The organism is Shewanella sp. HL-SH4 (genome assembly GCF_051164845.1).
Classification (GTDB): Bacteria; Pseudomonadota; Gammaproteobacteria; order Enterobacterales; family Shewanellaceae; genus Shewanella; species Shewanella glacialimarina.
Window position 1 is genome coordinate 4,053,404 of record NZ_CP195037.1, and the last position, 57,671, is coordinate 4,111,074.

Genomic DNA, 57,671 nt, shown 5'->3' on the forward strand with positions numbered 1-57,671 from the left:
ATAGTGGCAAAGTTAAATGGACTGCAACGCGGGTTGATTTGGTATTCGGCTCTAACTCGATTCTTCGGGGGTATGCAGAAGTGTATGCACAAGATGACAACAAACAAAAGTTTGTTGACGACTTTATCGCCGCATGGTCTAAAGTAATGAATGCAGACCGTTTTGATATAGCGTAAACATAAATAGCTGCTTAGATTGCAAATCTAAAGGCAATATTTGAATGTAAACCATTGTATTGCGTATTAAGATACGCGGTACAGTGGTTTTTTTATATACTGTTTACGGTCTATTAATCATATAACCTCACACTTGCTCATCAGCTTGATGCTCTCCAGAACCAAGATCAACTTCTAATGTGGTATGTATGCCACTATAATAACGATAAATTATAGAATATTAGGCCGTTATGAATAATAACCGAGAGATAGTTGATCATTTACGCGATCGTATTCCGACGTTTGAATGTAAACCAGGTTGCCACGACTGCTGCGGGCCTGTCACCACCTCCTCAGAAGAAATGTCACGTTTACCAGTGAAAACAGATGCTGATCATGACGCGGCATTAAATGAGTTTAACTGCGTACATTTAGGGCCAAATGGTTGTACGGTTTACGATGAAAGACCATTAATATGCCGGTTATTTGGTACTACACCTAATATGCCATGCCCAAATAGCTGTCGTCCCCAAGAGATGATTGATATTAAAGTTGAGAATCAAATTCATCATTTCATCAAAAATACCCGCCAGGTATTAGTGTAAATGTGATGTGGTTGGAAAATAGCTGACGTTAACTTGACCGACATCCTTGTGGTCATTGATACAGTTGATGTTTCTATTATTGGAGTGCTATGTGCTATGTGCTATGTGCTATGTGCGTTAGCTTAATGGCCAAACCTTGGTAGGATTGCGTTGTTCATCCACAGCAACAAAAGTAAATACACCTCTAATCGCATGTTCGCGATGGTCGTCATACATATTTTCGACAAAAATATTCACTTCAACTTTAAGCGAGGTATTACCCACATGAATAACCCTAGCGACTAATTCTGCTAAACTGCCTGCTGGAATGGCTTTTTTAAAGTCAATTCTGTCTGAGCTAACAGTAACTAAAGACTTTCTGCAAAAACGGGTCGCAGCAATGAAAGCGGTTTCGTCCATCCATGCTAATGCATCTCCACCAAATAAAGTGTTGTGATGATTGGTGTTAGATGGAAAAATAGCTTTAATGACGCGAGCTTCAGACTGGTCAATGCGGGCGAGCATTTCGTCTGACATTAGGTTTGCTTTAGGTGAATTTGTTGTACTTGATTTATGGATTGTGTTTGAGCTGGTATCAGTGGCGGTAAGGGGCATATTACTCCTAAGGATTATGCGAAACTAAGGTTGAATACTGAATTTTTAGAGGGTATTAACCTAATTTAAAAACAATTACTCAAAATCATTTAAGGCTTCATTTCATTAAAATGAGAAGCCTTAAATGTGAGTAACAACATTGGTTTTAAAGATTTAACAACAGCCAGTGAGCATTAATCTGCTTTTGTTGATGGGTTATCTTTTTTGCTTGTATCAGTACTATTTATACCAGCATTAGCGCCTGTATTGTCATTCTGATGTTCATCGGCATTTTTATCTGCGCTTTCACCTGGAGCAATGCTTTTATCTTTGTGATCACCTAAATGTGGCATTTTAAATTTAGCGCTGTACTTTAATACGGCTAAATTACTGGCAATAACACCCACCACTAAACCAATGATAATCCACACTTCAAAACCTGATAAATCCATAATGATGCTCCAAGGTTTAGTTAATCAACCGCTAAGCGTAATTCACATTTACGAATATCATCAGGGGTATCAACTTCTGGTGAATCGAATGCGCTAATCGCGATTTTTATTTTATAGCCGTATTCTAATGCACGCAGTTGCTCTAATTTTTCTAGGTCTTCTAACTTACCTAGTGGTAATTGGGCAAAGGCATTAACAAAACGACGGGTGTAAGCATAAACACCTAAGTGTTTGTAGACAGGGTAGTCGTTAGTGTCACGGCCGAACGGAATGCGTGCGCGTGAGAAATACAGTGCGTTGAAGTCATTATCGAACACCATTTTTACGTGCATTGGGTCGTCTAATTCTTTCTTATCGGTGATTTCAAACCCTAAGGTCGCCATTTCAAATTCACCAGGATGGCGTTCAAATAAGCTAATGATTTGTTCAATCGAAATAGGGTCGATTAAGGGTTGATCGCCCTGTAGGTTAATCACTAAATCATCATCGGCTAGGCCTAACTGGCTGATAGCATCATTAATACGATCGGTACCCGATGCGGCATCAGCGCTAGTCATAACCACTTTACCACCAAAACCTTCAACGGCATCTTTAATGCGAACATCATCTGTGGCAACGTAAATATTGTCTAATCCTCTGGCTAATGAGGCACGTTCGTAAACGTGTTGGATCATCGGTTTACCATTAATCGGCGCTAATGGCTTTCCAGGAAAACGGCTTGAACCATAACGAGCTGGAATTAATAGAGTAACATTCATCAATAAAAACCTATTTTAATGGTAAACAAAAGGGCTCATCTGAGCCCTTATGACAAAATGACTTAGACGTATTATATACGACGGAACAGCTTAGTCAGCATTTCATCGGTAACTTTTTCTTCCCAGCCTTTACCGTAAACATTGTCCCATAATGGGCCCATGCTCTTAGTAACCGCAACCATCTTAGCAATAGTTTCGTCTGGTAAGTCTTTACAGATGTTTTTCGGTAGGGTGATGTTGTGAATTTCCATCATTTTACGGAATTCTTTCACACCTTCTGGATAGAATTCTTCTAACACATCAAATGCTAAACAGTTACCAATACCGTGATGGTAGCCTAATACATAGCCTAAACCGTAAGACACCGCATGACATGCACCCACCTGGCTATAAGCAATGCTCATTCCGCCCATGTAAGAGGCCATCATTAGCTTGTCATCTTTTTCTGGATGATCGTCTAGGTAAACTTGGCGGCATAAATCCATCGATTTTTCAGCGAAGGCCTTCGCAAATTCGTTCAGGTAAGTCCCTTGTAAAGACTCAACACAGTGAATGAAGCAATCCATACCAGTGTAGAACCATTGATCTGTTGGAACACCTGCAATTAACTCAGAATCCATAATGATTTGATCAAACACAGTGTAGTCAGAATTTAAGCCTAACTTACGCACTGGGCCACACAGTACCGCAGTACGTGATGCTTCAGCGCCGGTACCGGATACTGTAGGAATACCAATGTGGTGAATGGCAGGGTTTTTAATTAAATCCCAACCTTGGTATTCAGATGAGCTGCCTGGGTTAGTCAGCATAAGCGATACCGCTTTGGCTAAATCCATAGTAGAGCCGCCGCCTAAACCAACAACACTGACTGGTTGTTTAGTGTTAAACGCTTTAACTTGAGCGGTTAAGTCATCAACTTGAACCGTTGTTGGTTCGTCATCTACGTTAACGTAGATGACTAAGTCTTGGCTTTTGTTGGGAACTCGCCCTGCTAATGGTTTTTCTTGGTGTACGTCGTCAACCAGAAATACCACAAAATCATCGGCTTCTTTGCGCTCTTGCTCTAATACCACGTCCAATTGCACGAACGAGCCACGACCAAAAATCATTTTTGGTACACATTTAAAATTTTTAAAACTCATTACAACACTCTCCAATTGAGATATTTACTGTAAAAAGTACTATCACCTCAAATGAGGTGATAGAAGATAAGTTATTTAAGCAAAAGCACGTTTGATGTTTTCAATACGCTCTGCAATTTGCTCATCTGTCCAAGACAGTTTAATTAACATCGAAATCGTACGGCTCATAATGGCATCTGATTTTGGTGTTTTAATTTGTGTATAGTCAGGGCGGTCAGCAATTAACATAATTGGTAACGCAGCAGGGGCTTTAAGTTCCTGAATATGTTTCCAATTTTTAAGGTAATGCCAGTTGTTGATATACCAGTAAAAACAACCATCGACCTTGTTAGCTGCAAGTTTTTTGTTTATCTCAATAGTGCGCTCTTCTGTAGGCAAAAAGAAGGTTAAGAAACCTGCTGAGTCACCTTCTGGATCAGGAATTTCACGGAAAGTCACTTCTGGAATTTGTGCCATTGCATCTTTAATGGTTTTTTTGTTTTTACGTTGAATCGCGATAATTTTATCTAACTTACGTAATTGAGCTAAACCCATCGCGGCATTCATTTCAGATATACGGAAGTTTAATCCCATAATTGGGTGGCTTTCAGCGCCACGGTCACTGCCGACATGATCATGTCCATGGTCAGAGAACATATGGCTGTGGTTGTAGATGTCTGAATTGTTGGTGACAATAGCACCACCTTCACCACAAGTGATGGTTTTAACAGAATCGAAAGAGTAACAACCGACATCACCGATAGTGCCTAGTGCTTGGCCTTTGTAGCTACCACCTATGGCCTGGCATGCATCTTCTAGTATCACTAGGTTATGCTTTTTACAAACGGCTTTAATTTCGTCCATTTTAGCCATAGAACCACACATGTGGACTAAGTTAATGGCTTTAGTGCGAGGAGTGATTACCGCTTCAATGCCTTCTGGCGATAAACATAAGGTTTCATCAATTTCAGCAAAAATGGGGATTGCGCCAGCCATAAATACTGCTTCCACAGAAGCCACAAAAGTAAACGGCGGTACAATAACTTCATCACCTGCGCCAACACCCGCTGCAGCCATAGCAGTTTGAAGTGCAGCAGTACCACTTGATACAAGATGAGCGTGTTTAACGTTCATCTTCTCACAGAGTAATTGCTCCATGTCGCGAGTTTTCCAGCGATCATTACGCATATGGTCAAAGTTGTAACGGAAGGTAAAACCGTTCTCCATTACGTCAGCGACTTCCTGCTTTTCTTCTGGACCGAATAATTCAAAACCTGGCATGGAAATTATCTCCTAAAATTCTACGCATCTTTGCGTTTACATAAACCCGCTAATTATAACTAGGTTAGTGGGGAGACTGCGACAGTTATTGAAAAATAATTCATTTTTCTTTATTGCTCAACTTGGGAGGTTAAAGATCACCTTGAAAACATATGCAGATATTACATCTTGTTATTGAGGTTTAATTCTGGCTATACTTACAGAATCTTGTCGGAGTGCCATTAAGGCTGAGACCGTTAATTCGGGATCCGTTGAACCTGATCAGGCTAAAACCTGCGTAGGTAACAAGCATAATAATCCTTGGTGATTATTCATGCGTAAAACTTAAGTGATTTTACCATATCCACTTAGTTTTACCCGTGTTTACCTCTTTTGATTATTGACAGCAATTGCGTCTAACCATTGTTTGAATTGCGTTAACGACATTGCTCGCTCTCAACACACTTTCCTCCAGACAAGCAACTTTCTCTCATTTTATTCGAGGTTGCTCATGTCAAATCGTCGCGAAACCCGTGCTAGCGCACAAGCTTTTATTGATAACTTAAAACCATTACAACATCCCAATTCTGAGAAAATTTATCTGCAAGGTAGCCGTGCTGATTTACACGTAGCCATGCGCCAAATTCATCAAACCGATACCATTTTGGGCGGTGATGACACCAATCCCCTTACAGAACAAAATCCTCCGTTAAAGGTTTACGATTGTGCTGGTGCGTATTCTGATCCCAATGCTGAAATCAATGTGCGCTTGGGTTTAGCCAAGCTTCGTCAAACTTGGATTGAAGAACGTGATGATACCGAAGCACTTGATGGTGCTAGCTCTCATTTTACCCAACAACGTTTGGCCGATGATGGTTTGGATCATTTGCGCTTTGATGCGCTAGCGCCACCACGCCGCGCTAAAGTGGGTAAGCGAGTGACGCAAATGCATTATGCTCGCCAAGGAATTATTACTCCTGAAATGGAATACATTGCTATACGTGAAAACATGGCAAGGCAAGAGGTTAGCGATCAAGTGCTAACAAATAAAGCTAAGGGTGAATCCTTTGGTGCTGTGATTGGTGAGTTAATTACCCCTGAATTTGTCCGCAGTGAAGTGGCGAGAGGCCGCGCTATTATTCCGCTTAATATTAATCATCCAGAATCAGAGCCTATGATTATTGGGCGTAACTTTTTGGTTAAAGTGAACGCCAATATTGGTAACTCAGCGGTGACATCGTCCATTGAAGAAGAGGTGGAGAAGTTGGTGTGGTCGACACGTTGGGGCGCTGACACGGTAATGGATTTATCGACTGGCAGATATATTCACGAAACCCGCGAATGGATAATTCGTAATTCACCTGTTCCTATTGGCACAGTCCCCATTTATCAAGCGCTAGAGAAAGTAAACGGCGTGGCAGAAGATCTTACTTGGGAAGTGTTTAGAGATACCTTGATTGAACAAGCCGAGCAGGGCGTAGATTACTTTACCATTCATGCTGGCGTGTTATTACGTTATGTCCCCATGACAGCCAAACGCTTAACCGGCATGGTGTCTCGTGGTGGTTCTATTATGGCAAAGTGGTGTTTAAGTCATCATAAAGAAAGCTTTTTGTATGAGCACTTTCGAGATATTTGTGAGATTTGTGCCGCCTATGATGTGTCCTTGTCATTAGGTGACGGTATGCGTCCAGGCTCGATTGCCGATGCCAATGATGAGGCGCAATTTGCCGAATTAGAAACCTTAGGCGAGCTGGTTAAAATTGCCTGGCAATATGATGTACAAACCATTATTGAAGGCCCTGGCCATGTGCCAATGCAGTTGATTAAAATCAATATGGAAAAACAACTAGAACTTTGTGATGAGGCGCCATTTTATACCTTAGGACCACAAACGACCGATATTGCACCGGGTTATGATCATTTTACCTCTGGTATAGGTGCGGCCATGATGGCCTGGTATGGCGTCGCTATGCTGTGTTATGTCACACCCAAGGAACATTTAGGTCTGCCGAACAAAGAAGATGTCAAACAAGGGCTAATAGCTTACAAGATAGCAGCACATGCCGCTGATGTCGCCAAAGGACATCCGGGGGCACAGGTACGTGATAACGCATTATCAAAGGCCCGTTTTGAATTTCGCTGGGAAGATCAATACAACCTAGGGCTTGATCCTGACACAGCCAGAGCCTATCACGATGAGTCATTGCCACAGGAGTCGGCCAAAGTCGCCCATTTTTGCTCCATGTGTGGCCCTAAATTTTGCTCGATGAAAATTACTCAAGACGTGCGTGAATATGCCGCCAACCTTGAAAAACAAGCGCTGCAAAATGTTGAAGTGATTTCGCCTGCTGATTATCAGTCTTATCAAGCACAAGGTGATCTGCTACCTACTCAGTCAAAAGACACAATAGCTGCAAAAATGGCACAAAAGTCAGCGGAATTTAAAGCGAACGGTTCTAACTTGTATCATCAAAAATCGGTGGCAGAGGTTGCTGAGTAATGGCGCCAATAATTCAATCTGTCCAATCAGCTCTTAAAAAGTCAGCTGGGCTTAAACCGATAGTGTGGACTATTGCTGGATCAGACAGTGGTGGCGGAGCAGGTATTCAAGCCGACTTAGCCACTATCAATGACTTGCAATGCCATGCTTGTAGTGTCATCACCACGCTTACTGCCCAAAACTCGGTAAAGGTGAGTTTAGTTGAGGCTGTGTCAGAAAAAATGTTACTGGCACAGCTCAATACGTTAGTCACCGACATGCCGCCTAAAGCAATTAAAATTGGTTTGCTTGCTAATCAATATCAGCTTAATCAGCTGGCTAATTGGTTGCGAAATTTTAGCACTAGTACGAATAACGAGCTCGATGGTAGGGCAAGCATAGCAGTGATCCTCGACCCTGTTATGGTGGCCAGCAGCGGTGATAAGCTTAATCAGCACAGGCTAGATTTTAGTCCATTTAAAGGAGTGATTAATATGATCACCCCAAATCAGATGGAGTTAATCAGCCTTGTTGAAGCGATAGATGCTAGCGCGACGGAAACTAATGCAATACACACTAATGCGACAGAGACTAAAGTATCAAAAGCTAACGTGGCAGATAATAGTGGCAGTCAGCATAAGTTAACTAATACACAAAATATGACGCTTGATGGCATGGTTAATATGGCCAAGCGGGTGAGTGATTATTTTGAGTGTGCTGTTGTCGCCAAAGGTGGCGATGCGCCATGGCAAGCTGACAAAGCCCATGATGTTTATATTTGTCATCATGTTGAAGGTGGCAGCGCCGAGCATAACAACAGCGTGTTTATACTAAGCTCAGATCGCGTTGATACCGTAAACAACCATGGCAGTGGCTGCACCTTGTCATCTGCAATGGCCAGTTTTATCGCACAGGGTTTTGTGCTGCACGATGCCATAGTATTAGCTAAAGCCTATGTCACTAACGGTCTTAAACACGGTATTAAGCTTGGTCAAGGGCCTGGATGTTTAGCCAGAACAGGTTGGCCAACATTGCTTGAGTTAATGCCACATATTGTACAGTTAGTAGCAGATGTTAAAGCTACCGATACCGCGCCAAAGGAGGTTACCTTTGCTGTAAAACCGTCCCTTGGTATTGAACAACAAGTTAGTAACTCGTTATTAAGAACAGCTACTATTAATTTCACAAAACTGTCGACACCATTAGGTATATATCCTGTGGTGTCGTCAGTTGAAATGTTAGAGCCGTTACTAAAAGCCGGTTGCAAAACAGTGCAACTGCGGATTAAGCAAGATGTGGATGATATGCAAGTAGCGTCCTATGAAAAGGTGCACAGTTTTGTTGATGAACAGCACAAAGCGATGTGGTTAGCGAAATACGGTTCAGGGCAGTTAATTTCAGAGCCGCCTATTGCCGCTAAATACCTGTTAGATCAACACCAGTCAGAACAAAAGGAGTTAGAACAACAAGTACAACGTGCTATTCAGCTAGGTCGAGACTTTAATGCCCAATTGTTTATTAATGATCACTGGCAACTTGCACTTAAGCACGGTGCATTTGGGGTACATTTAGGTCAAGAAGATGCCTTAGTTGCAGATTTATCGGCCCTTGCAGCAAATAATATCGCGCTTGGGTTATCTAGCCATAGTTACTTTGAAATACTACTCGCGACTCAGTTAAAACCATCCTATATCGCCCTAGGGCATATATTCGCCACCACGACTAAACAGATGCCATCCAAGCCACAGGGGTTAACAAAACTAGCTTGTTATGTATCGTTACTAAATGGTCATTATCCCACTGTTGCTATTGGAGGAATTGATGTTGATTGCTTAAAAGAGGTTGCCGAAACTGGTGTAGAAGATGTTGCAGTGGTGCGGGCAATAACTCAGGCCAAAGATGCGACTGTTGCCTATAAAAACTTAAGTCAGCAATGGCAACAGTTAACCGAGTCGTCATTTCAAACAGAACCAACACAGCAAACGGGATCTAGTTCTCAATCTCAATCTAAATCTAGATCGACTTCGCCAACTCAGCCTAATGAGCACACCCAATACCAAGATAGTGATATTACCGCTAGCCAAACGCATTTGGAGGGCATATGAAAACTAGCTTAAATGATCATGAATACATTCAGTACTCCAAACAAATGCTACTAACTGATGTGTCAGAAAAAGGCCAGTTAGCTTTGATGAATGCCACCGCTATTATCGTCGGCGTTGGAGGTTTAGGGCAGCTGGTGGCGCAATACTTAGCCGCATCTGGGGTGAGTATAATTCATCTAATTGACGGTGATGATGTCGAGTTGTCTAACCTGCCTCGGCAAATATTGTTTGATACTAATGATATAGGGAATAATAAAGCCAGTATTGCTATGAAAAAATTACATCAAAGGAATGTGGTTTGTGATTTAAGCGCCCATCAGGTGTTTATTAATCCTGGTAACTATCAGGCATTATTTGACAGCCTTGTCCCCAAATGTTCATTAGCTAGCGGCCTTTCATCAGCCGTATTGTTTGATTGCAGCGACAATTTTACTACCCGGCAATTAGTTAATCGGATCGCGATTGAATATAAAATGCCGCTGATCAGTGCATCAATTTCTGCTGATCAAGGCCAATGGTTCGCCTATTTACCTCTGTCAGATTCATCTGAGCCGCAAGCATCAAGCATTAACTCTCACGGTTGTTATCACTGTGTTTATCCGTCCGACAGCATATTAAGCCAAAATTGTAGCCAAGCAGGGGTGTTAGGCCCAGCAGTTGGGGTTATGGCATCTATGCAGGCGTTAGCGGGTATGAATCAGATCATTGGTCGGCCAATAGAATACGGAGTGTTACATCGCTTTGATGCTAAAAGGCTGTCTTGGTCAAAAGCCAAAATGAATATTGATAAGCATTGCCATGTTTGCCAGTAACGCATCTGTCAGTGATGGCAAAAGTTGATGACCTAAATGATGAGCAAGGTTGTTGAACACTAACAGTAACAAACACAATAGTTAAGGTGCAGTGATGATTGAAATCAACATCAATGGAGAACTACAGCGTCTTCAGCCCAATACCTCATTAGCCCAAGTGCTAGCGCTAAAACAGATAGAACCTAGAAGTGTCGCGCTGGTGGTTAATCAGCAAATCATTCCACGCAGCGAGTGGCATCAATATCAATGCCAAGCTAATGATCAACTTGAATTTTTTTCCGCCGTAGCGGGAGGGTAATATGTTAACGATAGCCGATCATCAATTTGAATCCCGCCTATTCACTGGTACAGGTAAGTTTGCTAATTCGGCCACTATGTTGGCCTCTATAGAAGCGTCAAAGTCACAGTTAGTGACGCTAGCGATGAAGCGAATCGATTTTAAAAACGGCTTAGATGATTTGCTGAGTCCGTTACAGCAATTAGGGGTAAAACTACTCCCTAATACCGCAGGAGCCAGAAATGCTAAAGAAGCTATTTTTGCCGCCGAACTAGCCTTTGAAATGTTAGGCACTAAATGGATTAAGCTAGAAATTCATCCTGATCCAAAATATTTAATGCCTGATCCGATAGAGACATTAATCGCTGCCCAAACGCTATGTGAGAGAGGCTTTATTGTTTTGCCCTATATCCATGCTGATCCGGTTTTATGTCGTCGTTTAGAAGAAGTGGGCTGCGCTGCAGTTATGCCATTGGGAAGCCCTATTGGCAGTAATCAAGGCTTAGCCACCGAAGCTTTTTTAAAAATAATTATTGAGCAATCAAGCGTGCCAGTGATTGTTGATGCCGGTATCGGTGCACCTTCACAGGCATGTCGTGCAATGGAGATGGGAGCTGATGCTGTGTTAGTCAATACTGCCATTGCCAGTAGCACTAATCCTGTTTTAATGGCCGATTGTTTTAAAAAAGCAGTCCAAAGTGGTCGACAAGCTTATCAAGCAGGCCTAAGTATAGTTAGTGCTAATGCCCATAATACCAGTCCGTTAACAGGGTTTTTAACCTCGAGTATGGTGGGCTAATGCGCTACTCAGAAACATTTAGCCAGCTCAATATTGATGATTTATCAATGAAGTTATACGCCACTACAGAAGCAGATGTTGAGCGGGCATTACAGTATCCAAGTGGCAATCTAAACAGTTTGATGGCGCTGTTATCGCCAGCGGCTCAACCATATATAGAGCATATGGCACAGGAGTCGGCTCGTTTAACTCGACAGCGTTTTGGGGCTAACTTAGGGTTATACTTGCCCCTATATTTATCAAATTTGTGCGCCAATGAGTGTGATTACTGTGGTTTTACCATGAGTAATAAAATCAAACGTAAAACCTTAAATGATGATGAAATTTTAGCTGAAGTGGCCATCATTAAATCCCGTGGATTTGACTCTGTTTTGTTAGTTTCAGGTGAACATGAAACCAAAGTCGGTATTGAATATTTTGCTCATGTTTTACCACAAATAAAGCAACATTTTAGTTATGTGGCAATGGAAGTACAGCCGCTTGAAACAGATGAATACCGTCGTCTCGTTTCCCAAGGGTTAGATGCTGTAATGGTTTATCAAGAAACCTATCGGGCGCGCACTTATGCAAAACATCATACCCGAGGTAAAAAACAAGATTTTAATTATCGTCTCGATACTCCTGGCAGGGTAGCTGAGTCTGGGGTGGATAAAATCGGATTAGGGGTGCTGTTAGGGTTAGATGACTGGCGTATAGATGCGTTATTAATGGGGTATCATCTTGATTACCTTGAGCGACAATATTGGCGGAATCGCTACAGTATCTCACTGCCAAGGTTACGGCCATGCACAGGCGGAATTGAACCTAAAGTCGTGTTAACCGATATAGGCTTGGTGCAAATGATTTGTGCATTTAGACTGTTTAATCATCAGCTTGATATTAGTTTGTCCACCCGTGAAACCCCCGAATTTAGGGATAACCTACTGCCACTTGGGATCACCAATATCAGCGCGGGCAGTTCAACCCAACCAGGCGGTTATCAGCAGCCTGATAGTCAGTTGGATCAGTTTGAAATAAGCGACCAGCGCAATGTCGGACAGGTGATAGCAGCCATGCAACAAAAGGGTTTTAATCCTGTGTTTAAAGATTGGGAAAATAGCTGGATAAAATGATAATAGAAACGGTTAAATACTGTACATTTTAGCCAGTATGGGCGATACTGAGTTAAGTTTTATTGGTTATCAGAGGACGTATTATGCAAATTCAATCCGCGTATTCATCGGGCGTTCAAGGTTTACAAAATTCACAACAAGGTCTGGCGCAGGCAACTACCGCTGTTGCCGCACCCGATCCTAAGCCGACAGCACCTGCGGCTCAACAGGATACGGTAACATTAAGTAGCCAAGCTGTTGAACAGTCAGATAAAACCAGTGCATTAGTCTCTGCCGTTGAATCAAGGCAGCAGGGCGAGGCCTCAGTTAAAGTGATAGAAGCCGCCACCGAAACGGTTGGCAGCATCATCAATATTGAGGCCTAATGAGTTAAGTGAGCTGTGACCGTTTAATGAATCTTTAGCGCCACAGCACCACTTATATCACTTGTGATGAAAAATGGACATTCGTCAATCAAGCTTACCAAGTAATAATTTTCAACCTGCGACGAGTCAATCTAAGCAGGTTGACGCCGTTTCTGCTTCAAACCTAGCTTCAGCAAATTTAGCGTCAATAAGTTCGGTATCAACCATTCCGTCTTCAAGTGCGGCTTCCAGCACCAGTTTAGCGGCCAATGTGGCACTTACAACAGCTAAGCCAATTGCTAAATCAACCGTTACCCCAACTGCAGCAGCTGTTAGCCAAAATGTATCACCTGTGTTGACGCCAACGGCCGTCAAAACAGCAAGTTTTGCTAATGTATCGCCGATCAACACCAGTAGCGCTGCAGCTAATCAAAATCCAAGTGTTCCCCCAACTAACAGTCCCAGCACTATTTCATCTAATGGGTTCAATTTGCGCACAGGTGCAACTCATATTGCGGCTATTAATCCTGCACAAATAGCTAAACCTGAAGTGAGTCAAACAAGTGCTGTTAGCGTTGATGCAATACAAGCAGTCAATATTTTTGCCACAGCAGAACCTAGCGAAACAGAGCCTAGTGAAACAGAACCTACTGATACCAAAACCGATTATCAGCAGTTGTTTCAACAGCAAACACAAACCGAGCCTAATGTAGACGTTGAAAAAGAGCGCATTAATCCTTTTGAAGATAAAACACCACCAAGTGAGATTAATACCGAGTTTAGTCAAAATGCTGTTAGTCAGAGCGCTGTTAATCAGGATGCTAATAATCGTCAGCAAGACGCTCAAGTAAACGGTCAAGCAGAACAAGCTTCAACATCAGAACAAGCCATTGCTGCTGAGCAACAAAAACAGCAGCAACAAGCGCAAGAACAACAGCAACAGCAACAGCAGGCTAGTGATCAAGCTGAGCAGCAACAACAAAAAGTTGCCCTAGCTGAGCAACAAATAATCAGTGAATTATCAAAGCGTGATATTGAAGTTAAAACCCACGAACAAGCCCACAAAGCCGTGGGTGGAATGTTTGCTCAAAGTCCTTCTTTTTCTTATGAAAAAGGCCCCGATGGTAAACGTTATGCGGTTGATGGTGAAGTTCAAATTGATGTGGGTGCTGTCTCTGGCGATCCGCAAGCGACATTTAATAAAATGCAAAAGGTATATGCCGCTGCAATGGCACCTAATCAGCCATCTAGTGCCGATATTCGTGTCGCAGCTGAAGCGGTACAAAAAATGAATCAAGCTAAAGCTGAAATGGCTGAATTGCGCCAAGAAAAAATTATTCCCGCTGAAGATATTCAGCATATCAATGAATTAGCTAATACCTACAAGCAGGCTGATGCTCAACAAAATGGATTTCAGCAGTCACAGTTAGCCCCTTTCACATTGGCTGAAAAGAATACAGCAACAGCAGATGCAAAAAGTCGATTTAGTCAAAAGATGGCTGAGTCACAAGATACGCGAACACCTCAAGTACCACTAGCAACTTTAGCTTACCTACAAAATCAAGCGGTTCCCAACACATCCTCAACCAATTCATTTATGTATGATAAATCTGATCAGGCGTTAGCTTTTTCAGTATAAGGCTGACTGGTTTCAATTTCGTGCTGCAATAAAATTAAACTTTCTAGTAAACGACATGCAGGGCCTTGTCGGTCTCTATTCGGCACAACTAAATTTAAGGTTATTCTGCGCTGATAACTGCCATGCAGTTTCAGTTTGTGTAACTTACCTTGCTTCACATCATTTTCAACCAAAAAGTTGGGGATCCAACAAAATCCAAGTTGGCGGCCTAAAATAACCTTGGCTTCATGAAAATTTGATACGGTAATACGCTGCTCTGCTTTTAACCAACCAATATCATTGATTGAGTTTGACCCAGTATCTTTAATCACTATCTGCAAATGCTGCGCAAGCTGCTTTTCATCTTCAATACTGTCTAACTGAGCCAATGGATGGTTAGGGTGACACACTAATTCAAAATCACATTCACATAATGGTTGTGCTAAATGGGCACGCGGTGGAGTGGCACAAATGGCAATATTAACCATTTGCTGGTTAATTAAGTCATGGGTACCAGAAATAACTGAATCAAGCACTGTCACTCGGGTACCGCGGCTGAGGGGAATAAATGCTTCAAGTGCATCGACCAGTTTCTCGGTCGGATAAATGATCTCTTTGGCTATGGTGATACTGGGCTCCCACCCCTGGCCAAGGTTGGTGGCTAGCTGTTCAAGTTCATCGACTGATTGTGTCAGATGACGTGAGCGGCGCAGTAGTACTTCACCTTGCTCGGTAAGATAGGCTTTGCGGCCTTTTACTTCTAATAACTGAATGCCTAACTGATGCTGTAATTTTGCAACCGCATGGTTTAGTGATGACTGGCTTTTATTGAGTTGTTCAGCCGCCTGGGAATAGCCACCATGATCAACCACAGCTTGTAAAATTCGCCATTGCTCTAGGGTTGATTTAGCACGATTCATATAAAAGCCTTTATTTTCAAGTTCAGGTAGTTGAATGGGTTTAACCAATATTCAGATAGTAGCATTTTGCAGGGGAAAGCATAGTCGCAAGGGCGCTTTTAAAATCTGTTATGGGTATGGCATCACTTTATGGTTATGCTTTAGTTGTACAATTTTTGCGTAGAATGGCTTGTAGCGCCTAATGTTAAAATTGAACTAATGTTAAATTTGAACTAAGCCCCAAGCAAAGGTAAATGTTTGATACTTTTGTATTGCAGTGACAGCGTTATGCAATGTTGAATCACTTTAGTTGGAAGTGGAAAATTAACCTTTAATACTATGGCTCTATTTCCCTGATATTGAATTACATCTGGATACAGCTCTTTAAATGTATCAACCAGTTTAGTGTTGCAGTTGAAAAAAATGAAATACAGCTCGGGGTATTTAGGTTTCCAGTCAATTCTTATCGGGCTACCATTTTTAACCGCGTAACTCGGTTCGCCCCATTTCAGCGTTTCTTCAACTTCGCCTAAATGATGTTGACTGGCAATGTCTAAAATAAGCTGCCGCAGATGAACTAATAACGGCTTTATCTGTTCAGGGTAGCTTTCAAATTTGTGTTGAACTTCCATTTTCATGATCCGACACCCCCTTTAAATAATGATTGTTATGACTAATTTGACTCAAGTTATAATTACGAAGGTAAGACGTTTATAAAATAACCTTTCTTCACTGTTAACATCTTATCGCCTGGTGAACCAAAGTAAACGTATGGTAATCATCATGATCACTTTCAAACTGGCGTAGAGCCCACACGGATGTGCTTGCGGCGTGTCGCAGAAGTGTTTGCACATAGGCTATTTCCAGTATTTGAAATAAGAACTAAACGATTATCAACCTAACAGATATGAACTAGCAGAATAAAAAAACGCCCGTGACATAAGTCACGGGCGTTTAGGCATTGTTAAAGTTCAAATCAAGAATCAAGAATCCAAATAGCAGATTACTGGTAGCTGCTGGCGTGTACGTTACGCACTGCGCGTCCCGATGGGTCGATAATGCCGCGTAAACTTTCATCCCAAGCCAGTGCTTCTGGGGTAGAGCAAGCAACTGATTTGCCACCTGGTACGGTTTCAGCTGCACTTGGTAACGGGTAGAACTCTTCAAAGAAACAACGGTAAAAATAAGCTTCTTTGGTTTCTGGTGTGTTATAAGGGAAACGGAATTTTGCGTTTGCCAATTGCACATCATCAACATGTTTACCCGCATGTTCTTTCAAGCCATCAATCCAAGAATAGCCTACACCATCACTGAACTGTTCTTTTTGGCGCCACGCGACTTCTTTTGGCAGTTTGTGTTCAAATGCCTGACGCAGAATGTGTTTCTCGATACGACCATCTTTAGACATTTTCGCTTCTGGATTGATGCGCATTGCCACATCCATAAACTCTTTATCTAAGAAAGGCACGCGGGCTTCAAGTCCCCAGGCGGCCATCGCTTTGTTGGCGCGTAGACAATCAAACAAATGCAGTTTATCTAACTTACGCACTAATTCCTCGTGGAATGCCTGCGCGTTAGGGGCTTTATGGAAGTATAAGTAACCACCAAATAATTCATCAGCACCTTCACCAGACAACACCATTTTAATGCCCATGGCTTTAATTTTTCGTGCCATTAGATACATAGGCGTCGCTGAGCGAATTGTGGTGACATCGTATGTTTCTAAGTGATAAATCACTTCTTTAATAGCATCTAACCCTTCTTGGAATGTATACACAATCGGGTGATGAATGGTGCCAATGGCATCGGCCACTTTTTGCGCCGCTACCAAATCAGGTGATTCCGCTAAGCCAACCGCAAATGAGTGAAGCTGTGGCCACCAGGCGCCGGTTTCACCATCGTTTTCAATACGATGTTTTGCATAGGTTTGGGTAATCGCTGACACAACCGATGAATCTAAGCCACCAGATAACAAGACTCCGTAAGGTACGTCTGACATTAATTGACGTTTAACCGCCGCTTCTAAGGCTTCACGTAAGTCATCAATACTGGCTGGGTTATCTTTTACCGCATCATATTCCATCCAGTCACGGACATAATATTGTGTTGGCTTGCCGTCTGCTGAATATAAATACTGGCCTGGTAAAAACTCTGCCACGGTTTTACACACAGGCATAAGTGCTTTCATTTCAGATGCTATGTAGAAGTTACCCGCAGTATCAAAGCCAGTGTAAAGCGGGATAATACCCATGTGATCACGGCCGATTAAATAAGTTTGCTTGGCTTTGTCATACAAGACAAACGCAAAGATGCCGTTAAGTTTATCCAAAAAGTCACAACCGTATTCCTGGTATAAAGATAAAATCACTTCACAGTCAGAGTTGGTTTGGTATTGATATTTATCACCTAAATCAGCTTTAAGTTGCTTGTGGTTATAAATTTCACCATTGACGGCTAATATGATGTTGCCATCCTGGCTAATAAGCGGCTGGGCACCATGGTCAACATCAACAATCGCTAAACGCTCGTGGGCAAGAATCGCATGTTCATCTGCATAAATGCCTGACCAGTCTGGGCCACGGTGACGTAACAGCTTTGACATTTCAAGTGCCACTTGGCGAAGTTCACTTGCATCTGATTTGATATCTAAAATTGAGAATATTGAACACATAATACGACTCCAACAACATTATTTAATCTTTATCTGTTTGGTACTTTGACAGCATTTTATTCACTAGCCAAGTATTATTTTTGATTAAAGCTCATTAAATTGGCTGTTTTAATGATTATGCGCCTATCTAATCAGATTTGTTTTGAGGATTGTTTATAAAAATTTAAGATCTATTGATGAATCTTTGATTTTGGCGGCTAAGGTGCGCCATTTTTGAGGAATTGTTAATCATATTGCTGAAGATTATTAAGTGATAAAAAATTGATTTTTTTACCCAATTTTGTATCAAGGTTTGAGGTTGGCTTAAAAAAAGAGCCTATTAATTAATAGGCTCTTCATCAATTTTGCAAATGATTACTTGGCTGGACGTAAGCTATTAAACTCTGAGCCAGCTAGATAACCGGGCCAATCTTGGTTATTGCCTAGGGTCTCTGCCGCTTGGTAATACACCTGTAAATCTTGTAATGCGCCCGATAAATCCCATGACGCATGATAATGATCGCACACATTGTGATAACAGCCTTTCATGGTTTTTTCCATTTCAGTTTTATAGGCTGCGGTTGCATCATCAAGTGGTTCACTGCCGCCACCAGCAAATACTGCCGGTACGCCGTATTTAGCAAAGCTGAAGTGATCTGAGCGGAAAAAGCCGCCTGATGCAGGGTTACGTTCTGACTTAACTTCACGGTTTTGCAGTTTTGCTGCATCGGCAAGGTAGTTTTCTAATTCAGACTGACCCTTACCAACTATAGTGTAATCTTTAGTTTTGCCATACACATTGGTGCTGTCTAGGTTAAATACGGCAACGGTTTTATCCAGTGGATAAATTGGATTTGCCGCATAAAAGCGCGAGCCTAATAAACCTTGCTCTTCACCCGTTGTTGCTACAAAGGTTAATGAACGTTTCAAACCATTGCCTTGTTTTGCTTGCACCGCAAACTGACGGGCAATTTCCATAATACCCGCAGTACCCGACGCATTATCTAGGGCACCGTTATAGATTTGATCGCCTTCTTTAGTTTCATCTTTGCCAATGTGATCCCAATGTGCAGTAAACAATAACTGTTCATCAGCCTGACTAGTACCTTTTAAGGTAGCGACAATATTATAACTGTCGGCATATTCGGCTTTATTGGCAAACTTAATCGACGCGGTTTGGGCAAGTTCAACATTGACAGGCTCATCAGCGGCACGTTCCATTAAGGTTGGTAATGAAAAGCCTGATTTAGTAAAGAGTTGATTGGCCGCATCTAAGGTCATCCAGCCTTCTACTTGAATGCGATTATTAGCTTCGTCTGTATCGAGTACTAAATCCTGTTGAGGGCCTGTCCAGCTATTTTCTACCACAGACCAGGGATAAGAAGCAGGTTTAGTGTCGTGAATGATAATGGCACCTAATGCGCCCTGGCGACTGGCTTCTTCAAATTTATAACTCCAGCGACCATAGTAGGTCATGGCTAAGCCATTAAACTTAGTCCCTTCAGGATTCGCAAAACCTGGGTCATTCACCAAAATAACCGCTATTTTGCCTTTCATATCGATGCCGCTGTAATCATTCCATTGTGATTCAGGTGCATTAATACCATATCCCACAAATACTAATGGCGCTTTGTCGATAGTGATTTTCTCGTTAGCGTGACGGCTACTTAGTACTATGTCTTTTCGATACTGCATTGGCAAATCGGCCAAGGTAATCGTTTGTTGCTCGCTTGGGGTGTAGGTCACCATAGGCACAGCTTGTAAAAAGCTACCTTGGTTGGCGCCGGTTAATCCCATGTCGGTAAATTGTTTGGTTAAATAGTCTAAGGTCAGTTTTTCCCCCTTAGTAGTAGGGGCGCGACCTTCAAATTCATCAGAAGACAGTACTTTTATATCTTGACGAAAACGTTGTTCGTCAAACGTCACTAATGCCGTTGTTGAACTGGCTAGAACATCATTGCTAGCCGGTGATACTTGCGAGTTATCTTTAGTGTCGCCATTACAGGCGCTCACCAACAATGCAATCGCGCAAAGGGGAAATAAATGCTTCATCAGGATTCCAATTATTATTTATTATTTTTAATCAAAGTGAGTAGAAAAAGTGGTTAGAGATTATTAGCGTTAACATCTTGCAGATTATAATGAAGCAAGCCAGCATCTTATAAAAGCGTACTGGCTTGAAAATGTGTTACCTAATGTAAATCTAGTCGTGCTTGCTAACGTTTAATTAGCCAAATTAGCTAGGCACTTAAAGCCTAGACTACGTCAATATCGCCGGCACAGGCGAATACATGATTGGGTCTGAAGGGTTCTTTATCTATATCACCCATTTGACTTACGCCACTGGTAACCAAAATGGTTTCAAGACCTGCTTGGAATCCTGCCAAAATATCGGTACGCATATTATCGCCGATGATCACGGTATTTTCAGAGTGGCCCTGAATATGATTGAGGGCAGAGCGAATAATCCAACTTGAAGGTTTACCAATATAAAATGGCATTTTGCCGGTAATGCGCTCAATGGGGGCGCATAGTGCACCACAGGCTGGACTAAATTGTGGCCCATGGGTATCAGGATTGGTGGCAATAAAGCGTGCACCGCCAGCAACAAAGCGCGCGGCTTTATGGATCATTTCCCAGTTGTACGAGCGAGTTTCGCCAATAATAACAAAATCTGGGTTAATGTCAGTGATGGTAAAACCTGCGTTATATAATTCATGGGTGAGGGCGCCTTCGCCAATCACAAAGGCTTTAGTGCCTTGTTGGTGCTTTAAAAAATCAGCGGTAGCCATGGCTGAGGTATAAAAGCAGGTTTCGGGCACATTAATGCCGGCAGCACCAAGACGATTTTGTAAGTCTTTACCGGTTTGCACAGGATAGTTAGTCAGTAATACCAGTGGATTACCTTGTTCGATAATACGATGAATAAACTTATCACTGCCTGGGATTAACTTGTTATCGTGCAGTAATACGCCATCAATATCGCAGATAATATTCTTCATCAATTCAATCTCATCTTTTTAGCTAAAATGGGTTGTTCTAGACTTTATATAACGCTAAATACTCGGTAAAAACAATGTGTTTTAAATGAAAATGCCAACCTCAGTAGGTTGGCATCGATTTGACGTAAAAACTCAGCAGCCTAGCTGAAAGTCATTAACACTCGACGATATTCACCGCTAGACCGCCTTTAGCGGTTTCTTTATATTTACTGCGCATATCTCGGCCAGTATCCATCATGGTTTTAATCACTTTATCTAGTGATACCTTATGGTTACCATCACCACGTAACGCCATACGTGAGGCATTAATCGCTTTGACGGCGCCCATAGCATTACGTTCAATACACGGCACTTGTACCAGGCCGCCAACAGGGTCGCAGGTTAGGCCTAGGTTATGTTCCATGCCAATTTCAGCCGCGTTTTCAACATGTTCAACTGTGCCGCCCATAATTTCAGTCAGTGCGCCAGCAGCCATAGAACAGGCTACGCCGACTTCGCCCTGGCAACCCACTTCTGCACCTGAAATAGAGGCATTTTTCTTGTACAAAATTCCAATAGCAGCAGCGGTTAATAAATATCGACTACACACGTCAATATCAACTTCTTGCACAAACATGTCGTAGTAGCACAGTACCGCAGGAATAATACCAGCAGCGCCGTTTGTTGGCGCGGTCACTACGCGATCGCCTGCTGCATTTTGCTCGTTGACCGATAAGGCGAATAAGTCTACCCAATCCATAGCGGTTAACGGATCTGTGTTATTTCGGCCTTCAGCTTTTAAACGACGGTATAAAGAGGGCGCACGACGGCGAAGTTTAAGGCCACCAGGTAATATGCCTTCTTTTTGATATCCACGATCAACACAGCTTTTCATGGTTTGCCAAATTTTCCACAAACCTTGTTTTACTTCCTCTTCACTGGCAATACTAAGTTCGTTATACATCATTAAAGATGAAATGCTTAAACCGTTTTCACAGCACAATTCTAATAACTGTGCCGCGCTGTTGAAGTCGTATGGCGCTTCTTTTATAGGCGTTGCGGGTGAGGCATTACGTTGGGTGATTTCATCTTCATCAAGTATAAAACCGCCACCTACTGAATAGTAAGTGCGCTGATAAGTGATTTCGCCTTTGGTTAACGCATATAACGTCATCGCGTTTGCATGGGCGGGTAAGGTTTTACGGCGATGGTATGTTACGCCATTTTCACGGGTAAATTTAACGAATCGACCATCGGCTAGTTTAAGCTTTTGATCGTTCGATACAGCTTCTAAAATACCGTCAATGGCGTCGGTATCAACTGTTTCAGGGTCTTCACCCATTAAGCCCAAAATCACCGCTTTGCCTGTACCGTGGCCTTTACCTGTTTGACCTAATGAGCCAAATAATTCTGACTGTAATTCATCAATACCCGATAGCAAATCTTGGTCTATTAAGTTCTGCATAAAGATTTTGCCGGCTTTCATTGGGCCTACGGTATGTGAGCTAGACGGGCCAATACCGATTTTAAACATGTCAAATACGCTAATCATAATTTTTAGCCTTTATGTGGTCGTTTATTGTTTTAGTTATTTGAGAGTATTATCATCGCGCTATTAAAATCATCACGTCACGATCGTTCAAATCAATATAGTAAAAGTCACTATAGTTGAAGTGACTTAATTATAGCTGATTCACTATAGTTGAGTGTGACGTGATCTGTTTCGCAACTTAGATAACAAAACAGTTAGCAAAACACTGAACACTTGTTTGATGGCATACTCGTATTTTTTAACACGCGTTAAATTGGCTGAAGTATCCCATATTTTTGATTAGACAGTTCATTAGTTTTTTTTATGCATTATTTTCAGATTAGCCTAACTTATACATTAAGCTTATTAGGTTAAATTATACGAGGTATACGATTGAGCTATTTAATGATGGATCTAGCCGGACTGACAGTGTCAGCGCTAGAAGCAGAGCAACTACAACATCCTCAAGTGGGCGGTATTATTCTATTTACCCGCAATTACGCGAGTAAATCTCAACTCATTGAGCTAGTTAAGCAAGTCAGAAATATTCGGCCTGAACTATTAATTGCCGTTGATCACGAAGGTGGTCGAGTGCAACGCTTTAAGCAGGACTTTACTCATATTCCTGCTATGGGCGATATTTTACCCGCTGCAAAAGGTGATTTAGCATTAGCAAAATTGTGGGCTAAAGAGTGCGGTTTTTTAATGGCGGTTGAACTGTTAGCCTGTGATATCGATTTAAGTTTTGCACCTGTGTTAGATGTTAATGGCATAAGTGAAGTGATTGGTAAGCGAAGTTTTAGTGCTAATCCTGATGAGGTGTCTAACTTAGCGGCAGAATTTATTATTGGTATGGAACAAGCGGGCATGGCTGCTGTGGGTAAGCATTTCCCCGGTCATGGCAGCGTTGCTGCAGATTCCCATGTGGCTATGCCAGTAGACAGTCGCAGCCTGGCGCAAATTGAAGCCTTTGATATGCAACCTTTTGCCAATTTAATGGCTAAAGGGCAATTAAATGGTGTTATGCCTGCACATGTTATTTATGATCAAGTTGACCCCAACCCTGCGGGATTCTCTACTTATTGGCTACAGAATATATTGCGCCAACGTTTAGGGTTTAAAGGGGTTATTTTCTCTGATGATTTAGGCATGAAAGGAGCCAGCTTTGCCGGTGACTATTTAGGCAGAGCGCAAGCGGCGTTAGATGCGGGTTGTGACATGATTTTAGTTTGTAATGACCCAACCGGTGTAGCGGCATTATTAAGCGAGTTTACCTGGCCAGCAAATCCTCCGATAGCCAATGCATTAAGTTTAAAACCCGACACACTCAATGTGGTTAATGCGTTAGAGCAAGATGCGCGCTGGTTAGCGGCAATTGTAACGGCTAAACAAATCCATGCAGCAGTGTAAGTTTTCGCAGTCACAATAAAAAAGCGGCTATCAATAGATAGCCATTTTTTTTAGATATTATTTACACCGTAAGTGTGCGTTTATATTATAGTTTGATATTTTTTGGGACTTTTGGTGAGGAAACGGGTTAAGGACTAACACATTTCTGCCCCAAAACGAGTTAGTGCTGTTGCTCAATCGAAACATATTCATTTCGGTTTGCCATATATTTTCTAATTTCACATGATCTGCAAGAATGAATCTAAAACGGTGGCCAGTATTAGTTAGCCACTACATATCGGCCTCTGAATTTATTGACCCTACTGTCTCAAAATTAAGTGTCCGATGGAATTAGACCAGAACACCGGTTCAGCGACAATTAGAATGGCCTGTCTCATCTTTTGAACTTAAATGAAGCAACCCTTAATATAACAACATTTAACTGATGCCTTTAGTAAGGCTTCAAATCGCTTTTAAGCGACATTTTAACTACCTAAAAACTGTTGGTTTACAAATCTAATAATTTGCATACTTGTAGTTGACAAAAGTTAATTTAAGCATAGAATAGTGTTAGTTGACATTTCACAACTAATGCACAGTTTAATTTAACTCAAGGATTCAAAATGGTAGCTAACCACCCTGTAGATTTTTCAGCGGATTTGACTGAAGAGCGTCTCAACATTGTTTGTAATCTCTGCTTAGATGCAATTGCAGATAGCTTGATTGATTCCAGTTCAATTTATGATACTCCATGGACAAAAGGGTGTCTTGCCTATGGAAGGTTACAGGGGTTGGTGATTCATATGGCTAAGAGTAGGGACTATGAATGGATTGTTCTTGCAAATAAGACTATGGATTTTACGGCTCGCATAGGCTCAACTCTCGTTCAGTTTGTAGTAGATGACCCATATAACCCTAAGAAAACTCACAGACTGCACACTAATTCCGTTGAGAATATGCAACTCAGTCTTGATTTCGAAATAAAAGCTAGAGTTGATGTAGCTACATGGAGAGTATTTATTACTTTTGATAAACAAGATCAACAAGTTGAACCATCAGCTGTTCTCGTTGGATTCGATTTTAATCAAAATCCTATTTGTTTTTGGAATTATGAAGATACGATACCTATGCCAGTAGCCGCAGAATTAACGAATGTAGTAGAAATTCCTGAACCACTACTAGCACGTAAACAAAATCGCGATGATGAAGTAAATGAAACAAGGTAATTTTTTCTCTGGTAGTATTTTGTCAGATTATAATGGTGATAAATTAAGAATTGCACGTGTAGCATCAGGCTATTCATTAGTCGATGTCGGAGCAGAACTTGGGGTTACACGCCAATATGCACATAAACTCGAAAACGAAGCTGTTCCTTCTGATGAACAGCTAGCTCAACTGGCACGGCTATTAAATGTTAAAGAAAGCTTTTTCTTTAGTCAAAGACGAAGACCTATAGAGGTTGAGCAATGTCATTTTCGGAGTTTGAGATCATCAACTCAAACATTGAAAAAAATGACAATGGCGCAAGTTGAAATCTTTGACGATAATTTTCTCCGTTTTTTAAATGAAGAAGTAGAGTTTCCTGCCGTAAGACTTTTAGATGTATGTGATAGTGATATTCAATCTACTATTTCAATAGAAGTTATAGCCGAAAAGTTTCGTAGAGAATTAAGCTTAGGTTTAGGCCCTATTTCTAACGTAATTAAACTTGCGGAGTCTATTGGCTGTATTGTTGTAAATCTACAAGAAGCTGACGAACGTATTGATGCCTTTTCTGTTTACAATGGACGTCCGATTATAGTTAGAAATACTGCGAAAAGCAGTCCATGTAGATTACGATTCGATATCTCTCACGAGATAGGGCATTTAATCATGCATAGAGGTGTAGAGACGGGCTGTCGTGTCACTGAAAGCCAAGCTAATAGTTTTGCGAGCGCTTTTTTAATGCCAAGATCAAGCTTTAGTGCTGAATTTCCAAAAATGCGTGGTCAATATTTTAATTGGGAAGCTTTAGAGGATCTTAAAGTTCGCTGGGGCGTTAGCTTAAAAGCAATTTTATATAGAGCAAGCAAACTAGGTTTGATTACTCCTGAAAAAGCTAAAACAGGTTTTACGACTCTTGCTCGTAGTGGCCAAGCAAAAGTGGAAAATGGAGACGAGCGATTAACTGCCGAAGAACCTATGATGATTCAAAGGGCTATCGATATGTTAGATATCTATACATGGACAAAGCTACTTCAAAAAAGTGGACTAAAAGATGAAGTATTGATTAACCGATATCGCCTAAGAATTCCGATGCCTCATTTAGTCTCAATTTGATTTTTGTTAGGCTATTACCTTGAATTAATTGCCTATAAATGGCATCAAAAATTGTTATCAACATTCCTCAGATTAGCCCTTACTAGAACAACAATACACAGAGGTGTTTCGTAAGGGCTGAAAATCAGAATAATTCCAGTTAAGCGATGAAAATAAAGGACAGGGACATCATATTCTGATTATTACCATCCTCAACTAGTTTTTCGTGATCTGATCTTTCACTGCTTAGTTAAGGATGGCCTTCATGATGGTTTGAGATACTTCTACTAATCAACACCAGCCTCTAAATGCTTACTCATCCATGCTTTAATTGCTACTAGTGTAGTGGCTCAGTAGTTTTGACCAGGCATTTGTAGGTAATTGTGATACTAGAAGTTATCTGAAAACCAAACTTTGTCCGATCTTTGTGACACGGAAATGTCCAAAAACGAGTTAACTCTTGTTCGGATTTAGCTTTTACTACAATCACAAATGAAGCTAAATCGAAGAGATATAAATGCGGGTGCAGATGAGCCAGCGAGTATCCAAAACAAGGATGTTTTGGTTAAGCCCACATGGAGGTGCTTGCGGCGTCTCGCTGGATCATCTGCACTTGTAGGTAATCTTTGACGCCAATGAAAATTTAATTGAGTTTTAAAATTTAGTCTGGTCAGAGAAAACCTTTATAAAAACAAATCTTGCAACCCGCTTTTGTCCAAAAGTGAGTTTCAAAGTGATCAAACTTTATTCTAAAAAAATGAAATTTGTCCTCTGTTAATTTATCAAACTATTACGTCATTACCGTTCATGACAACCTTAATTTTTTATCAAATTATATTATCGTCGTACAGTAAGCATATTTTCAAGTATAAAAAAACCGGATACACGATCCGGTTTGTACTCGTTCTAGATATTATTCACCTAGATAGCATTAACTTAAGGATTACTGGCCATAGGGTTGCACAACACCGGATTGACTTTGACTTTGATAATTTGGTTGGGCTTGATAGCTAGGTTTACTTAAATCAATTGGCTTTACCGAGGTTGGCTGAGCCATTTTGCGAATTTGCATTACCATGCCCATTTGCGGATGATCAAAGTAGTGAATTTCGCCACTGCGCACCCGACGGTTTTGCGCTAATGGGATCACTTGTAAAAACGGCTTCATCGTCTTTTCAACTTTAGTATTGACCGCATTAAACTGATTGAACTCGCTACGGTTAGACTCGACTAACTTTTGAGTCGGTTTACGCAGCGCTAAATTATTTTCAATATATAAATAATGGCTTAAATAAATATTGATGGTGCCGTCGAGCTCCCATACCGGTTTTTTTTGCTCGGTTTGAGTCATATCGCCCAAGGTTGAAAAGTCATTCATTGACAGTTGATATGACGATTCGGTTTGAGATTGTCCACTCACTTGCTGACCGTGATAATCAAATTGTTTCGAAAAGTCTTTCCCACCAAATATTCTTACCGGAGTTGATCTGCGCTGTGACTCCATATTTTGCTGCCAGGTTAAGTGCACAACCGGTTTGACATTACGTTCACGGCTAACGGTACGGATAATATCTTTAAATTTGCTTTGGCTGTCGGCAAGCAAGAGTGGCCCTATGCCTATATAAGCTTGCTGTTCACTTGATGCTGCAATAGTAAATGGCACCTGGCTTGGGTGACTGCGTATCGTACTGCTGGTTAACGGGTCATTACAGTCTGGGGTGATCTCGGTAGACCAATCATTAGCACTGCAACCACTGAGTCCCGCAGCAACGCCGGTAATATCTGTGCTGATTAAGGGCGTGATGAAGTCGACTGCACGATCGCTAATTTTCGGTGCAACGGCATTAGTCCATTGCTCAAGCGATGAGCTTTCACGTTCAAAAACAAATACCTCAACCTCAAACCAAGATTCAGCTTGGGCTTGAGATGAAAACGTTAACGCACCGAGCGTTGCCATGGTTATCGCGATACTGGGTAACGCTGATATTTTGCAAAGCACATTTTTTTTAAAAAGCACTGTTATATTCAAAAGCACTACTGCTCTCCAGTTTGATGTTTAGCAAGCTGTTCAAGTAAAGTCTTTAATAATTCGAGCCTGTCTTTACTGGTTTCAGCTGGAATGGTGAACTTTAACTTATTTGGCCCATCCATTCGATAGATTTGTGGCTGCTTTTGTAATAAACCGATGATAAACATTGGATCGACCCTATGTTCCGCTCCAAATTCTAAGCTGCCACCTTTTGAGTGCATCTCAATACGTTGCAGCCCTAGCTCTGTTGCCTGGTGTTTATATAAGGTAATGTCCATCAAGTTACGGGTTGGATCGGGTAGCATACCAAAACGATCAATAAACTCGACTTTTAGTTCATCAATCATGGTTTCAGAGTCACAATTGGCAATTCGCTTGTATAGTGATAAACGCATATTGACGTCACCAACATAATCTTCAGGCAGCAAGGCTGGAATACGTAAGTCAATGTCACAAATCGCATTCATCATATAGGCTAATGACGGCTCTTTGCCTTCCTTAAGCGCTTTGACGGCTGATTCGAGCATTTCCATGTACAAACTAAAACCAATTTTACTGATATGCCCGCTTTGCTCATCACCGAGTAATTCACCTGCACCACGGATTTCGAGATCTTGGGTGGCTAACAAAAATCCTGCGCCCAGATCTTCCAGGGCATCAATGGCTTCTAAGCGTTTACGCGCATCTGAGGTCATACGTTTTGGGTGCGGTGTCATCATATAGGCGTAAGCTTGATGATGTGAACGGCCCACTCGGCCCCGTAATTGATGTAACTGGGCCAAGCCAAACATGTCAGCCCTGTGTATCAAAATAGTATTGGCGCTAGGCACGTCAATGCCGGTTTCGATAATAGTGGTACATACCAGTACGTTAAAACGTTGATGATAAAAGTCAGCCATCACTCTTTCTAAATCGCGTTCGCGCATTTGGCCATGGGCGGTTACGACTCTGGCTTCGGGTAACAGATCGCGAATGTCCTGGGCCGCTTTTTCAATGGTTTCGACATTATTATGCAAATAATACACTTGGCCACCGCGTAAAATCTCACGCAAAATGGCTTCTCGTACTGTGGCAATATCGTACTCGCGCACAAATGTTTTCACCGCTAAACGTTTTGCTGGTGGCGTAGCAATAATCGATAAATCTCGCATACCCGACATGGCCATATTCAAGGTGCGCGGAATAGGCGTGGCGGTTAAAGTTAGAATATCGATATTAGCTCGTAAGGCTTTAATCTTTTCTTTTTGACGCACGCCAAAGCGATGTTCTTCATCAATAATTAGTAAGCCGAGGTTATCAAACTTAGCCTCTGCTGTGAGCAGCTTATGGGTACCAATAACGATATCCACTTTGCCTTCACTTAATGACTGCACCACTTGATTTTGCTCTTTAGTGGTTCTAAAACGTGACATCACTTCAATTACGAATGGCCAATCAGCAAAGCGGTCAGTAAAGTTTTCATAGTGCTGCTGTGCTAACAAGGTTGTGGGTACTAATACGATGACTTGTTTTCCGGCATTGACGGCAACAAAGGCTGCGCGCATAGCCACTTCTGTTTTACCAAAGCCCACATCGCCACACACTAAACGGTCCATGGCCATAGGTGCTTGTAAATCTGCTAATACCGCATGAATCGCGCTTTCTTGGTCAACGGTTTCTTCATAGGGGAAACCTTGGGCAAATACGGCGTACTCTTCCTCATCAAGTGCCAAGGCTTCACCTGGTCGTGCTTGACGGCGGGCATAAACATCGAGTAATTCAGCGGCAACATCACGAATACGTTCAATGGCTTTTTTCTTGGCTTTGGCCCAAGTTTCGTTGCCTAGCTTATTTAGTTGAGTGTTTTCATCATTACCGACGCTAAAACGGCTGATTAAATGCAGTGAAGACACAGGCACATAAAGTTTATCACCACCAGCGTACTCAAGTTTTAAATACTCAGCGACTAAACCGCCGGTGTCTAAGGTTTCTAATCCTTGATAAAGCGCGACACCATGCTCTAAATGCACAATAGGTTGGCCAACTTTTAGTTCGGCTAAGTTTTTAACCAACACATCAGTACTGACTTGTTTTTGCTTCTCACGTCGACGCTGCTGTGAAATACGATGACCGAATAATTCGGTTTCACAAATAATGCTGACTTTACCTTTAGATCCTAGCTCTAACTCACATCCGCGAGAAAGCGGAGATACCACTAAACCGATAAACTCTTTGGCGATGACATAGTCATCAATGTGCTTAAACAGTTTTGGTTTAATACCAATTTTTGCCAGCAATTCAATCAAAGCTTCACGTCGACCTTCAGATTCAGCCACAAATAGCATTTGCGGATGCTGTTGACTGTATTCCTGTAGTGCTAATAAAGGCTGTTTGAGTTTGTGATTGGCATTGATATCACTAATGCTATTTGCCTTAGCAAGTAGAGCATGTTTTGGCTGTGAATCTGGATTAATTTGACCTTGCTCATCAAACACTGCATTAATGACTTGGCTGCGGGGCATAGGTTTAAATGCCGCAAACAGTTGGTCCGCTAGCAGGTAAAGCTCTTTGGGTTCTAATAGGGGCCTTAATGGATCAACGCGGCGATCTTCATAACGGCTGTGCACTTCCTGTAAATGATGCTCGCAGGCTTTATCAATGTCACCCAAGGTAATAAGCTGGCTTTGTTCTGGCAGGTAATCAAATAAGCTAGATGATTCATCAAAAAACAGCGGTAAATAGTTTTCTATGCCCGCTGGCATGATATTACGACTCACCGATTGATACACTGATTCGGCTTCTTTAGAAATCACTTCAAAACGGCGACGATATCGCAGCCTAAAGCCTTCAATTGCAGCACTGTCTGTAGGAAACTCTTTCGCGGGCAGCATTCTAATTTGCTCAAGTGCCATGCCTGAACGTTGGGTATCAACATCAAAAAAGCGGATGGTTTCCACTTCATCGTCAAACAGTTCAATACGCAGTGGCTGTTTGGAACCCGTAGGGAAAATATCAATAATCGAGCCACGAATGGCAAATTCACCGTGTTCATAAACCTGATCAACAATATGGTAGCCCGTATCGGTCAGGTGCTGACGAACTTGATCAAGGCTATATATGTCGCCTTTTTTCAAAATCATCACGTTGGCGGTTAAAAATGATTTTGGCGGGAGTCGCACCATCAAGGTGTTTACCGGCACAATCACCACGTTATGATTACTTTGGCTTATCTGCGCCAGTGATTCTAAGCGCTGCGAGATTAAGTCTTGATGCGGCGAGAAACTGTCGTAGGGCAGGGTTTCTCTGTCAGGAAATAAATACACATTGACACCAGTATGGGCCAAAAGATAGCTGAGTTCGGCTTCTAAGGTCAGTGCACTTGGGGTGTCATGGGTGACAATCAGGCTGGTACCTGAATGCTGGTTAATTAAATTTGCGACAGTGAGCGCTTGGGATACGCCGCCTAGGGTGGTTAAAACTTGCTGTTGTTGGCCTTTTTTAACACTTGGCGGAGCGATTACACTAAATTGTTTCATTTAATTGATTAACTTGTATTAAGAGAACTTACAGATTGTCTTTACGCAGCTGCTTGCGCAGTTTAAGCATTTTTTGTTGCACAGTTAAACTGGCTTTAACTAACTGTTCAACATCTTCATCTAAAATTTGGATGAAGGCGAGGTCAGTTTGCCATAATGCCTGTTCAATCGTTGCTGGATTATTTGGAACAATGGCTTCTTGTTTATCTGCTGGGTATGAGCCAGTGACTTCACAGATACACAGTACGGCAACCACTTCGGCATGAAGATATATATGACAACTAAAAATACTGCCAACATCTATTTGTTTGTCTGAAAAAAGGCTTAAGCCGCTGCCGCCAAACTGATGTCCTTGATATTGCACCCCAGCTTGTGCTTCTTTTTCAAGCACATGCTGCAATACTAAATCGACTTTACGGGATTGTAACTTTAAAAATTCAACAATAGATTGGGTCGCACTGTCTAGCTGGCGTAACTGCAGCAAGCAATTTGATTCAAGCGCTTTAACTTCTGACAGTAGTTTAAGTCCAGTAGACTGCATTTGCCTGAGTTGGGTGTCATCAGGGATAGGACGTTGTTTATCCCAGGGCGAAAGATAAACATTAAATTGGTGAGGTACGCTAAAATAAGAATTGCTATCGTTTATCAAGGTTTGCCTCTTTATTTATCAATCTAATACCCCTATTATCATGCCCAACTTGATGGTTTAGCAAGTCATAAGCTTTTTGTAATGGTTTTAGCGTCAATTTTGACTCAAGCATAACCAATATACGCGCTAATATGCGCATTGGATGACAAATTTTATATGAATTTTGGATTTTCTTTTTTTATGGGGTTTCGATATTGGCGTGCACGTAAAGCCAATGCGTTTGCGTCATTTATCACGTTGTTTGCCGTGTCTGGTATTTTTCTCGGTGTGGCCGCGTTAATTGTGGTCAGCTCGGTAATGAATGGCCTAGAAGGGCAACTTAAAAACCGCATTTTAGGTGCTGTACCGCAATTGACCTTAGTGCATCAAACAGGATTTGATGATTGGCAGGCTCAAGCCACCTTTTTACAGCAACACAAACAACTAAAGAATGACATTGTCGGCATTGTTCCCAGTGCGACGACCCAAGGCATGCTGCAATCCAGTGCTAATATCGCCGCTGCGCAAGTATTAGGCGTTTACCCTGAGCTTGAACAAGGTTTTGTCGAGCATTATATCCCACACATATTCAAGCGCCTTTGATGCGTTAACACCGGGAAGCTATGCCATTGTATTAGGTAGCGAACTCGCTAGAAACTTAGCGGTTAAAACCGGCGATCAAATTCGCATTTTAAGTGGCGATGGTGTGGTGTATTCACCGCTAGGTCCTGTGCCAAGTCAGCGTAAATTCACTGTGGCCGGCGTATTTGAAATGGGTGCTCAGGTCGACGCTTCAGTTGCCTATGTACATTATCAAGACGCTCGTCGCTTAATGCGCCAAGACCCTGATGTTATTTCTGAGCTGCGAGTGTATTTAACTGATCCATTTAATGTTGCTAGTATCGCGCCATTGACGACCAAGCTGTTACAAAATCAAGGTGTTGAAGCAACTCACCGTGACTGGCGTGCTGATTTCGGCCATTTATTTGCTGCGGTAAATATGGAAAAAAACATGATGTCGTTGATGCTCAGCCTTATTGTGGCGGTAGCGGCGTTTAATATTGTGTCAGCATTGGTCATGATGGTGGTTGATAAAACCACAGATGTAGCAGTGCTTAAAACCCAGGGATTAACGACAGCTGCTGTAATGAACATCTTTATCGTGCAAGGCTCGCTCAATGCTTTGTTAGGCTTAGGATTAGGCACCCTTATTGGCGTTATTTTAACCCTAAACTTAAATGAGATTTTAACCACCTTGGGTGTTTCTATTCTGGGCGCAGGCCAAACACTGCCGGTGCAATTATCATTCGCTCAATTGAGTGTCATTATTGTTGGCACCTTGTTGATTACCCTAATTGCTACTATTTACCCAGCGTTACACGCCGCACAGGTTCAACCCGCTACCGCATTGAGATACGAATAATGACCCAGAAAAAACAGGTTTTATTAACCATTAGCCATGTTAGTAAGCATTACCATGATGGTGACGTCACCACCCAAGTGCTTACTGATGTTAATCTTGAGGTTTACAAAGGCGAACAGTTAGCGATAGTAGGCAGTTCAGGGTCGGGCAAAAGTACCTTGCTGCATATTATGGGCACGTTAGACACCCCAAGTGACGGCAAGGTGATGTTAGATGGCGAAGATATCTATCAGTTATCATCGGCAAGACAAGCAAGCCTGCGCAACCAAGATTTAGGCTTTATTTACCAGTTTCATCATTTGTTACCAGAATTTAGTGCGATTGAAAATGTCGCCATGCCAGCTTTTATTCAAGGTAAAGATAAACAACAGTCGTTAGCTAATGCCAAAGTGTTATTAGAGCGGGTTGGTTTAGGCCATAGATTGGAGCATATCCCAGCGCAATTATCCGGCGGCGAGCGTCAACGTGTAGCGATTGCCCGTGCGCTAATTAATCAACCTAAATTAGTGTTAGCCGACGAGCCAACGGGCAACTTAGATGCCAGCAGTGGCGAAACCGTATATCAATTGATCCGTGAACTAGCCCAACAATTTGGTACTGCCTTTGTGGTGGTAACGCACGATCATAAGTTAGCCGCTAAAATGGACCGTCAATTGACCATGAAAGATGGCGTATTACAGGTTGTTGTAAATAACCCGTCAGTAGGAAGTGACCATGAGTAAATGGTTACCCTTTTTAATTGGTTGGCGTTTTTATCGCGCGCGGCAAAATAATGGTTTTATTGGTTTTATTTCATTTGCCTCTACCGCAGGTATCGCCTTGGGTGTAGCGGTATTGATAATTGTATTGTCAGCCATGAACGGCTTTGAAAAAGAGCTTCAAACTCGTTTACTTGGGGTGATATCACACGGCGAATTAGTGGGCGTGAATGAGCCTATTCAAGACTGGTTAGCGATTGCTGAAACCGCTAAAAACATCCCGCAAATTACCGGTGTAGCGCCTTTTGTGCGCTTGCAGGGATTAGTGCAAAAGCCTGGTGGTTTTCAGGGGATAGTGGTTAACGGTATTGATGTTGATTATGAACAGCAAGTATCAAGCATTGCGCAATATATGAATGACAGTGCCTGGCAGTCTTTGCAAGGTTCAGACAATCATATTGTGCTGGGTCGCAGTTTACTCGACAAACTGCAATTAGAGGTGGGCGATACATTGGCAATGTACACGCCTGCCGCTAACAACAATCGCTTAAGTGCGGCTAAAAGCCATCGGTTTGTGGTCAGCGGCGTGTACGATTTAGGTGGTGAAATTGAAGCCTCACAAGCCTATGTGCCGTTAAAATACTTAAGTGAACTATTGAATATGGGCGATGGCGTTAGCGGTATTCGATTACAAGTCGATAATGTATTTAGCGCCCCTAGCGTTACCCGCGACTTAGGTTATGCTCAGGAACAATATCTATACCTTAATGACTGGACACGAACCCAAGGTCACCTTTATCAAGATATACAATTAGTGCGAATGGTGATGTATTTGGTGTTGGCGTTAGTTATCGCCGTAGCCTGTTTTAATATTGTGTCGACGTTAGTGATGACTGTACGCGACAAGGCGTCTGAAATTGCAATTTTAATGACCATGGGATTAAAACGCTCCGCTATTATGGCTATTTTTATCATGCAAGGCGGACTAAACGGCTTATTAGGTTGTTCGATAGGCGGTATTTTAGGTATGTTGATTGCGGTTAATTTAAGTGCAATAGCGAAGGGCTTAGAATCAATGTTAGGGATCCAGTTGTTGGACTCGGACATTTATTTTATCGATTTTTTGCCATCACAATTACAAACCCACGATGTACTTTTTGTGGTGTTTATTGGACTAGTAATGAGCTTGTTGGCGACGATTTATCCCGCTTGGAAAGCCACTAAAATTGCCCCTGCAGCGGCCTTGGCTGGTCGATAATAATTGGCTGGTCGCTAATAAACTGCTCAGCTATCTGCAAGCGAGTAAACGGCTAGATCATAAAAAGTGCCTTTAACATTAAAGGCACTTTTATCAAATAATATTGCAATTCATCTTAAAGACATTTAGCGGGTTTAGGCAATCCGGCAATTTTTGTTGCCTGCTTAGCCGGGCCAACGGGGAATAGGGTATACAGATACTTAGAATTACCTTTATCCGCTCCTAAGCTTTGGCCAATGGCTTTCACTAGTACCCGAATAGCTGGGCTGGTTTTATATTCCAAATAGAAGTTACGTACAAAATGAATCACTTCCCAATGCGCTTCAGATAAGGCAATGTTTTCAGTAGCCGCTAAAACGGGCGCCATATCAAGTTGCCAATCATCCACTCTTTTAAGATAGCCTTGTTTATCGGTTTCAATGGCTTGACCATTAAACTCAAACATAAATTCAAATGACTTTTCTACCATGTGATGACCTTACTATGGCGCAGTGTTTGATTAACAAATTCAGGGTAATCAATCGGGTGAATATTAGGATATTGCAGCTTGGCTATTTTTGCTGATAAGCCTCGGGCTTGAATGTCATCACTTAACACATAGACGTCATTATTTTGCATAGCCGTTAATAATTGCGGCTTGAGTAGGGCGTTTACCGCGTCAGCCGCCAATAAAATACTGTCATCAGCCGCTATGTATTTTAAACATAGGCTTAAAGCATTATCACTCGTGGTTGATGTTTGAATGTGATGTAAAATCAAAATACCAATACCTCATCCGCCAAAGCTAATTGTGCTGTAATCGCTTGAGCGCTTGCTGACTCCACATCAATAGCTAAATCATCCACTGTTAACCCCATTGTATTAAGAGACTGCTCACAGGCCAATACGGTTTCTATTTCGTATAAATCAAACGCTTTAAAAACCGATACGTAGTCTTTGCTACCGGCCAGTTCAGCGTGTTGTTCAGGTAATAAATGCAGCACAGCTTCATCGCAAAAAATCAACGACACTTGCTGCTCAAAGCTGGCGCTCAGTAAGGCAAAATCTATCCCTTCGCGGGTATAAGTTGTGCCATAAGGAGCGTGACGAAATACAATGCAAATCTGTTTCATTTTAGTCAGTCCTTAAAAGCACACTAAGCGATCGGCATGTTCTATGCCGCTAACAAGCTCACCTAAGCCACCCATCACAAATACATGGTTACTGTTCCAATGGGCTTTAGCATTTTCAAGCGCATCTTGTTCAGACAACACACCACGGCGCAGTGCCGCTGAAACACAATTGATAACTGGGGTGTGATTATCTTGTGAGAAGGTTAGCCACATTTGCTGTAGGTTAACTTCATCGGAAGCCGGGCAATTAAGGGCATTACTATTGTATACACCGTCTTGATAAAAAAAGACTTTTACAATTTGATGGCCAGCAAAAACCGCAGCTTGGCAGAACTTAAGTGCTCTAAAGCTGGCTGTAGACCCATAGGCTGGTCCGTTCACTTGTACAATAAATTTATTCATTATAAAAAAAATGGCCCTAATTTAGGGCCATTTTATCGTAAATTACTGTCAATGACGATTAATCGTCGTTATTCATGCCTAATAAGTGCAGTAGCGCCATGAATAAGTTGATGAAGTTTAAGAATAACGAAATGGTAGCGCGAATATAATTGGTTTCGCCACCGTTTACGATACGGCTTGTATCATAAAGGATTAAGCCTACCATCAACAGTGCTACAGCAGCTTGAATAGCCACAAATGCTACGCCGTTACCCACAAACATGTTAATCAGTGATGCGCCGATAACCACTAATAAACCTGCAAACAAAAAGCCACCCATAAAGCTGAAATCTTTCTTGGTGGTGATTGCGTAAGCTGACAGCGACACAAATATAACTGAGGTTAATCCAAAGGCTTGCATGATTAACTCAGGACCATTTGCTAAACCGACATAGTGGTTCAAAATGTAACCTAGTGATGCACCTTGCATACCAGTGAAAGCAAATATCCACGCTAAACCTGACGCGTTATCGGCTTTTTTCAAGGTGACTATCATGACTACGATACTGCCTAATGATAAGCCGATAGACATGAATGGACCAATATTTAACGCCATGGCCACACCCGCCATTACCGCGGCAAATGCCAACGTCATCGACAACAGCATATAAGTGTTTTTGATAAGTTTGTTTGTTTCCACCGTCGTAGCTTGATGGCCCGACAAAGTTTGTTGATTCATAACAGTCTCCAAGACAGTAAAATGCGTATTCTGAACAATAAACAACCACACGCAAATAGTTGATTAATTAATTAATTTATATGACCCAGCTTAAAGTAAACATAGCGATTTAGCACCATAAATAAGGGTTAACCAATAATTTAAGCCATTTAAATTTAAATATGTCACCATTGTTATCAAGCTAGCTTAAGCCAATATTAAAAATAACGCTTTTAGGGTACTTTCACGTTAGCATTATTATTACGCTTGCATTTTTTATATCTATATCAGTAAATATGAGGGCGAAAGCTGAAAACTCAACTTATTAGTTTCCAAAAATTAATGTCAAATACAATCCAAGTGATGCTGTGTAAAGCACAAAGTGCAAAACGTTTAAGTTATCAAAATGACGCTAATAAAATAAAGCTAATAAAGCTAATAAAGCTAATAAAGCTAATAAAGCTAATAAAGCTAATAAAGCTAAGCTAACCATTCCCGGTGTAATTTTTCTGTGTCACCTAAATAATCTAACACCCATTGCAGTGCTGGGGACATACGGTCTTGATCCCAGGCTAAGCAGCAAGGGCTAGAGGGTTTAGAGTTTTTTAATTGCTTTTCAATTAACATTCCACCGCTAATAAACGGCTGCGCCAGGTGAATTGGCATATAACCTACGCCTAAGCCAGAGCGAAAACAATTAATGGCTCTTATCCAATCTGGCACCACTAAACGGCGCTGATTGTCTAAAAGCCAGGTAGTGCGTTTGGGGATTTCTCTTGAGGTATCTTCTAAACAAATAGCGGGATACTGCCTCAGTTCATCGTCTTCAAGCGGTCTATCAATCGCGGCTAATGGATGGTTCTTACTAACTAAAAATGCCCATTCAATGTCTTTCATATCACGGTATTGATAAACCCCACCAACAGGAATAGCGGTTGTAGCACCAATTGCCACCATACTGCGGCCACTTGCCAGAGACTCCCACACACCATTAAACACTTCAATTTGAATAATTAATTCAACATCATCAAAATGGCGATAAAAATCAGCAATTAAGGAGCTGATTTTATCAGCTCTAACGATATTATCTAACGCAATCGACAAAGTGGGTTGCCAGCCATTGGCTACTCGTTGTGTTTCACGTTTCAGTTCATCCATTTGCCTGAGTAACTCTCGAGCATGTTTTAAAAAATGCACTCCTGGCTGGGTTAAGGTTACCGATCTATGGTGGCGTTCAAATAACACTACGCCAATATCAGTCTCTACTTGCTTAACAGCGTAACTCACCGCTGACGGCACTTTATGTAATTCATTTGCCGCCGCAGTAAAACTGCCTAATCGGGCGACAATATCAATCATGTGTAACGTTTGTTCTGAAAGCATAGGGCAACCTTTGCTGTGATATTTTTTGATGGCTGTGTTCAAATATAAACGTTTCACAGATGAATTTCTAATAATTAAACTAGTTCCAATGAAAATTAATTTGAGTATTAGATATGAATAAACAACAACAATCCCCTGGTGCTATTGAGAAAGCTGGTTTTTTTCTCTATTTAACCATTCTGAGTATGCTGTGTTTTATTGCCACCGATATGTATTTGCCTGCTTTTAAATCAATTGAAGGCTCATTTAATGCATCCTCTGCGGATGTAGCAATGTCGCTCACGACATTCTTAGCGGGCTTAGCTTTTGGTCAACTGCTTTATGGTAAGTTGGTTGAAAAATGGGGTAAGCGAAATTCACTGCTATTAGGTTTAATGCTATTTGTTATGGCAACCGGTCTGATCATTGTCAGCGATAATATTGTCATGATGAACATTGGCCGTTTCATTCAAGCCATTGGTGTGTGTAGTGCCAGTGTTATCTGGCAAGCGCTTGTTATTGAAAAGTATGACGCCGAAGAATCTCAGCATGTATTGTCTAACATTATGCCACTGGTTGCGTTATCACCCGCAATAGCACCTTTAATTGGAGCATTCTTCTTATCATATTGGGGATGGCAAAGCATTTTTGTTTGTTTAGCGTTACTCGGTGTGTTGTTGATTTTGATGACTCAAATTTTTGTCAAAGCCGACAAGCCTAGCGCTGAAGCGATTAAAGCTGATAAAGATAAAGCGATGACATTCAAGCAAATGTTAGCAAATCCATTCTATGTGGGTAATGTGATGATTTTTGCCGCATGTTCTGGTGCTTTCTTTGCTTACTTAACCCTGTGGCCAGCGGTGATGGATAAATTTGGCTTTGATGCAACAGCGATTGGCTTAAGTTTTATTCCACAAACTATCATGTTCATTGTGGGTGGTTATAGCGGAAAAATACTTATTAAACGTCTTGGCAGTCAAACCGCATTGAAAGTGCAGTTAGGCCTGTTCTTTACCACAACAATACTGATCTCAATTTTGACCATAGTGTTTGAGATGACAACCATTTATCCGCTATTAATCGTGTTTGCTTTTATGGCCGCAGCAAATGGTGCGATATATCCGATTGTAGTGAACAATGCATTGCAAACATTTAAAGATGATGCCGCCAAAGCCGCTGGATTACAGAACTTTATTCAAATCAGTGTCGCATTTGGCGCATCAAGTATTGTGGCCGCATTTGCTGGAGCAGGTGAGCAGGCAATCGGTTTAGGCATTTTAATTTGTTCAGTGATGGTATTTGGCGCGTATTACACTAGTCGTTATTCTTCATGGAACAGCTGGTTTGATTCGTTCACAATGCCAGATCCAGCAAGAATTGCCTTTAAAAAGGATGAAGATTAGCCAAAGTGATCTTAAAGTAGACAATTGAACATTTTTTTTCAATTAGGACTTTACAGCATCAATAGGTTGTCATATTATTCGCCGCGTTCGGAGGGATGGCAGAGTGGTCGAATGCACCGGTCTTGAAAACCGGCAACGGTTTATCCCGTTCTAGGGTTCAAATCCCTATCCCTCCGCCACATTTAACGAGAAAGCCTCATCAGAAATGATGAGGCTTTTTTTGTTTTGGCGAAAGATAAAACTTTGAACCCCAGGTTCCTCTTTATTACAAGCAAGCTATCCCTCAGCCACATTCTAATGAAGAGGCCTTATCGAAAGATAAGGCTTTTTTATTTGGGCGAAAAATAGGAATTTAAACTCCGGGCTCCTCTTTCTTTTATGCAAGTAATGTAATTGTCTATCGCGACAATTTTTATCTTCGAGCCAGTATTATTCTCAATTTCAGAGTGTGTGCACTTGAAATATCCCAAGCAAAATTCCCTCAAGTTAGTCGTGGCAATATAAACCCAAGGTGGGATTAGCAGCAGGATTTAAATTTAGGTAAAAGCGCAGGTTAATTAACTTATGTTATTACTGACGGTGATTTTAGGCTTTGTAAAATGCTGCAGTCTTTAATTTGGTGGCTTTTACAACAGGAGGCGAGGGTGGCTAATGATTGCTCTAATAATGCCAGCTCTCGCTGGGTTTGTTGAATACGTGCCAGTTGCTCGACAATAATGTTATCTACCAATAGGCATGAGGATTTGGGGTCTTGTTGGGTATCAACTAGACGTTTAATGTCATCTAATGCAATGTTTAATTCTCTGCATCTTCGTATAAAAATTAGCGTTTCTATGTCTTTTTGTTGGTAATGACGATAGCCATTATCAGTGCGGACTGGGGCGGATAGTAACTCAATTTGCTCATAATATCGGATTGTTTTTACCGATACTTGGGCTGCTAATGCCAATTCACTTATTTTCAACTTGACCTTCCAGTAACTGTAACCTTTACACTTGAGCATATCATTTTTAACTCATGTTTTGTAAAAGGAAGTTGTATGTTTAGCTATTCTGCAGCGGCATCGTTAATTTTGTCACTGGGTATAACAAACTTAAGTCAGGCAAGCACTGCCGACAATTCGATCCGTAGCCCTGATAATATCGAAACCCATTCGCACACTGAGCAAACCCATGCCGATGAACATGATGAGCATGAAGATGAGCACGATCACGAAGAGAAAATGGAAACCATTGTCGTGCAAGCCACGCGTTCTGGACGTATTGCCGATGAGCAGCCCATTCGTGTTGAATTAATTAACCGTGAAGAAATTGAAGAAAAAGCCGCCATGCGGCCTGGTAACATTTCTATGCTAGTGGCTGAGACGGGCGGGGTTAGGTTGCAAACGACGTCTCCGGCTTTAGGCAGTGCTAATATTCGCCTACAAGGTCTTTATGGTCGTTATACGCAACTATTGGCTGATGGTTTACCGCTTTATGGAAATCAAGCGTCATCAATAGGCTTGTTACAAATTCCGCCAACCGATCTTAGCCGAGTAGAAATTATTAAAGGATCGGCGTCATCACTTTATGGTGGCTCTGCCTTGGGTGGGGTGATTAATCTGATATCTAGAACCCCAAGTGATGAATTAAACGGTGAGGTGTTAGTAAACTCAACCACTCGAGCAGGTCAGGATGTGACGACTTATATTGAATCGCCGCTGAGTGAGGATATAAAAGGCTCGATAACTGCTGGCGCTCATTATCAAGATGAGCAAGATATTGATAATGATGGCTGGATTGATTTGGCTGGCTATGAAAGGTATACCGTGCGGCCTCGAATATTTTGGCAAGGGGACGCTGGGCAAACACTGTACGTGACTAGCGGCTTGATGTCAGAGCAACGAACGGGTGGAACCCTAGGCGATAATAAACTTGCAGATGGTCAATCATTTGAGCAATCACAAGACTCAGATAGGCTTGACGCTGGTGTTGTGTTTAGCCTTCCGGTATTAGAGTCACTGACCTTTAATACGCGAGCCTCGGCGATGGTACAAGAACACACGCATATTTATGGTATTGACTTAGAAGAAGATAAACACGAGAGTTATTTGTTTGAAAACAGCCTTGCGGGTTATACAGATAACAGTGATTGGGTTGTCGGTTTAGCGTACCAGTCTGAGGTTTTTACCTCAAACACCTTTCCAGTGTTTGATTATTCCTATGAGGTGCCAGGTGTATTTGCTCAGCTTGATTATACCCATTCGGAACAAATAACAACCTCATACAGTGCTCGAGTCGATGAGCACAGTGAGTACGGAACCCAATTTAGCCCAAGAGTATCGCTACTTTATCGACCAAACAATTTAACCATAAGAGGCTCTTATGGACAGGGATATTTTGCCCCAACTCCTTTTGTTGAAGAGATTGAAGCTGCGGGATTATCAAGATTAGCCCCCATTGAGAATTTACAACAAGAACAGGCCAAAACCGCATCGCTAGATTTTACTTATGCTTTTGAAAATGCAGAGACGAGCCTGACTTTTTTTGGATCTAATGTTAATAATGTGACAGGGTTAGTGGCTTTTTCTTCGGGTAACAACGGCACACTCGACGCAGTTAGGTTAGTTAATGCTGAAGGGACAAGTGAAATTCGGGGATCTGAAGTGTTGCTGCGTTACTATTTGGGTGACATTAAGCTCACCGCAAGTTACTTGTATTTAGACACAAGTGAAGAGTCACCCGATAGTTCAGAACGAAGAGAGATAGCGTTAACCCCACGTCACTCTGCGGGTTTTGTTGCTATGTGGGAGCAACATGGCAACTTTAGAATGGGCTTTGAATCCTATTACACCGGTACCCAAAGGGTTAACGATAACCCATATATTGATGAAACTAATCCTTATTGGCACCTTGGGTTAATGGGAGAGATAACGTATGGGCGAGCAAGTTGGTTCATTAATTTAGAGAACTTACTCAATGTAAGACAAACTGATGAGCACCCACTTCTGTTACCTAATAGAATGCCCAGTGGCCAGTGGACCACAGATATTTGGTCCCGTAACGATGGGTTCATTGTTAACGCAGGTGTCAGGCTGAAATTTGGCTAGTGTTTTACTTTTAATATGATTTCTTTGCATTCAACAAAAAGCCTCATCAAATATGATGAGGCTTTTTGCCGCATTTTGCGATAACAGACTCTATTGAAAAGATAAGCGAGTATAGAATGCCTGTGCCGTTTACCGGTTTCTAATCGGCATCGTTCATTTCTTCGACGCTTGCATAATAACCAAGTCAACCACCATCTTTGCTCTGTCATCATTAGGAAATAGCTTGCGGTTCTTGATGGCATTAGTGGTATAAATTACCTTTCGAATGTCTTAACAGTGTGCCAACAGCGTATTGAGATTAGGCTAGTCTCTATGCTTAAAGCCTGAGGTATGCAGCTAGTTTTTTCTGGTCTAATGAAAAGTCTCGCTACTGATTGGTGACAGGGCAGTCGCCTTTTCTAAGCCATCAACACCATAGTTCATCAAACCTACACTAATGATTTTATACCTCTCTCTTATTGGCTGTTGCTAAAGTTAAACAGAGATAAGACTGTTTCGAAGCTCCAAAAGCATCTGAAAAGCTGCAGAACCAGGTATGTTATAAGGATTGAATTCTGTTGAGGTTGAAAATTTTAAATTAATGGGCCCCATATTTTTAGTTGCAGGCACATATGCCATATCCCAAGAGCTAAACTCTCTTGAATATATCTCGCAATATTCAATAATCACAATGTTGGAATGGCGTGTATCGGTTACAATTTTATTATAAGTCTCATTAACGCTTTCTCTACTACCTTCGATGCATTGAATAAAATAATTATTATTAAAGCAGAGCATTCCAGTCATGCCATTTTTAGCATTATGCAAACGTGCTTTTGTGAGTATGTCCTCTAAAGACGATTCGCTAATAAAATCTGTCACTGTACTTACGTAGATTAAACGAGTTAGAAACATACTATTCTCTTATAGCTAGGAAAAAGTTAAATTAAATATAATAGAACTATTACAAAAAGCTATGTAATAGCCATGAATAAAATCTTTCCTGTAGCACTGTTACTGCTAGGGATATTTTATTAGGAACTGGTGGAGTAAAAATGTTGAGCTTTTAAAAAGCCAGTTCTGCGAACTGAATGGTAGAGTATTCTATGCTCTTTTTTGTTTATAAAGTGCCCATTATGCACCATAAAACCCAGTGCGATACGGCAACCGCTTTTGAACATAACCTTTTAGCTAAATGAGATGAATAACCATAAAAACGACCCAAATAGTACTTTTGTATGCTGCTAAGACAAAATGACATGAGTAATTATAATCATCATAAAGAGTAAGTTATCTTTCTCGAATACCTCCTAAAAAGCATAATTTAATACCTTGAGCCACTCTAACTCTTATGTTAATGTTTTGTTAATTCTAGGTTGCCTAGCAGTGGTGCGCTAATTTTGGCAATGATCAGAGATAAGAAAAAATAAAAATGCTATAAATAAAATTTGCAGTTAAGGAATTACTGTCTACTATTTTAATATAAAAAGAAATTAAGGATAGTCTCTTGAAAGAAAAGCATTTTATGTCATCACCATTTGTAGCTTTGGCGATAGGCTCATTTATCGCTTTTTGCATTTCTTGGTTATTGATGAATTGGGTGCCAGTAGTGGTTGCTTTATTTATTGCAGTACTTATCTGCACTCTATCTGGCGGTTTTGCACTAAAATTGATAACGACTAGCTCCACTGTTAATCACCAAACTACGGCTGTGAAAAATATGATTTCAAAGCCACCCCTCACTAATGATGTTGACCAATTACAACAACAATTTCTGGACACATTAAAATCAACCCTACTCGAATGCAAACAAAATGTTGACGATGTAAATAATGTGCAATCGGATGCTATTGAAACCCTTGTTACTTCATTTTCTCGATTAAAAGAATTGGCAGAGCTACAACAAGATCGCGTAATGCAGTTGCTAGAATCTGAAAATGATGAGCATGGAAATAGTTGGTTGACTTCATTTGTTCAAGAAACCAGTAAAACTCTTGAACAGTTTGTTGAAACAACAGTCAATATGTCAGCATCTTCAATGGAACTAGTCGAAAAAGTCGGTCGAATTAATACTATGGTTCCTGATGTGATGAAGGCGATGAAAGATATTGATCAAATCGCATCACAAACCAACTTACTTGCACTTAATGCAGCAATTGAGGCTGCACGTGCAGGCGAGGCCGGGCGCGGATTTGCCGTGGTAGCAGATGAGGTTAGGTCGCTTTCTACTCGGTCAGCGGGTTTTAGTAATCAGATCCAACAGAAACTAAAAAATATGGCAGTTCAAATTGAAACTTTAACTGCTGACATAGGTGGCGTCGCCTCGCAAGATGTTACTTATGTAATGCAATCGAAAAAAAATGTCCACATTGCTATCGATAAATTAATGGAAAACGCTACAGGCAATCGAAAGCATACTTCAGCTCTTGATGAACATAACCAAATATTACAACAGTCTTTGAATGACGCAATGCGAGGGCTGCAATTTGGAGATATTAACTCACAAAATCTGGCTTATACCGCTGAACAATTAGCCCAAGTTAATACACAATTAAATATATTGATGGAACCTGGTGGTATGGAAGATGAAGCTAAGATACAAGGGTGTAATGAAAGCCTTGTACAATTTAAAATTCAAAAACATAACCCTGTTTCGGCCAGTTCTATGGCAAGTGGTGATATCGATTTTTTCTAGAAAACAGACATCTACAATGAAATACCATTGAGGACAAGTACTTTGGATAATTACAGTATTAGGTTACCAAACCGTTTTGATTTTAGTTACCACAAAACATTCAACCAAGAGGTTGAGGCATTAGTTGCAAAAACGGGTATTAAAGAAATCCAATTAGACTTCTCTCAAGTGAACTATTTAGACAGTTCTGCGCTAGGAATGTTAGTTTTATTATCAAAGAAAAATGAGAAAGGTGTTCGTGCAAAACTGATCATTAAAGGCGCTCATGGTAGTGCTTTGGAAATCCTAGAAATTGCAAAAATGACAAAACTTTATGCCTTCATTTGATCTTTTTTACGACAGTCGCCCACCTATATCAGTTTTGATTATTGAGGATAATCCTGTTTGTATTTTGATGTACAAACAATTCTTTATGGAAAAAGGAATAAAAGTAGTTGTATGTACATCAATAGAAAAAGCAAAAAAAGAAGTTTGTAGACCACGATTAAATTATGAATTGGTGTTACTGGACAATCATTTACCCGATGGGGAAGGGATTAAGTTTGTTTCACAGCTAAAAGAACACTTACCTATGGCGGCGATTATTATTGTCAGTGCCAATAGTGATACCGATTTTTTTGTTGAAGCATTCACACAAGATATTGACGATATTGCATTAAAGCCAATTAAGATGGATTTATTATGGCTAAAAATGAAAAGGTCAATTCATCAGCGTTACTTAGAAAAAGTTAATAATACACAACGTGTAGCAATAAATATTTGGCGAGATTCACAATTACAGGAGCAGGCGCTGGCTAAACATTTATTTGGTGCCATGCATGGAAAAATTCATCTAGATATACCAGCAATAAATTATTGGGTTAAACCTTCATCATTATTCAGTGGCGACGGCGTTATCCACTGTAGTGGTCCAGACGGCAGTCATTATGTGATGTTAGCCGATGCAATGGGGCATGGCTTAGCCGCCGCAGTGTCGCTTATGCCAATGATGCAGGCATTTGGGGCCATGACAGAAAAAGGCTTACCGCTGTGTAATATTGTTTTTGAACTCAATACCAAGCTAAATCATTTTTTACCAGAAGACCGTTTTGTGGCGGCAGTCATTATTCATTTGCAACCAAACAATAAAACTATTGATATTTGGAATGGAGGTATGCCACCAGTCATTATAGTCGATGAGCAATACCAAATAATTAAGCAGATAAAATCTGAAAATATGGCATTGGGTATTTTGTCCGATAATCAGTTTAGTGTTAATTCAGAACATATTGATTTGCTAGATAACCAAAGGGTAATTCTTTTCAGTGATGGTGTTATCGAAACTCCATCTAATAAAGGAAAAATGTTAACCATAGATGATCTTGTTTCGTTACTAAAGTTACCTGGAGAACCTTTAGAGGGTGTTAAACAGCATTTTAATGTTGAATGTGAATCGCCACAAGACGATATATCTGTTGTGCTAATAGATACTCACGATATTTTGCAGTCCTTTATAGAAGAGGATGAATTAACAGCTGTTCAAGAGAGTGCATTTTTTATTGAACACACATTACAGGGAGCATCACTCGATTTGTTTGATATTCCTGGACATTTGTGTGAATTAATATCTAAGCAACTGCCATTATCCTTGGTGACCAAAGTCTTTACTGTGTTATCTGAGTTATATACTAATGCATTTGAACATGGCGTACTCGAGTTAAATAGTGAAATTAAGTCACAAGAAAATGGCTTTTTAGCTTTTTATGAAGAAAAAATGGAAAGAGTAAATCACTTATCTAATGACAATAAAATTATATTAAAAGTTCAGTGGCAAAGCCACTTACAGCGCTTAGAAATCTATATCGAAGATAGTGGTCATGGGTTTTTTAAGAATGATATAGAACCGAGTAATTTGTCTAAAAGCTACGGCCGAGGCTTAACTTTAATTAAGCACTTAGCTGAAACCCTTGAAATTATACCTCCTGGAAATGCTGTAAGGGTGGTATTGGTTGGAAAACATAAACTATGAGTAAAAGCATTTTAGTTGTCGATGATTCAGCTTCAATTCGTCAAATGGTAGAAGCAACACTTAAGTCAGCCAATTACCAAGTGACATTGGCTTCAGATGGTCAAGAGGCCTTTGATTTATGTAAAACAAAAATTTTTGACTTCGTATTAACAGACCAAAATATGCCACGTATGGATGGACTAACATTAATTAAATCATTACGAGGGTTACCTGCCTATCGGACGAAAGCTATTGTGGTATTAACTACCGAAGCAAGCGATGAAATGAAGGCTCGCGGAAGAGCGGCTGGGGCAACTGGCTGGATGGTTAAACCATTTGATCCAGATAAGCTTCTGCAAGTAGCTTCCAAAGTGTTGGGATAAGTCCTCTTATTTAATAGTTGGTAACATTATGTCAATGGATATGAGTCAATTTCATGGTGTCTTTATCGAAGAAAGCCAAGAGCATCTTGATGAGATGGAGCACCTATTACTAGCCCTTGATCCAAGTTCGCCAGATATCGAAGAGTTAAACAGTATTTTTCGTGCTGCACATTCGATAAAAGGCGGTAGTGGCATGTTTAGCTTTGATGCGCTAATTACTGTTACCCATGTTATGGAGAGTCTTTTTGACAAAGCTCGACAAGGTAAATTTAATTTTTCAGTGCATATCATAGATGAATTATTAATGGCTGTTGATACTCTTCGTAAGCTGTTAAAAAGCTATGCTGATAGTACCGAAATCGAATGGGCTTTAGTTAATTCTACCACCGCATCTTTAGAAGTTATTTTAGAACCAGATAGTCACGCAGAGTCGCAAGATGATGAAAATGGCTTTGGTTTTTTTAAGCCACTTAATTCCTCAAGTAAAAGCAATACTTCCGAAATCATGGCGCAAGTAAATGATGACACTGACGATGGTTTTGGATTCTTTGAACCTATAGTTGATGAAAGCACCGCTGATATAGAGGACGGTTTTGGATTTTTTGTTGATTTAGACGATAATTTACCAGACTCAAATTCATCTATACAAAAGGTGTCCAATGATGAGGAGCCTGAATTAGAGGCATCAGTTCTTCACGATACGACAGACGATTCGATTACCTCAGTATCCAGTCTTTCACAACATGCTAAATCTACGTCCCTTTCAAAATCTAACACAGATACCAAAGCGAAGGCTGAAGCAAGTGAAAGTAGCAGCATTAGAGTCGACATAGCAAAAATCGACAGTTTAGTTAATTTGGTTGGCGAATTAGTTATTACGCAATCTATGCTGAATCTTATTGGTGACGAGATAACCGGCCTTGCAAGTGAAAAACTACGCTCAGCATTAGCCGAACTTGAACGGAATACACGAGAACTTCAGGAGGGCATCATGTCGATTAGGATGTTGCCTATGTCTTTTGTTTTTAATCGGTTTCCTAGGGTTGTCAGAGATTTATCTAAAAAGCTTAATAAGAAAATCGATTTAACTATTGTAGGTGGCCAAACCGAAATAGATAAAGGCTTAATTGAACTGTTGGTGGATCCATTGACGCATCTGGTGCGCAACAGTCTAGATCATGGCATTGAATTGCCTGAAATCAGGATTGCTAATGGTAAACCCGAAACCGGCGTACTCACCCTCAAAGCTGAACAGAAGGGGGGTAACATCTTGATCTCAGTATTAGATGACGGTGCAGGGCTCAATCGTGATCGTATTCTCGCTAAAGCTTTTGAAAATAATGTAGATGTGCCTGAAAATCCAACCGATCAACAGGTTTGGCAATTAATCATGTCTGCGGGATTTTCAACTGCGGAACAAGTCACTGATGTTTCGGGCCGTGGCGTTGGTATGGACGTTGTGAAACGTAATATAGAGTCTATGGGCGGCCGGTTAGAAATACTCTCTGAAAAGGGTCGCGGTTCTTCTTTTCAAATCCGCTTGCCTCTCACTTTAGCTATCCTTGATGGAATGTCTATCTCCGTTGGTGGGCAAATATTTATTATTCCACTGGTAAATATTATTGAATCCGTACAACCACAAAGTTCTCAATTAAAGTTTATTGGTAATGAACAAGTTTTGGATTTACGTGACGCTTATTGGCCAATTGTAAATTTATATCAGGTTATGGATTTAGAGCCCAAGTCTAGGTTAGCAACTGAAGGTATTTTAGTGTTAGTTGAAACTAATAACACGCGCTTTGCCTTGCTTGTTGACGAGCTAATTGGGCAGCAACAAGCTGTCATTAAGAGTTTGGAACAACATTATCGCCGAGTACAAGGCGTTGCTGGAGCGACTATTATGGGAGATGGCAGTGTTGCATTGATATTGGATGCAGAATCATTGGCTTTGAAAATCAATGAATCTTTAAAGCAAAGGGTTAAGTATGATAACTGAACAAAAAAAAGATGCAGATAGTCAAGATAGCACCGCACATGAGTATTTAACCTTTATTTTAGGTGATGAACATTACGGTTTAGATATCATGAAGGTACGTGAAATTAGGGGGTATGAACCAGTTACGAAAATTGCTAATGCCCCAGCCTTTATTAAAGGGGTATTGAATTTGCGTGGTGATATTGTTCCGATTGTTGATTTAAGACTTAAATTCGATGTTGGTGAGGCTTCCTATAACGAATTTACTATTGTCATCATGCTTCATATTAATAATCGCATTGTTGGCATAGTGGTAGATGCAGTGTCTGATGTCATTAATATGCAGGCTTCAGATATTAAACCGCCTCCAGAGTTTGGTGTAGCCTTTGACAGCCAGTATTTATTTGGATTAGCACCAGTTAATGAACAAATGATTATTTTACTTAACATTGAAAAATTGATTTCCAGCCAAGAGCTGGGGTTATTCGATTCTACAGCATTGCCATCGGAGTGATAAATATGGGTATCAGATCTTGGTTTGAAAATAATGGACAGCAACAACAATCGTTAACCCGCGCTAGTTTGGCTTTAGACAATAGCAGCACTTGTTTTATGATTGCAGACCCCGAACGAGTTATCGTTTATGCGAATAGAGCAGTAGTTAATTTATTGACCGCAGCACAGGATGACATTCGTAAAGAGTTACCCCAATTTTCAGTATCTTCTCTGATTGGGAGTAATATTGATATTTTTCACAAACAACCTCAACACCAAAAAAATATTGTTTCTCAGCTGTCCCAAACTCATACGGCTTCAATCAATGTCGGTGTGCGTTGTTTCAAACTGGTGCTTAATCCACTTCGTGATGAGAAGGGGGTATCACTTGGTACATCAGTAGAGTGGCACGATATTACAGAGCAGAAAAAGCATGAATTACTTTCATTAAGAGTAACCTCAGCATTAGAAGCTACATCTTCAAATGTAATGGTTGCTGATAATGACCTCAACGTCATATATATGAATCAAGCTGTTGAACGGATGCTTAGGGAAGCTGAAAGCGATCTTAGAAAAGCCCTTCCGCATTTTTCTGTTAGTTCCGTCATTGGCAGTAATATTGATATTTTTCACAAAGAACCATCGCATCAACGCAGATTGCTTGCAGCGTTAGACAAAACTTATGTAGGAAATATTGTTGTTGCTGGTCGAAGCTTTCGGTTAATTGCCAATCCAATTTTTGATACAAAGCGTAATCGATTAGGCACAGTAGTGGAGTGGATTGACCGCACGAAAGAGGTCGCTTCCGAGCATGAATTAAGCCGAATTTTAGGTGCATTAGAAACCACTACAACGAATGTAATGATTGCCGATATTGATCGTAATATCACCTATATGAATAAATCAGTTGAAAACATGCTTCGCATTGCTGAGTCTGATTTAAGAAAAGAGCTTCCTCACTTTTCTGTTGAAAAGGTTGTTGGCAGTAATATAGATATTTTCCATAAGAACCCTGCTCATCAAATGCACCTTCTTGCCAATTTAACTAAAACATATACCGCAAATATTGTTGTTGGAAGCCGTCATTTTCGCTTGGTTGCTAACCCTATTTTTGCCAATGATGGCACAAGATTAGGCTCAGTTGTAGAGTGGTTAGATCGTACTCAAGAGGTGTTTGTTGAGTCTGAAGTGAATACTGCTGTACAAGCAGCAGCAGAGGGTGATTTTACCAGTTTAATTTCGACCGAAGGAAAAAATGGATTTTTCTTGAAATTATCTGAGGGATTAAATTCGCTACTTAGGGTCACTGAAAGTGGCTTAAATGACATTAATCGAGTGCTTAAATCCATTTCTGAAGGAGACTTAACTGAGCGTGTAACCGCTGATTACCAAGGTTCGTTTGAATTACTTAAAAATGGCTGTAATCAAACTTCCCAGAATCTAGCGCAGATGTTAGGTAAAATTCGTACCGCCGCAGATACTATTAAAACCGCTTCAAGTGAGATATCACAAGGTAATACTGATTTATCCAGTCGTACTGAGCAGCAAGCATCCAGCCTCGAAGAAACTGCATCGAGCATGGAGGAGCTTACAGGAACCGTGCGTCAAAATGCTGATAATGCAAGACAAGCCAATACGCTTTCAGCTAAAGCTTCTGAAGTTGCTATTAACGGAGGAAATTTAATTGATCAAGTTGTCGTTACAATGGCATCTATTAACGAGTCATCACAAAAAATCGCTGACATTATCGGTGTAATTGATGGGATCGCTTTCCAAACTAATATTCTAGCATTGAATGCTGCAGTAGAAGCTGCGCGAGCTGGGGAGCAAGGTCGAGGGTTTGCTGTCGTTGCATCTGAAGTAAGAACATTAGCGCAGCGATCAGCAAACGCAGCTAAAGACATTAAGGCATTGATTTCTGACTCTGTCGGTAAGATTAATAACGGCAATGAGTTAGTTGGAAAGTCTGGTGATACGATGAAAGAAATCGTGACATCGATTAAACGTGTTAACGACATCATGGCAGAAATTGCCGCGGCTTCTAGTGAGCAAGCGACCGGTCTTGATGAAGTAGGTAAAGCCGTGAGTCAAATGGATGAAATGACACAGCAAAATGCTGCTTTGGTTGAAGAAGCTGCCGCAGCAGCTGAGAGTTTGCTATCTCAAGCGGCACAATTGGCGACTAATGTTAGCCAATTTAAACTCGACGATGATTATCAACATGTGCAAGCCGCTTTGCAACATTCGGCACCCAAAACACAAATGATTTCTCACGCTAAGAGCACATTACCGAAAAGAAATGCCATCAAACCATCGCAACCCAAAGATGACGAATGGGAGAGTTTTTAGTCTTATAAGTATTAAATAATAAAATGATTGAAGCCCTCACCCATCAGGTGAGGGTCATAATATATTTATACTAGGATATTATAATGACAAGCTCTGAAGGCTGGGATAATAGAGAGTTCAGTTTTGCAAAAGCTGATTTTGATTCAGTGAGAACTTTGTTATATCAATTAACAGGAATTCGCTTAGCAGATAGTAAAGACTCAATGGTTTATAGCCGTTTAGCCCGCAGGGTTAGGTCGTTAAAACTGCAAGGTTTTTCGGAATATCTGCACCATCTTAATACTCATCCTAGTGAAGAAGAACATTTCATTAATGCGCTAACGACAAACTTGACTTCGTTTTTTCGTGAACCACATCATTTTGACATTCTTAAAAAGTACTTGATAGCACATCCTAAAACACGAACGATTTGGTGTGCCGCCAGTAGTACAGGGGAGGAGCCCTATTCTATAGCAATGGTGGTTGCTGAAACGTTTGCTATGTTTGATGTACCAATTAAAATTATTGCTTCCGATGTAGATAGTCAGGTACTGCAAAAAGCTAAAGCAGGCATCTATTCAATCGACAGAATAAATTCTTTATCGGAGGAGCGTAAAAAACAATTTTTTTTTAAAGGAAAAGGAGCATTTGCTGGTATGGTTAAAGTCGTACCAGAGTTACAGAAAATGGTTGAATTTAGACAGATTAATTTACTTAAATCTGAATGGTCATTAAGGGAGCCAATTGACATTATTTTTTGTCGCAATGTAATGATTTATTTTGACCGTTCGACTCAGTTAAAGGTATTAGAAAGGATGGTTAAATTATTACCTGCTGATGGCCTTTATGTAGCAGGACATTCTGAAACCTTTAATAATGCTACTCATCTGGTTAGATCTGCTGGCAACACAACTTATTACCCAAATCACTCTGTGAGGTAAGCTTGTTAAACTTTGATGTTAATAATTCGAACCTTGCTCCTAATCGATATTATGACCGGTATTTTAATTCTGAAGCTGTAAAAATTTCTCCCGGAGAGTATTTTGCTACAACACAAAATACCCTTATTGTGACAGTTTTAGGATCCTGTGTATCAGTGTGTTTACGAGATCCTGTCCTAGGAATTGCCGGTATGAATCACTTCTTACTACCACAGGATAACTACCCACAAGGTGGTGGGACTTCAGAGTCTGCTCGCTACGGAGTTTATGCGATGGAAATACTGATTAACCATTTACTCAAGCTCGGCGCAAGTAAAAATCGGCTTGAGGCTAAGGTGTTTGGTGGCGGTAATGTGCTACAAGGGTTTATGACTGTTAATATTGGTGAACGTAACGCTGAATTTGTACAAGATTATTTAAGAATGGAAAATATTCCAATCATAGCTTCTGACCTTCTTGATGTTTACCCCCGTAAAGTTTATTTTTTCCCAGATACGGGACGGGTACTGGTTAGAAAAATTAAAACTATGCATAACACTACAATTTTAGACCGTGAAAGTGAGTACAAGTTTAAGTTACGTTCACAAGCTATGAGTGGTGATGTGGAGCTATTTGATGACTAGACAAATAAAAGTATTAGTAGTTGATGATTCAGCTCTTATTCGGAGCTTATTGAGTGAGATTATTCGAGCTGAGCCAGATTTTACATTAGTTGGCGCCGCTCCAGATGCTTTTGTAGCAAAAGATATGGTCATCACCTTTAGTCCTGATGTGATTACATTAGATGTCGAAATGCCTAAGGTTGATGGGTTAACTTTTCTAGACCGTTTAATGAAAGCCAGACCAACTCCTGTGTTGATGGTTTCTAGTTTAACAGAGCAGGGTGCTGAGGTGACTCTTAAAGCTTTAGAAATTGGCGCCGTGGATTTTTTTCCCAAACCTAAATTGGATATTGCTAATAGCATGGAAGCCTATCGTAGCGAAATTGTTGCCAAGATACGCTCTGTTGCCAAGGCAAAGGTTCAGCCTAAAGCTATCAAAAAAAATACAGCAAATACTGCATTTAAATTTAAAACAAGTGAGAAAATTATTGCTATTGGCGCCTCAACAGGAGGAACTGTGGCACTTAAATCATTACTTGCTGAAATGCCTATCGACAGTCCAGCCATTGTTATTACCCAACATATGCCTCCAGGGTTTACTAAAACCTTTGCCGAAAATCTGGACAAGGTTAGTGCGATACATGTTAAAGAAGCTCAGGATGGTGAAAGATTGATCCCTGGCTGTGCTTATTTAGCGCCAGGCGATCAGCATTTACTTGTGGTTCGCAGTGGTGCTGATTATCGGATTAAACTGTCTGATAGTGAGCGAGTGAGCGGTCACCGCCCTTCAGTTGATGCGATGTTTCAATCTTTAGCGCAAACAGCTGGTAGCAATGTCTTAGGTGTTATTTTAACTGGCATGGGTAAAGATGGTGCAGCCGGAATGTTGGAACTGCTTAACTCTGATGGTATTACTATCGCACAGGATGAAGCAAGCTCAGTTATATTTGGAATGCCTAAAGCCGCAATTGACTTAGGAGCCGCGCAGATGATTTTAAGTTTGCAGGATATCCCATCTCAAATAGTGCAAATAATTAACCGACTAGGAAAAGAATATAGGATTTGATTATCTTCATTACTCATTCTTGTTAATTTTTTATGCCATTAAAATGCGATAATGAGGTCAAGCTCAGATAATTTAACAAGCCTTTGTTCAAGAATGTCTATGCTCTTGTCCTCGTTAGTGCTTCCGACACTTGTTTCATTACCTTTGCACAAAACACCCTCAATATCACAATTTTTTTCAGCATATTGAACATAGCCAGACCAGAAAAAATACCGTTAGCTTAGAAGATACGGCTTACTATCACTGCTGTTCGCGGTTGGTACGTAAGGCTTTTCTTTGTTGTCTTGATACATCAACAGGTAATATTTTGAACATCGACGCGAATGGGTAGTAGATGCTCGTATTATTGAGCTGGCGACCATCTTTGATATTTATTATGAGACTGGCAGATATTTAATTGAGGTTAACTAAGAATTTTTCTTCGAGCTCTTTGCTTGAAATAGGTTTACTGATTAAATAGCCTTGCAAATAATCGCAACCCTCTTGAATTAGCCAATCTTTTTGTTCTTGGGTTTCGACCCCTTCAGCGATTGTTTTTAAACCTAGAGCTTTAGCCATTGCAACAATCATTTCTAAAACGGCAGTGGATGGTTGCTCTCCTGAGACAAAAGAACGATCGATTTTGAGTATATCGACAGGTAATCGAGATAGGTAAGAAAGCGAACAGTAACCTGTGCCAAAGTCATCAATTGAAATATTTATCCCATGCTGGCGTAATTTTTTTAAGGCAATAAAACTTTTATCGAGAGCTTTCATCAATACAGTTTCGGTAATTTCCAGTTCAAGCAGTTTAGGGTTAACATCATGTTTTTTAATCACTGATAACACATGTTCTACGTAATTATCTTCTTGCATTTGTCGAGCAGAAACGTTGATAGCAACGGATATTCCACCATATTCTTTCTCCCAGCGTTTGATTTGCTGACAAGCTGTTTCTAATACCCAGTCTCCAATAGCGATAATTGATCCATTTTCCTCAGCAATTTTAATAAAGCCTTCTACTGAAATATTTTCAGGATTATTATTCCAGCGTATTAACGCTTCGCAGCCTACTAACTTGCCCGTTTCAGAGTTTATTTTTGGCTGATAATTCAAATGAAATTCTTCACGCTCAACCGCGTAATTCAGTGCGGCCTCGATATTTAATCTTGCTTCGACTTTATCGCTCATTTCTTTCGCGTAGAAGTGCCAATGTTTACCGCTCGCTTTTGCTTTATACATGGCCAAGTCAGCGCAGCGCATTAGTTGATTTGTATCTGCTCCATTTTCGGGGTAAATAGAAATCCCAATGCTACCAGAAGTACGAATTTCCCGGTCAGCCAAAAAATAGGGCAGCGTTAATGTCTCATCAATTCGCTGAACCACATACATTAATTCGCTTAGC

50 protein-coding genes, 1 tRNA gene, 1 pseudogene and 1 riboswitch (2 of these 53 running past the window's edge) are annotated in these 57,671 nt (G+C 40.9%); of the genes and pseudogenes, 29 read left to right on the plus strand and 23 right to left on the minus strand.

Annotated features, from left to right (window positions below):
• Together katG and ACRWQL_RS18775 are read left to right on the plus strand one after the other, a co-directional pair.
• Positions 1 to 176: the 3' end of a catalase/peroxidase HPI gene (katG, locus tag ACRWQL_RS18770; protein ID WP_434951559.1), read on the plus strand. Its footprint begins 1,981 nt before the window's first position; the window shows 176 of its 2,157 coding nt (coding positions 1,982–2,157); its start codon lies beyond the left edge, outside the window; its stop codon occupies positions 174 to 176.
• A gap of 230 nt (positions 177 to 406) precedes the next feature.
• Entirely contained in the window at positions 407 to 760 is a 354-nt protein-coding gene (locus ACRWQL_RS18775; protein ID WP_434951561.1) for a YkgJ family cysteine cluster protein, read from the plus strand.
• Positions 761 to 877: 117 nt separating this feature from the next.
• On the opposite strand, the gene ACRWQL_RS18780 is transcribed toward ACRWQL_RS18775, so the two are convergent.
• The 5 genes from ACRWQL_RS18780 to kdnA form a co-directional block, all read right to left on the minus strand.
• The gene (locus tag ACRWQL_RS18780) at positions 878 to 1,276 is read right to left on the minus strand and encodes an acyl-CoA thioesterase (protein ID WP_434953434.1); all 399 of its coding nucleotides are present in this window, start codon (positions 1,274 to 1,276) and stop codon (positions 878 to 880) included.
• Positions 1,277 to 1,527: 251 nt separating this feature from the next.
• The gene (locus tag ACRWQL_RS18785; RefSeq protein ID WP_434926373.1) at positions 1,528 to 1,785 is read right to left on the minus strand and encodes a DUF2897 family protein; all 258 of its coding nucleotides are present in this window, start codon (positions 1,783 to 1,785) and stop codon (positions 1,528 to 1,530) included.
• A gap of 20 nt (positions 1,786 to 1,805) precedes the next feature.
• The gene (gene kdsB, locus ACRWQL_RS18790; protein WP_226415386.1) at positions 1,806 to 2,543 is read right to left on the minus strand and encodes an 8-amino-3,8-dideoxy-manno-octulosonate cytidylyltransferase KdsB; all 738 of its coding nucleotides are present in this window, start codon (positions 2,541 to 2,543) and stop codon (positions 1,806 to 1,808) included.
• A gap of 71 nt (positions 2,544 to 2,614) precedes the next feature.
• Positions 2,615 to 3,685: a 3-deoxy-alpha-D-manno-octulosonate 8-oxidase KdnB gene (gene kdnB, locus ACRWQL_RS18795; RefSeq protein WP_434951563.1), complete on the minus strand. Its 1,071-nt coding sequence runs from the start codon at positions 3,683 to 3,685 to the stop codon at positions 2,615 to 2,617.
• Positions 3,686 to 3,760: 75 nt separating this feature from the next.
• Positions 3,761 to 4,945 carry an 8-amino-3,8-dideoxy-alpha-D-manno-octulosonate transaminase KdnA gene (gene kdnA / locus ACRWQL_RS18800; protein WP_434951565.1) on the minus strand — a complete coding sequence of 395 codons (1,185 nt, stop codon included), beginning with the start codon at positions 4,943 to 4,945 and terminating at the stop codon, positions 3,761 to 3,763.
• Positions 4,946 to 5,146: 201 nt separating this feature from the next.
• Positions 5,147 to 5,246: riboswitch (TPP riboswitch) on the plus strand.
• A 189-nt stretch (positions 5,247 to 5,435) separates the two neighbouring features.
• Here kdnA and thiC point away from each other — a divergent pair.
• From thiC to ACRWQL_RS18840, 8 genes are all read left to right on the plus strand, one after another.
• Positions 5,436 to 7,427, plus strand: a complete 1,992-nt coding sequence (thiC, locus tag ACRWQL_RS18805) for a phosphomethylpyrimidine synthase ThiC (protein WP_434951567.1) — start codon at positions 5,436 to 5,438, stop codon at positions 7,425 to 7,427.
• The gene (locus tag ACRWQL_RS18810; RefSeq protein WP_434951569.1) at positions 7,427 to 9,511 is read left to right on the plus strand and encodes a bifunctional hydroxymethylpyrimidine kinase/phosphomethylpyrimidine kinase; all 2,085 of its coding nucleotides are present in this window, start codon (positions 7,427 to 7,429) and stop codon (positions 9,509 to 9,511) included. The genes thiC and ACRWQL_RS18810 overlap by 1 nt, the downstream gene beginning before the upstream one ends.
• A complete protein-coding gene (locus ACRWQL_RS18815) occupies positions 9,508 to 10,323 on the plus strand; it encodes a HesA/MoeB/ThiF family protein (protein ID WP_434951571.1) in 816 nt (271 codons plus the stop codon). Before ACRWQL_RS18810 ends, ACRWQL_RS18815 begins: the two co-directional genes overlap by 4 nt.
• Positions 10,324 to 10,417: 94 nt before the next feature.
• Positions 10,418 to 10,621: a sulfur carrier protein ThiS gene (gene thiS / locus ACRWQL_RS18820; RefSeq protein WP_434951573.1), complete on the plus strand. Its 204-nt coding sequence runs from the start codon at positions 10,418 to 10,420 to the stop codon at positions 10,619 to 10,621.
• A 1-nt stretch (position 10,622) separates the two neighbouring features.
• Positions 10,623 to 11,399 (plus strand): thiazole synthase, encoded by a 777-nt coding sequence (locus tag ACRWQL_RS18825; protein ID WP_434951575.1) that lies wholly within the window; start codon positions 10,623 to 10,625, stop codon positions 11,397 to 11,399.
• The gene (gene thiH / locus ACRWQL_RS18830; RefSeq protein WP_434951577.1) at positions 11,399 to 12,511 is read left to right on the plus strand and encodes a 2-iminoacetate synthase ThiH; all 1,113 of its coding nucleotides are present in this window, start codon (positions 11,399 to 11,401) and stop codon (positions 12,509 to 12,511) included. The genes ACRWQL_RS18825 and thiH overlap by 1 nt, the downstream gene beginning before the upstream one ends.
• Positions 12,512 to 12,594: 83 nt before the next feature.
• Positions 12,595 to 12,876: a chemotaxis protein gene (locus ACRWQL_RS18835; protein WP_434926365.1), complete on the plus strand. Its 282-nt coding sequence runs from the start codon at positions 12,595 to 12,597 to the stop codon at positions 12,874 to 12,876.
• Between the two features lie 73 nt (positions 12,877 to 12,949).
• The gene (locus tag ACRWQL_RS18840; protein WP_434951578.1) at positions 12,950 to 14,494 is read left to right on the plus strand and encodes a putative metalloprotease CJM1_0395 family protein; all 1,545 of its coding nucleotides are present in this window, start codon (positions 12,950 to 12,952) and stop codon (positions 14,492 to 14,494) included.
• Here ACRWQL_RS18840 and ACRWQL_RS18845 read toward each other — a convergent pair.
• The 6 genes from ACRWQL_RS18845 to ACRWQL_RS18870 form a co-directional block, all read right to left on the minus strand.
• Positions 14,470 to 15,393 carry a LysR family transcriptional regulator gene (locus ACRWQL_RS18845; RefSeq protein ID WP_226415408.1) on the minus strand — a complete coding sequence of 308 codons (924 nt, stop codon included), beginning with the start codon at positions 15,391 to 15,393 and terminating at the stop codon, positions 14,470 to 14,472. The genes ACRWQL_RS18840 and ACRWQL_RS18845 overlap by 25 nt on opposite strands.
• Positions 15,394 to 15,605: 212 nt before the next feature.
• Positions 15,606 to 16,010 (minus strand): DUF1801 domain-containing protein, encoded by a 405-nt coding sequence (locus ACRWQL_RS18850; protein ID WP_434951580.1) that lies wholly within the window; start codon positions 16,008 to 16,010, stop codon positions 15,606 to 15,608.
• A 365-nt stretch (positions 16,011 to 16,375) separates the two neighbouring features.
• The gene (asnB, locus tag ACRWQL_RS18855; RefSeq protein ID WP_434951582.1) at positions 16,376 to 18,043 is read right to left on the minus strand and encodes an asparagine synthase B; all 1,668 of its coding nucleotides are present in this window, start codon (positions 18,041 to 18,043) and stop codon (positions 16,376 to 16,378) included.
• Positions 18,044 to 18,397: 354 nt separating this feature from the next.
• The gene (locus tag ACRWQL_RS18860; RefSeq protein ID WP_434951584.1) at positions 18,398 to 20,074 is read right to left on the minus strand and encodes a M28 family metallopeptidase; all 1,677 of its coding nucleotides are present in this window, start codon (positions 20,072 to 20,074) and stop codon (positions 18,398 to 18,400) included.
• Between the two features lie 203 nt (positions 20,075 to 20,277).
• A complete protein-coding gene (locus tag ACRWQL_RS18865; protein WP_226415416.1) occupies positions 20,278 to 21,024 on the minus strand; it encodes an HAD-IIA family hydrolase in 747 nt (248 codons plus the stop codon).
• A 154-nt stretch (positions 21,025 to 21,178) separates the two neighbouring features.
• Positions 21,179 to 22,555, minus strand: coding sequence for an L-serine ammonia-lyase (locus ACRWQL_RS18870; protein ID WP_434926360.1), 1,377 nt, complete (start codon positions 22,553 to 22,555; stop codon positions 21,179 to 21,181).
• Positions 22,556 to 22,927: 372 nt separating this feature from the next.
• Between ACRWQL_RS18870 and nagZ the strand changes: the two genes are divergently transcribed.
• From nagZ to ACRWQL_RS18885, 3 genes are all read left to right on the plus strand, one after another.
• Complete coding sequence (gene nagZ, locus ACRWQL_RS18875) at positions 22,928 to 23,944, plus strand: beta-N-acetylhexosaminidase (RefSeq protein ID WP_434951586.1); 1,017 nt, start codon at positions 22,928 to 22,930, stop codon at positions 23,942 to 23,944.
• Between the two features lie 602 nt (positions 23,945 to 24,546).
• Positions 24,547 to 25,149 carry a hypothetical protein gene (locus tag ACRWQL_RS18880; RefSeq protein WP_434951588.1) on the plus strand — a complete coding sequence of 201 codons (603 nt, stop codon included), beginning with the start codon at positions 24,547 to 24,549 and terminating at the stop codon, positions 25,147 to 25,149.
• Positions 25,136 to 26,242: a helix-turn-helix domain-containing protein gene (locus ACRWQL_RS18885; RefSeq protein ID WP_434951590.1), complete on the plus strand. Its 1,107-nt coding sequence runs from the start codon at positions 25,136 to 25,138 to the stop codon at positions 26,240 to 26,242. Before ACRWQL_RS18880 ends, ACRWQL_RS18885 begins: the two co-directional genes overlap by 14 nt.
• A gap of 922 nt (positions 26,243 to 27,164) precedes the next feature.
• Here the strand turns inward: ACRWQL_RS18885 and ACRWQL_RS18890 are convergent.
• From ACRWQL_RS18890 to ACRWQL_RS18900, 3 genes are all read right to left on the minus strand, one after another.
• On the minus strand, positions 27,165 to 28,178 hold the full coding sequence (locus ACRWQL_RS18890; protein WP_434951592.1) for a peptidoglycan binding protein CsiV: 1,014 nt from the start codon (positions 28,176 to 28,178) through the stop codon (positions 27,165 to 27,167).
• Between the two features lie 77 nt (positions 28,179 to 28,255).
• Positions 28,256 to 31,765: a transcription-repair coupling factor gene (mfd, locus tag ACRWQL_RS18895; protein ID WP_434951594.1), complete on the minus strand. Its 3,510-nt coding sequence runs from the start codon at positions 31,763 to 31,765 to the stop codon at positions 28,256 to 28,258.
• A gap of 28 nt (positions 31,766 to 31,793) precedes the next feature.
• On the minus strand, positions 31,794 to 32,414 hold the full coding sequence (locus tag ACRWQL_RS18900; protein WP_434951596.1) for a hypothetical protein: 621 nt from the start codon (positions 32,412 to 32,414) through the stop codon (positions 31,794 to 31,796).
• A 156-nt stretch (positions 32,415 to 32,570) separates the two neighbouring features.
• Here ACRWQL_RS18900 and ACRWQL_RS18905 point away from each other — a divergent pair.
• The 3 genes and pseudogenes from ACRWQL_RS18905 to lolE all read left to right on the plus strand — a co-directional run bounded on the left by ACRWQL_RS18905 (position 32,571) and on the right by lolE (position 35,772).
• Positions 32,571 to 33,816 (plus strand): annotated as a pseudogene (locus ACRWQL_RS18905) (lipoprotein-releasing ABC transporter permease subunit).
• The gene (lolD, locus tag ACRWQL_RS18910; RefSeq protein ID WP_434951598.1) at positions 33,816 to 34,538 is read left to right on the plus strand and encodes a lipoprotein-releasing ABC transporter ATP-binding protein LolD; all 723 of its coding nucleotides are present in this window, start codon (positions 33,816 to 33,818) and stop codon (positions 34,536 to 34,538) included. The pseudogene ACRWQL_RS18905 and the gene lolD overlap by 1 nt, the downstream one beginning before the upstream one ends.
• Positions 34,531 to 35,772 carry a lipoprotein-releasing ABC transporter permease subunit LolE gene (lolE, locus tag ACRWQL_RS18915; RefSeq protein ID WP_434951600.1) on the plus strand — a complete coding sequence of 414 codons (1,242 nt, stop codon included), beginning with the start codon at positions 34,531 to 34,533 and terminating at the stop codon, positions 35,770 to 35,772. The genes lolD and lolE overlap by 8 nt, the downstream gene beginning before the upstream one ends.
• Before the next feature lie 115 nt (positions 35,773 to 35,887).
• Here the strand turns inward: lolE and ACRWQL_RS18920 are convergent, their stop codons facing one another.
• The 6 genes from ACRWQL_RS18920 to punR all read right to left on the minus strand — a co-directional run bounded on the left by ACRWQL_RS18920 (position 35,888) and on the right by punR (position 39,366).
• Positions 35,888 to 36,217 (minus strand): TusE/DsrC/DsvC family sulfur relay protein, encoded by a 330-nt coding sequence (locus ACRWQL_RS18920; RefSeq protein ID WP_434932000.1) that lies wholly within the window; start codon positions 36,215 to 36,217, stop codon positions 35,888 to 35,890.
• A 17-nt stretch (positions 36,218 to 36,234) separates the two neighbouring features.
• Positions 36,235 to 36,531 (minus strand): sulfurtransferase complex subunit TusB, encoded by a 297-nt coding sequence (tusB, locus tag ACRWQL_RS18925; protein ID WP_434951602.1) that lies wholly within the window; start codon positions 36,529 to 36,531, stop codon positions 36,235 to 36,237.
• Positions 36,528 to 36,884, minus strand: coding sequence for a sulfurtransferase complex subunit TusC (gene tusC, locus ACRWQL_RS18930; RefSeq protein WP_226415469.1), 357 nt, complete (start codon positions 36,882 to 36,884; stop codon positions 36,528 to 36,530). The genes tusB and tusC overlap by 4 nt, the downstream gene beginning before the upstream one ends.
• A gap of 12 nt (positions 36,885 to 36,896) precedes the next feature.
• Positions 36,897 to 37,286 carry a sulfurtransferase complex subunit TusD gene (tusD, locus tag ACRWQL_RS18935; protein WP_434951604.1) on the minus strand — a complete coding sequence of 130 codons (390 nt, stop codon included), beginning with the start codon at positions 37,284 to 37,286 and terminating at the stop codon, positions 36,897 to 36,899.
• Between the two features lie 58 nt (positions 37,287 to 37,344).
• The gene (locus ACRWQL_RS18940; RefSeq protein WP_226415474.1) at positions 37,345 to 38,004 is read right to left on the minus strand and encodes a Bax inhibitor-1/YccA family protein; all 660 of its coding nucleotides are present in this window, start codon (positions 38,002 to 38,004) and stop codon (positions 37,345 to 37,347) included.
• Between the two features lie 459 nt (positions 38,005 to 38,463).
• A complete protein-coding gene (gene punR, locus ACRWQL_RS18945; RefSeq protein ID WP_434951606.1) occupies positions 38,464 to 39,366 on the minus strand; it encodes a DNA-binding transcriptional activator PunR in 903 nt (300 codons plus the stop codon).
• Between the two features lie 113 nt (positions 39,367 to 39,479).
• On the opposite strand from punR, the gene punC reads away from it, so the two are divergent.
• Together punC and ACRWQL_RS18955 are read left to right on the plus strand one after the other, a co-directional pair.
• Positions 39,480 to 40,748 (plus strand): purine nucleoside transporter PunC, encoded by a 1,269-nt coding sequence (gene punC, locus ACRWQL_RS18950; protein ID WP_434951608.1) that lies wholly within the window; start codon positions 39,480 to 39,482, stop codon positions 40,746 to 40,748.
• 89 nt (positions 40,749 to 40,837) lie between these two features.
• Positions 40,838 to 40,927: transfer RNA gene (locus ACRWQL_RS18955), tRNA-Ser, on the plus strand.
• Positions 40,928 to 41,310: 383 nt separating this feature from the next.
• On the opposite strand, the gene ACRWQL_RS18960 is transcribed toward ACRWQL_RS18955, so the two are convergent.
• Positions 41,311 to 41,712 (minus strand): MerR family transcriptional regulator, encoded by a 402-nt coding sequence (locus tag ACRWQL_RS18960; protein WP_434951610.1) that lies wholly within the window; start codon positions 41,710 to 41,712, stop codon positions 41,311 to 41,313.
• Positions 41,713 to 41,787: 75 nt separating this feature from the next.
• Here ACRWQL_RS18960 and ACRWQL_RS18965 point away from each other — a divergent pair, with 75 nt between their 5' ends.
• Complete coding sequence (locus ACRWQL_RS18965; protein WP_434951612.1) at positions 41,788 to 43,836, plus strand: TonB-dependent receptor plug domain-containing protein; 2,049 nt, start codon at positions 41,788 to 41,790, stop codon at positions 43,834 to 43,836.
• Positions 43,837 to 44,310: 474 nt separating this feature from the next.
• Here ACRWQL_RS18965 and ACRWQL_RS18970 read toward each other — a convergent pair whose 3' ends face one another.
• Entirely contained in the window at positions 44,311 to 44,730 is a 420-nt protein-coding gene (locus ACRWQL_RS18970; protein ID WP_434931767.1) for a BLUF domain-containing protein, read from the minus strand.
• Between the two features lie 1,123 nt (positions 44,731 to 45,853).
• On the opposite strand from ACRWQL_RS18970, the gene ACRWQL_RS18975 reads away from it, so the two are divergent.
• The 10 genes from ACRWQL_RS18975 (at position 45,854) to ACRWQL_RS19020 (ending at position 56,287) form a co-directional block, all read left to right on the plus strand.
• On the plus strand, positions 45,854 to 46,510 hold the full coding sequence (locus ACRWQL_RS18975) for a methyl-accepting chemotaxis protein (protein WP_434953435.1): 657 nt from the start codon (positions 45,854 to 45,856) through the stop codon (positions 46,508 to 46,510).
• Between the two features lie 42 nt (positions 46,511 to 46,552).
• Positions 46,553 to 46,837 carry an STAS domain-containing protein gene (locus ACRWQL_RS18980; protein ID WP_434951614.1) on the plus strand — a complete coding sequence of 95 codons (285 nt, stop codon included), beginning with the start codon at positions 46,553 to 46,555 and terminating at the stop codon, positions 46,835 to 46,837.
• Positions 46,824 to 48,518, plus strand: coding sequence for a SpoIIE family protein phosphatase (locus tag ACRWQL_RS18985; RefSeq protein ID WP_434951616.1), 1,695 nt, complete (start codon positions 46,824 to 46,826; stop codon positions 48,516 to 48,518). Before ACRWQL_RS18980 ends, ACRWQL_RS18985 begins: the two co-directional genes overlap by 14 nt.
• Positions 48,515 to 48,880 carry a response regulator gene (locus ACRWQL_RS18990; protein WP_434926307.1) on the plus strand — a complete coding sequence of 122 codons (366 nt, stop codon included), beginning with the start codon at positions 48,515 to 48,517 and terminating at the stop codon, positions 48,878 to 48,880. The genes ACRWQL_RS18985 and ACRWQL_RS18990 overlap by 4 nt, the downstream gene beginning before the upstream one ends.
• A 28-nt stretch (positions 48,881 to 48,908) precedes the next feature.
• On the plus strand, positions 48,909 to 50,876 hold the full coding sequence (locus tag ACRWQL_RS18995; RefSeq protein ID WP_434951618.1) for a chemotaxis protein CheA: 1,968 nt from the start codon (positions 48,909 to 48,911) through the stop codon (positions 50,874 to 50,876).
• On the plus strand, positions 50,866 to 51,369 hold the full coding sequence (locus ACRWQL_RS19000; RefSeq protein WP_226415492.1) for a chemotaxis protein CheW: 504 nt from the start codon (positions 50,866 to 50,868) through the stop codon (positions 51,367 to 51,369). The genes ACRWQL_RS18995 and ACRWQL_RS19000 overlap by 11 nt, the downstream gene beginning before the upstream one ends.
• 5 nt (positions 51,370 to 51,374) lie before the next feature.
• Positions 51,375 to 53,699, plus strand: a complete 2,325-nt coding sequence (locus tag ACRWQL_RS19005; protein WP_434937935.1) for a methyl-accepting chemotaxis protein — start codon at positions 51,375 to 51,377, stop codon at positions 53,697 to 53,699.
• Between the two features lie 83 nt (positions 53,700 to 53,782).
• Complete coding sequence (locus ACRWQL_RS19010) at positions 53,783 to 54,619, plus strand: CheR family methyltransferase (RefSeq protein WP_434951620.1); 837 nt, start codon at positions 53,783 to 53,785, stop codon at positions 54,617 to 54,619.
• Between the two features lie 2 nt (positions 54,620 to 54,621).
• Positions 54,622 to 55,242 (plus strand): chemoreceptor glutamine deamidase CheD, encoded by a 621-nt coding sequence (gene cheD / locus ACRWQL_RS19015; RefSeq protein ID WP_434937933.1) that lies wholly within the window; start codon positions 54,622 to 54,624, stop codon positions 55,240 to 55,242.
• Positions 55,235 to 56,287, plus strand: coding sequence for a protein-glutamate methylesterase/protein-glutamine glutaminase (locus ACRWQL_RS19020; protein WP_434937931.1), 1,053 nt, complete (start codon positions 55,235 to 55,237; stop codon positions 56,285 to 56,287). Before cheD ends, ACRWQL_RS19020 begins: the two co-directional genes overlap by 8 nt.
• A 393-nt stretch (positions 56,288 to 56,680) precedes the next feature.
• On the opposite strand, the gene ACRWQL_RS19025 is transcribed toward ACRWQL_RS19020, so the two are convergent.
• Positions 56,681 to 57,671, minus strand: partial view of a putative bifunctional diguanylate cyclase/phosphodiesterase gene (locus ACRWQL_RS19025; RefSeq protein ID WP_434951622.1) — the end only. 1,019 nt of this gene lie beyond the right edge of the window; the window shows 991 of its 2,010 coding nt (coding positions 1,020–2,010); the start codon falls outside the window, past its right edge; it ends in the stop codon at positions 56,681 to 56,683.

Excerpts from the sequence above, each read along its gene's own strand:
- ACRWQL_RS18775 (WP_434951561.1), top strand. The coding sequence starts at position 407 with ATGAATAATAACCGAGAGATAGTTGATCATTTACGCGATCGTATTCCG.
- ACRWQL_RS18780 (WP_434953434.1), bottom strand. The coding sequence starts at position 1,276 with ATGTCAGACGAAATGCTCGCCCGCATTGACCAGTCTGAAGCTCGCGTC.
- ACRWQL_RS18785 (WP_434926373.1), bottom strand. The coding sequence starts at position 1,785 with ATGGATTTATCAGGTTTTGAAGTGTGGATTATCATTGGTTTAGTGGTG.
- kdsB (WP_226415386.1), bottom strand. The coding sequence starts at position 2,543 with ATGAATGTTACTCTATTAATTCCAGCTCGTTATGGTTCAAGCCGTTTT.
- kdnB (WP_434951563.1), bottom strand. The coding sequence starts at position 3,685 with ATGAGTTTTAAAAATTTTAAATGTGTACCAAAAATGATTTTTGGTCGT.
- kdnA (WP_434951565.1), bottom strand. The coding sequence starts at position 4,945 with ATGCCAGGTTTTGAATTATTCGGTCCAGAAGAAAAGCAGGAAGTCGCT.
- thiC (WP_434951567.1), top strand. The coding sequence starts at position 5,436 with ATGTCAAATCGTCGCGAAACCCGTGCTAGCGCACAAGCTTTTATTGAT.
- ACRWQL_RS18810 (WP_434951569.1), top strand. The coding sequence starts at position 7,427 with ATGGCGCCAATAATTCAATCTGTCCAATCAGCTCTTAAAAAGTCAGCT.
- ACRWQL_RS18815 (WP_434951571.1), top strand. The coding sequence starts at position 9,508 with ATGAAAACTAGCTTAAATGATCATGAATACATTCAGTACTCCAAACAA.
- thiS (WP_434951573.1), top strand. The coding sequence starts at position 10,418 with ATGATTGAAATCAACATCAATGGAGAACTACAGCGTCTTCAGCCCAAT.
- ACRWQL_RS18825 (WP_434951575.1), top strand. The coding sequence starts at position 10,623 with ATGTTAACGATAGCCGATCATCAATTTGAATCCCGCCTATTCACTGGT.
- thiH (WP_434951577.1), top strand. The coding sequence starts at position 11,399 with ATGCGCTACTCAGAAACATTTAGCCAGCTCAATATTGATGATTTATCA.
- ACRWQL_RS18835 (WP_434926365.1), top strand. The coding sequence starts at position 12,595 with ATGCAAATTCAATCCGCGTATTCATCGGGCGTTCAAGGTTTACAAAAT.
- ACRWQL_RS18840 (WP_434951578.1), top strand. The coding sequence starts at position 12,950 with ATGGACATTCGTCAATCAAGCTTACCAAGTAATAATTTTCAACCTGCG.
- ACRWQL_RS18845 (WP_226415408.1), bottom strand. The coding sequence starts at position 15,393 with ATGAATCGTGCTAAATCAACCCTAGAGCAATGGCGAATTTTACAAGCT.
- ACRWQL_RS18850 (WP_434951580.1), bottom strand. The coding sequence starts at position 16,010 with ATGAAAATGGAAGTTCAACACAAATTTGAAAGCTACCCTGAACAGATA.
- asnB (WP_434951582.1), bottom strand. The coding sequence starts at position 18,043 with ATGTGTTCAATATTCTCAATTTTAGATATCAAATCAGATGCAAGTGAA.
- ACRWQL_RS18860 (WP_434951584.1), bottom strand. The coding sequence starts at position 20,074 with ATGAAGCATTTATTTCCCCTTTGCGCGATTGCATTGTTGGTGAGCGCC.
- ACRWQL_RS18865 (WP_226415416.1), bottom strand. The coding sequence starts at position 21,024 with ATGAAGAATATTATCTGCGATATTGATGGCGTATTACTGCACGATAAC.
- ACRWQL_RS18870 (WP_434926360.1), bottom strand. The coding sequence starts at position 22,555 with ATGATTAGCGTATTTGACATGTTTAAAATCGGTATTGGCCCGTCTAGC.
- ACRWQL_RS18880 (WP_434951588.1), top strand. The coding sequence starts at position 24,547 with ATGGTAGCTAACCACCCTGTAGATTTTTCAGCGGATTTGACTGAAGAG.
- ACRWQL_RS18885 (WP_434951590.1), top strand. The coding sequence starts at position 25,136 with ATGAAACAAGGTAATTTTTTCTCTGGTAGTATTTTGTCAGATTATAAT.
- ACRWQL_RS18890 (WP_434951592.1), bottom strand. The coding sequence starts at position 28,178 with ATGGCAACGCTCGGTGCGTTAACGTTTTCATCTCAAGCCCAAGCTGAA.
- mfd (WP_434951594.1), bottom strand. The coding sequence starts at position 31,765 with ATGAAACAATTTAGTGTAATCGCTCCGCCAAGTGTTAAAAAAGGCCAA.
- lolD (WP_434951598.1), top strand. The coding sequence starts at position 33,816 with ATGACCCAGAAAAAACAGGTTTTATTAACCATTAGCCATGTTAGTAAG.
- lolE (WP_434951600.1), top strand. The coding sequence starts at position 34,531 with ATGAGTAAATGGTTACCCTTTTTAATTGGTTGGCGTTTTTATCGCGCG.
- ACRWQL_RS18920 (WP_434932000.1), bottom strand. The coding sequence starts at position 36,217 with ATGTTTGAGTTTAATGGTCAAGCCATTGAAACCGATAAACAAGGCTAT.
- tusC (WP_226415469.1), bottom strand. The coding sequence starts at position 36,884 with ATGAAACAGATTTGCATTGTATTTCGTCACGCTCCTTATGGCACAACT.
- tusD (WP_434951604.1), bottom strand. The coding sequence starts at position 37,286 with ATGAATAAATTTATTGTACAAGTGAACGGACCAGCCTATGGGTCTACA.
- ACRWQL_RS18940 (WP_226415474.1), bottom strand. The coding sequence starts at position 38,004 with ATGAATCAACAAACTTTGTCGGGCCATCAAGCTACGACGGTGGAAACA.
- punR (WP_434951606.1), bottom strand. The coding sequence starts at position 39,366 with ATGCTTTCAGAACAAACGTTACACATGATTGATATTGTCGCCCGATTA.
- punC (WP_434951608.1), top strand. The coding sequence starts at position 39,480 with ATGAATAAACAACAACAATCCCCTGGTGCTATTGAGAAAGCTGGTTTT.
- ACRWQL_RS18965 (WP_434951612.1), top strand. The coding sequence starts at position 41,788 with ATGTTTAGCTATTCTGCAGCGGCATCGTTAATTTTGTCACTGGGTATA.
- ACRWQL_RS18970 (WP_434931767.1), bottom strand. The coding sequence starts at position 44,730 with ATGTTTCTAACTCGTTTAATCTACGTAAGTACAGTGACAGATTTTATT.
- ACRWQL_RS18975 (WP_434953435.1), top strand. The coding sequence starts at position 45,854 with ATGGAACTAGTCGAAAAAGTCGGTCGAATTAATACTATGGTTCCTGAT.
- ACRWQL_RS18985 (WP_434951616.1), top strand. The coding sequence starts at position 46,824 with ATGCCTTCATTTGATCTTTTTTACGACAGTCGCCCACCTATATCAGTT.
- ACRWQL_RS18990 (WP_434926307.1), top strand. The coding sequence starts at position 48,515 with ATGAGTAAAAGCATTTTAGTTGTCGATGATTCAGCTTCAATTCGTCAA.
- ACRWQL_RS18995 (WP_434951618.1), top strand. The coding sequence starts at position 48,909 with ATGTCAATGGATATGAGTCAATTTCATGGTGTCTTTATCGAAGAAAGC.
- ACRWQL_RS19000 (WP_226415492.1), top strand. The coding sequence starts at position 50,866 with ATGATAACTGAACAAAAAAAAGATGCAGATAGTCAAGATAGCACCGCA.
- ACRWQL_RS19005 (WP_434937935.1), top strand. The coding sequence starts at position 51,375 with ATGGGTATCAGATCTTGGTTTGAAAATAATGGACAGCAACAACAATCG.
- ACRWQL_RS19010 (WP_434951620.1), top strand. The coding sequence starts at position 53,783 with ATGACAAGCTCTGAAGGCTGGGATAATAGAGAGTTCAGTTTTGCAAAA.
- ACRWQL_RS19020 (WP_434937931.1), top strand. The coding sequence starts at position 55,235 with ATGACTAGACAAATAAAAGTATTAGTAGTTGATGATTCAGCTCTTATT.